Origin of the sequence: Pseudoruegeria aquimaris, from assembly GCF_900172235.1 — a bacterium.
Classification (GTDB): Bacteria; Pseudomonadota; Alphaproteobacteria; order Rhodobacterales; family Rhodobacteraceae; genus Pseudoruegeria; species Pseudoruegeria aquimaris.
In genome coordinates, this window is record NZ_FWFQ01000010.1 from 1 (window position 1) to 53,036 (window position 53,036).

General features: G+C 68.1%; 61 protein-coding genes, 1 pseudogene and 1 riboswitch (1 of these 63 running past the window's edge). Of the genes and pseudogenes, 39 read left to right on the forward strand and 23 right to left on the reverse strand.

What is annotated here, in order from left to right; genetic code table 11:
* Positions 1-89: 89 nt before the first annotated feature.
* From PSA7680_RS08275 to sfsA, 3 genes are all read right to left on the reverse strand, one after another.
* Positions 90-965: an ornithine carbamoyltransferase gene (locus PSA7680_RS08275; RefSeq protein WP_085868244.1), complete on the reverse strand. Its 876-nt coding sequence runs from the start codon at positions 963-965 to the stop codon at positions 90-92.
* 100 nt (positions 966-1,065) lie between these two features.
* Positions 1,066-1,878, reverse strand: coding sequence for a type I methionyl aminopeptidase (map, locus tag PSA7680_RS08280; protein WP_085868245.1), 813 nt, complete (start codon positions 1,876-1,878; stop codon positions 1,066-1,068).
* A 235-nt stretch (positions 1,879-2,113) separates the two neighbouring features.
* Positions 2,114-2,836, reverse strand: a complete 723-nt coding sequence (gene sfsA / locus PSA7680_RS08285) for a DNA/RNA nuclease SfsA (protein ID WP_085868246.1) — start codon at positions 2,834-2,836, stop codon at positions 2,114-2,116.
* Between the two features lie 49 nt (positions 2,837-2,885).
* Between sfsA and PSA7680_RS08290 the strand changes: the two genes are divergently transcribed.
* Genes PSA7680_RS08290 through PSA7680_RS08305 form a run of 4 tightly spaced genes read left to right on the forward strand, consistent with a single transcriptional unit; the run spans position 2,886 to position 5,912 of the window.
* A complete protein-coding gene (locus PSA7680_RS08290; RefSeq protein WP_085868247.1) occupies positions 2,886-3,614 on the forward strand; it encodes a competence/damage-inducible protein A in 729 nt (242 codons plus the stop codon).
* A complete protein-coding gene (locus tag PSA7680_RS08295) occupies positions 3,614-4,357 on the forward strand; it encodes a GNAT family N-acetyltransferase (RefSeq protein ID WP_085868248.1) in 744 nt (247 codons plus the stop codon). The genes PSA7680_RS08290 and PSA7680_RS08295 overlap by 1 nt, the downstream gene beginning before the upstream one ends.
* Entirely contained in the window at positions 4,354-4,929 is a 576-nt protein-coding gene (locus PSA7680_RS08300) for a peroxidase-related enzyme (RefSeq protein ID WP_245824527.1), read from the forward strand. Before PSA7680_RS08295 ends, PSA7680_RS08300 begins: the two co-directional genes overlap by 4 nt.
* The gene (locus PSA7680_RS08305; RefSeq protein ID WP_085868249.1) at positions 4,926-5,912 is read left to right on the forward strand and encodes an OmpA family protein; all 987 of its coding nucleotides are present in this window, start codon (positions 4,926-4,928) and stop codon (positions 5,910-5,912) included. Before PSA7680_RS08300 ends, PSA7680_RS08305 begins: the two co-directional genes overlap by 4 nt.
* Positions 5,913-5,956: 44 nt before the next feature.
* Here the strand turns inward: PSA7680_RS08305 and PSA7680_RS08310 are convergent, their stop codons facing one another.
* The 6 genes from PSA7680_RS08310 to ilvD form a co-directional block, all read right to left on the reverse strand.
* Positions 5,957-6,862 (reverse strand): LysR family transcriptional regulator, encoded by a 906-nt coding sequence (locus tag PSA7680_RS08310; RefSeq protein WP_085868250.1) that lies wholly within the window; start codon positions 6,860-6,862, stop codon positions 5,957-5,959.
* 222 nt (positions 6,863-7,084) lie between these two features.
* Complete coding sequence (locus tag PSA7680_RS08315; protein WP_085868251.1) at positions 7,085-9,118, reverse strand: NADPH-dependent 2,4-dienoyl-CoA reductase; 2,034 nt, start codon at positions 9,116-9,118, stop codon at positions 7,085-7,087.
* A gap of 192 nt (positions 9,119-9,310) precedes the next feature.
* Positions 9,311-9,694 (reverse strand): hypothetical protein, encoded by a 384-nt coding sequence (locus PSA7680_RS08320; RefSeq protein ID WP_085868252.1) that lies wholly within the window; start codon positions 9,692-9,694, stop codon positions 9,311-9,313.
* Between the two features lie 13 nt (positions 9,695-9,707).
* Entirely contained in the window at positions 9,708-10,481 is a 774-nt protein-coding gene (locus PSA7680_RS08325; protein WP_085868253.1) for a DUF6478 family protein, read from the reverse strand.
* A 133-nt stretch (positions 10,482-10,614) separates the two neighbouring features.
* The gene (locus PSA7680_RS08330; RefSeq protein ID WP_085868254.1) at positions 10,615-11,250 is read right to left on the reverse strand and encodes a hypothetical protein; all 636 of its coding nucleotides are present in this window, start codon (positions 11,248-11,250) and stop codon (positions 10,615-10,617) included.
* A 19-nt stretch (positions 11,251-11,269) separates the two neighbouring features.
* Positions 11,270-13,003, reverse strand: a complete 1,734-nt coding sequence (ilvD, locus tag PSA7680_RS08335; protein WP_085868255.1) for a dihydroxy-acid dehydratase — start codon at positions 13,001-13,003, stop codon at positions 11,270-11,272.
* A 101-nt stretch (positions 13,004-13,104) separates the two neighbouring features.
* On the opposite strand from ilvD, the gene PSA7680_RS08340 reads away from it, so the two are divergent.
* From PSA7680_RS08340 to PSA7680_RS08350, 3 genes are all read left to right on the forward strand, one after another.
* Positions 13,105-14,001 carry a CPBP family intramembrane glutamic endopeptidase gene (locus PSA7680_RS08340; RefSeq protein WP_085868256.1) on the forward strand — a complete coding sequence of 299 codons (897 nt, stop codon included), beginning with the start codon at positions 13,105-13,107 and terminating at the stop codon, positions 13,999-14,001.
* Between the two features lie 92 nt (positions 14,002-14,093).
* A complete protein-coding gene (gene accD / locus PSA7680_RS08345) occupies positions 14,094-15,110 on the forward strand; it encodes an acetyl-CoA carboxylase, carboxyltransferase subunit beta (protein ID WP_085868257.1) in 1,017 nt (338 codons plus the stop codon).
* A 35-nt stretch (positions 15,111-15,145) separates the two neighbouring features.
* On the forward strand, positions 15,146-16,384 hold the full coding sequence (locus tag PSA7680_RS08350; RefSeq protein WP_085868359.1) for a bifunctional folylpolyglutamate synthase/dihydrofolate synthase: 1,239 nt from the start codon (positions 15,146-15,148) through the stop codon (positions 16,382-16,384).
* A 121-nt stretch (positions 16,385-16,505) separates the two neighbouring features.
* On the opposite strand, the gene zapE is transcribed toward PSA7680_RS08350, so the two are convergent.
* A complete protein-coding gene (gene zapE, locus PSA7680_RS08355) occupies positions 16,506-17,594 on the reverse strand; it encodes a cell division protein ZapE (RefSeq protein ID WP_085868258.1) in 1,089 nt (362 codons plus the stop codon).
* Positions 17,595-17,773: 179 nt separating this feature from the next.
* On the opposite strand from zapE, the gene PSA7680_RS08360 reads away from it, so the two are divergent.
* Complete coding sequence (locus PSA7680_RS08360; protein WP_085868259.1) at positions 17,774-19,021, forward strand: MFS transporter; 1,248 nt, start codon at positions 17,774-17,776, stop codon at positions 19,019-19,021.
* A 206-nt stretch (positions 19,022-19,227) separates the two neighbouring features.
* Positions 19,228-20,680: pseudogene (locus PSA7680_RS08365) on the forward strand (DUF3604 domain-containing protein).
* Between the two features lies 1 nt (position 20,681).
* Here the strand turns inward: PSA7680_RS08365 and PSA7680_RS08370 are convergent.
* From PSA7680_RS08370 to PSA7680_RS08380, 3 genes are all read right to left on the reverse strand, one after another.
* The gene (locus PSA7680_RS08370; RefSeq protein WP_085868260.1) at positions 20,682-21,470 is read right to left on the reverse strand and encodes an exodeoxyribonuclease III; all 789 of its coding nucleotides are present in this window, start codon (positions 21,468-21,470) and stop codon (positions 20,682-20,684) included.
* Positions 21,471-21,547: 77 nt separating this feature from the next.
* Entirely contained in the window at positions 21,548-22,537 is a 990-nt protein-coding gene (locus tag PSA7680_RS08375) for a zinc-dependent alcohol dehydrogenase family protein (protein ID WP_217808328.1), read from the reverse strand.
* 161 nt (positions 22,538-22,698) lie between these two features.
* Positions 22,699-23,385, reverse strand: a complete 687-nt coding sequence (locus PSA7680_RS08380; protein ID WP_085868261.1) for a response regulator transcription factor — start codon at positions 23,383-23,385, stop codon at positions 22,699-22,701.
* A gap of 184 nt (positions 23,386-23,569) precedes the next feature.
* Here PSA7680_RS08380 and ribA point away from each other — a divergent pair, with 184 nt between their 5' ends.
* Both ribA and PSA7680_RS08390 read left to right on the forward strand, forming a co-directional pair.
* A complete protein-coding gene (ribA, locus tag PSA7680_RS08385) occupies positions 23,570-24,661 on the forward strand; it encodes a GTP cyclohydrolase II (RefSeq protein ID WP_085868262.1) in 1,092 nt (363 codons plus the stop codon).
* Complete coding sequence (locus PSA7680_RS08390) at positions 24,658-25,173, forward strand: L,D-transpeptidase family protein (RefSeq protein WP_085868263.1); 516 nt, start codon at positions 24,658-24,660, stop codon at positions 25,171-25,173. The genes ribA and PSA7680_RS08390 overlap by 4 nt, the downstream gene beginning before the upstream one ends.
* Positions 25,174-25,275: 102 nt before the next feature.
* On the opposite strand, the gene PSA7680_RS08395 is transcribed toward PSA7680_RS08390, so the two are convergent.
* Positions 25,276-25,647 carry a hypothetical protein gene (locus PSA7680_RS08395; protein WP_085868264.1) on the reverse strand — a complete coding sequence of 124 codons (372 nt, stop codon included), beginning with the start codon at positions 25,645-25,647 and terminating at the stop codon, positions 25,276-25,278.
* Positions 25,648-25,743: 96 nt separating this feature from the next.
* Between PSA7680_RS08395 and PSA7680_RS08400 the strand changes: the two genes are divergently transcribed.
* Positions 25,744-26,502, forward strand: a complete 759-nt coding sequence (locus tag PSA7680_RS08400; protein WP_085868265.1) for an alpha/beta fold hydrolase — start codon at positions 25,744-25,746, stop codon at positions 26,500-26,502.
* 9 nt (positions 26,503-26,511) lie between these two features.
* On the opposite strand, the gene PSA7680_RS08405 is transcribed toward PSA7680_RS08400, so the two are convergent.
* Positions 26,512-26,697, reverse strand: a complete 186-nt coding sequence (locus PSA7680_RS08405) for a CTP synthetase (protein WP_085868266.1) — start codon at positions 26,695-26,697, stop codon at positions 26,512-26,514.
* Between the two features lie 182 nt (positions 26,698-26,879).
* Between PSA7680_RS08405 and PSA7680_RS08410 the strand changes: the two genes are divergently transcribed.
* Together PSA7680_RS08410 and recR are read left to right on the forward strand one after the other, a co-directional pair.
* Complete coding sequence (locus PSA7680_RS08410; RefSeq protein ID WP_085868267.1) at positions 26,880-27,224, forward strand: YbaB/EbfC family nucleoid-associated protein; 345 nt, start codon at positions 26,880-26,882, stop codon at positions 27,222-27,224.
* Between the two features lie 13 nt (positions 27,225-27,237).
* On the forward strand, positions 27,238-27,837 hold the full coding sequence (recR, locus tag PSA7680_RS08415) for a recombination mediator RecR (protein WP_085868268.1): 600 nt from the start codon (positions 27,238-27,240) through the stop codon (positions 27,835-27,837).
* A 49-nt stretch (positions 27,838-27,886) separates the two neighbouring features.
* Here the strand turns inward: recR and PSA7680_RS08420 are convergent, their stop codons facing one another.
* The 4 genes from PSA7680_RS08420 to PSA7680_RS08435 all read right to left on the reverse strand — a co-directional run bounded on the left by PSA7680_RS08420 (position 27,887) and on the right by PSA7680_RS08435 (position 32,212).
* Positions 27,887-29,230, reverse strand: coding sequence for a metal-dependent hydrolase family protein (locus tag PSA7680_RS08420; RefSeq protein ID WP_085868269.1), 1,344 nt, complete (start codon positions 29,228-29,230; stop codon positions 27,887-27,889).
* 251 nt (positions 29,231-29,481) lie between these two features.
* A complete protein-coding gene (locus PSA7680_RS08425; RefSeq protein WP_085868270.1) occupies positions 29,482-30,189 on the reverse strand; it encodes a porin family protein in 708 nt (235 codons plus the stop codon).
* A 218-nt stretch (positions 30,190-30,407) separates the two neighbouring features.
* Complete coding sequence (locus PSA7680_RS08430) at positions 30,408-31,274, reverse strand: DMT family transporter (RefSeq protein WP_085868361.1); 867 nt, start codon at positions 31,272-31,274, stop codon at positions 30,408-30,410.
* A gap of 44 nt (positions 31,275-31,318) precedes the next feature.
* Positions 31,319-32,212: a LysR family transcriptional regulator gene (locus PSA7680_RS08435; RefSeq protein ID WP_085868271.1), complete on the reverse strand. Its 894-nt coding sequence runs from the start codon at positions 32,210-32,212 to the stop codon at positions 31,319-31,321.
* A gap of 110 nt (positions 32,213-32,322) precedes the next feature.
* Here PSA7680_RS08435 and PSA7680_RS08440 point away from each other — a divergent pair, with 110 nt between their 5' ends.
* Positions 32,323-32,904 carry an FMN-dependent NADH-azoreductase gene (locus PSA7680_RS08440; RefSeq protein WP_085868272.1) on the forward strand — a complete coding sequence of 194 codons (582 nt, stop codon included), beginning with the start codon at positions 32,323-32,325 and terminating at the stop codon, positions 32,902-32,904.
* 67 nt (positions 32,905-32,971) lie between these two features.
* Here PSA7680_RS08440 and PSA7680_RS08445 read toward each other — a convergent pair whose 3' ends face one another.
* Positions 32,972-33,751: a glycosyltransferase family protein gene (locus PSA7680_RS08445; RefSeq protein ID WP_085868273.1), complete on the reverse strand. Its 780-nt coding sequence runs from the start codon at positions 33,749-33,751 to the stop codon at positions 32,972-32,974.
* Between the two features lie 116 nt (positions 33,752-33,867).
* Here PSA7680_RS08445 and PSA7680_RS08450 point away from each other — a divergent pair, with 116 nt between their 5' ends.
* Together PSA7680_RS08450 and PSA7680_RS08455 are read left to right on the forward strand one after the other, a co-directional pair.
* On the forward strand, positions 33,868-34,728 hold the full coding sequence (locus PSA7680_RS08450) for a class I SAM-dependent methyltransferase (protein ID WP_085868274.1): 861 nt from the start codon (positions 33,868-33,870) through the stop codon (positions 34,726-34,728).
* On the forward strand, positions 34,725-35,462 hold the full coding sequence (locus tag PSA7680_RS08455; protein ID WP_085868275.1) for an aspartate/glutamate racemase family protein: 738 nt from the start codon (positions 34,725-34,727) through the stop codon (positions 35,460-35,462). The genes PSA7680_RS08450 and PSA7680_RS08455 overlap by 4 nt, the downstream gene beginning before the upstream one ends.
* Before the next feature lie 25 nt (positions 35,463-35,487).
* Here the strand turns inward: PSA7680_RS08455 and PSA7680_RS08460 are convergent, their stop codons facing one another.
* The gene (locus PSA7680_RS08460; protein WP_085868276.1) at positions 35,488-36,009 is read right to left on the reverse strand and encodes a prolyl-tRNA synthetase associated domain-containing protein; all 522 of its coding nucleotides are present in this window, start codon (positions 36,007-36,009) and stop codon (positions 35,488-35,490) included.
* 157 nt (positions 36,010-36,166) lie between these two features.
* Between PSA7680_RS08460 and PSA7680_RS08465 the strand changes: the two genes are divergently transcribed.
* From PSA7680_RS08465 to rpmE, 10 genes are all read left to right on the forward strand, one after another.
* A complete protein-coding gene (locus PSA7680_RS08465; protein ID WP_085868277.1) occupies positions 36,167-37,462 on the forward strand; it encodes an NADH:flavin oxidoreductase/NADH oxidase family protein in 1,296 nt (431 codons plus the stop codon).
* A gap of 213 nt (positions 37,463-37,675) precedes the next feature.
* Positions 37,676-39,184: a signal recognition particle protein gene (gene ffh / locus PSA7680_RS08470; RefSeq protein ID WP_085868278.1), complete on the forward strand. Its 1,509-nt coding sequence runs from the start codon at positions 37,676-37,678 to the stop codon at positions 39,182-39,184.
* Between the two features lie 2 nt (positions 39,185-39,186).
* A complete protein-coding gene (locus PSA7680_RS08475; RefSeq protein WP_085868279.1) occupies positions 39,187-39,765 on the forward strand; it encodes a GNAT family N-acetyltransferase in 579 nt (192 codons plus the stop codon).
* Between the two features lie 26 nt (positions 39,766-39,791).
* Positions 39,792-40,088 (forward strand): chorismate mutase, encoded by a 297-nt coding sequence (locus PSA7680_RS08480; RefSeq protein WP_085868280.1) that lies wholly within the window; start codon positions 39,792-39,794, stop codon positions 40,086-40,088.
* A 48-nt stretch (positions 40,089-40,136) separates the two neighbouring features.
* Positions 40,137-40,511, forward strand: coding sequence for a 30S ribosomal protein S16 (gene rpsP / locus PSA7680_RS08485; RefSeq protein WP_085868281.1), 375 nt, complete (start codon positions 40,137-40,139; stop codon positions 40,509-40,511).
* A gap of 20 nt (positions 40,512-40,531) precedes the next feature.
* The gene (gene bluB / locus PSA7680_RS08490; RefSeq protein WP_085868282.1) at positions 40,532-41,161 is read left to right on the forward strand and encodes a 5,6-dimethylbenzimidazole synthase; all 630 of its coding nucleotides are present in this window, start codon (positions 40,532-40,534) and stop codon (positions 41,159-41,161) included.
* A gap of 24 nt (positions 41,162-41,185) precedes the next feature.
* On the forward strand, positions 41,186-41,701 hold the full coding sequence (rimM, locus tag PSA7680_RS08495) for a ribosome maturation factor RimM (protein WP_085868283.1): 516 nt from the start codon (positions 41,186-41,188) through the stop codon (positions 41,699-41,701).
* Positions 41,694-42,509: a tRNA (guanosine(37)-N1)-methyltransferase TrmD gene (trmD, locus tag PSA7680_RS08500; protein WP_085868284.1), complete on the forward strand. Its 816-nt coding sequence runs from the start codon at positions 41,694-41,696 to the stop codon at positions 42,507-42,509. The genes rimM and trmD overlap by 8 nt, the downstream gene beginning before the upstream one ends.
* A gap of 258 nt (positions 42,510-42,767) precedes the next feature.
* Positions 42,768-43,160: a 50S ribosomal protein L19 gene (gene rplS / locus PSA7680_RS08505; RefSeq protein ID WP_085868285.1), complete on the forward strand. Its 393-nt coding sequence runs from the start codon at positions 42,768-42,770 to the stop codon at positions 43,158-43,160.
* Between the two features lie 11 nt (positions 43,161-43,171).
* Entirely contained in the window at positions 43,172-43,393 is a 222-nt protein-coding gene (gene rpmE, locus PSA7680_RS08510; protein ID WP_085868286.1) for a 50S ribosomal protein L31, read from the forward strand.
* 226 nt (positions 43,394-43,619) lie between these two features.
* Here the strand turns inward: rpmE and PSA7680_RS08515 are convergent, their stop codons facing one another.
* Together PSA7680_RS08515 and PSA7680_RS08520 are read right to left on the reverse strand one after the other, a co-directional pair.
* Positions 43,620-44,024 (reverse strand): RidA family protein, encoded by a 405-nt coding sequence (locus PSA7680_RS08515; RefSeq protein ID WP_245824529.1) that lies wholly within the window; start codon positions 44,022-44,024, stop codon positions 43,620-43,622.
* 50 nt (positions 44,025-44,074) lie between these two features.
* The gene (locus PSA7680_RS08520; RefSeq protein WP_139838588.1) at positions 44,075-44,398 is read right to left on the reverse strand and encodes a hypothetical protein; all 324 of its coding nucleotides are present in this window, start codon (positions 44,396-44,398) and stop codon (positions 44,075-44,077) included.
* A 62-nt stretch (positions 44,399-44,460) separates the two neighbouring features.
* On the opposite strand from PSA7680_RS08520, the gene PSA7680_RS08525 reads away from it, so the two are divergent.
* From PSA7680_RS08525 to PSA7680_RS08580, 12 genes are all read left to right on the forward strand, one after another.
* A complete protein-coding gene (locus PSA7680_RS08525; protein ID WP_085868287.1) occupies positions 44,461-44,949 on the forward strand; it encodes a GNAT family N-acetyltransferase in 489 nt (162 codons plus the stop codon).
* Positions 44,950-45,127: 178 nt separating this feature from the next.
* A complete protein-coding gene (locus tag PSA7680_RS08530) occupies positions 45,128-45,937 on the forward strand; it encodes a division plane positioning ATPase MipZ (protein WP_085868288.1) in 810 nt (269 codons plus the stop codon).
* Between the two features lie 141 nt (positions 45,938-46,078).
* A riboswitch (TPP riboswitch) is annotated at positions 46,079-46,184 on the forward strand.
* Positions 46,185-46,242: 58 nt separating this feature from the next.
* On the forward strand, positions 46,243-47,052 hold the full coding sequence (gene thiD / locus PSA7680_RS08535; protein WP_085868289.1) for a bifunctional hydroxymethylpyrimidine kinase/phosphomethylpyrimidine kinase: 810 nt from the start codon (positions 46,243-46,245) through the stop codon (positions 47,050-47,052).
* Entirely contained in the window at positions 47,045-48,025 is a 981-nt protein-coding gene (locus tag PSA7680_RS08540) for an FAD-dependent oxidoreductase (RefSeq protein WP_085868290.1), read from the forward strand. The genes thiD and PSA7680_RS08540 overlap by 8 nt, the downstream gene beginning before the upstream one ends.
* Complete coding sequence (gene thiS / locus PSA7680_RS08545; RefSeq protein WP_085868291.1) at positions 48,003-48,200, forward strand: sulfur carrier protein ThiS; 198 nt, start codon at positions 48,003-48,005, stop codon at positions 48,198-48,200. The genes PSA7680_RS08540 and thiS overlap by 23 nt, the downstream gene beginning before the upstream one ends.
* Positions 48,201-48,203: 3 nt before the next feature.
* Positions 48,204-48,977, forward strand: coding sequence for a thiazole synthase (locus PSA7680_RS08550; protein WP_085868292.1), 774 nt, complete (start codon positions 48,204-48,206; stop codon positions 48,975-48,977).
* Positions 48,974-49,570 carry a thiamine phosphate synthase gene (locus PSA7680_RS08555; RefSeq protein ID WP_085868293.1) on the forward strand — a complete coding sequence of 199 codons (597 nt, stop codon included), beginning with the start codon at positions 48,974-48,976 and terminating at the stop codon, positions 49,568-49,570. Before PSA7680_RS08550 ends, PSA7680_RS08555 begins: the two co-directional genes overlap by 4 nt.
* Complete coding sequence (locus PSA7680_RS08560) at positions 49,567-50,541, forward strand: HesA/MoeB/ThiF family protein (protein WP_176244104.1); 975 nt, start codon at positions 49,567-49,569, stop codon at positions 50,539-50,541. The genes PSA7680_RS08555 and PSA7680_RS08560 overlap by 4 nt, the downstream gene beginning before the upstream one ends.
* Positions 50,542-50,552: 11 nt before the next feature.
* Positions 50,553-51,488 carry an ABC transporter substrate-binding protein gene (locus PSA7680_RS08565; protein ID WP_085868295.1) on the forward strand — a complete coding sequence of 312 codons (936 nt, stop codon included), beginning with the start codon at positions 50,553-50,555 and terminating at the stop codon, positions 51,486-51,488.
* Positions 51,485-52,162, forward strand: coding sequence for a thiaminase II (tenA, locus tag PSA7680_RS08570; RefSeq protein WP_085868296.1), 678 nt, complete (start codon positions 51,485-51,487; stop codon positions 52,160-52,162). Before PSA7680_RS08565 ends, tenA begins: the two co-directional genes overlap by 4 nt.
* The gene (locus PSA7680_RS08575) at positions 52,159-52,890 is read left to right on the forward strand and encodes an ABC transporter ATP-binding protein (RefSeq protein WP_085868297.1); all 732 of its coding nucleotides are present in this window, start codon (positions 52,159-52,161) and stop codon (positions 52,888-52,890) included. The genes tenA and PSA7680_RS08575 overlap by 4 nt, the downstream gene beginning before the upstream one ends.
* A protein-coding gene (locus PSA7680_RS08580) for an ABC transporter permease (protein WP_085868298.1) crosses the window boundary here: on the forward strand, positions 52,887-53,036 show its 5' portion. It continues 591 nt past the right edge of the window; only the first 150 of its 741 coding nucleotides appear in the window; the start codon lies at positions 52,887-52,889; the stop codon falls past the right edge of the window. Before PSA7680_RS08575 ends, PSA7680_RS08580 begins: the two co-directional genes overlap by 4 nt.

A 53,036-nucleotide genomic window follows, 5' to 3' on the forward strand; every position in this document is an offset into this window, starting at 1 on the left:
TTCAGCGCTTTATGTCTGCCAAACCCGCACGCCCGAAAGCCCTGCACACCGCCAGCAGAAGCGGCGCGCCGTTGACGGGGCTCCCTCAGTCAGGACGGCATCCTCTCCGCCAGCACCGCCTCCGCAAAGGCCATCTGCACATGCATCAGCTGCGCCTTCGCCGCCACGGCGACGCAGCGCGGGTGAGTCATCGCGTCTTCGCTCACCTCTTCGCCCCGGCTCACCGGCGGGCAGGGAATGAACAGGCAGCCGGGTCGTGTCGCATCCAGCCGCGCGGCGGTGATGCGAAACGGCGCCATCTCGGCCTCCGTGGCCCCGGCGGGCCAGCAATCGGTGACGATCACGTCGGCATCGGCGAGGGCGTCCATGTCCTCGGTGCAGGTCAGGCGGTGGGTGGCGTAGCGGCCGGTGTCGAGCCAGCGGGCGCGCGGGGCGATCTGCGTCACCTCCAGCGGCAACGCCACGGCGGCTTCGGCCCATGAGGCGAGGATGTTGGCCGCCGGCGCCACGGCGGCCACGCGAAGGCCTTCGAGCCCGCCTCGCAGCGCCCGCACGTAGGAGAGATCGCCGAGCACCTCGAACGGGTGGTTCTGCCGCGTGCGCAGGTTCAGCACCGGCAGGGCGCTGGCGGCGGCGAAGGCCTCCAGCGCGCCGAGGCTGGGGGTGCGCACGGCGACGAGATCGAACCAGTTGGCAAGGTAACGGGCCAGATCCTGCGGGTGCTCCCCGCCGGTCAGCCCCACGGGCACATGCACGCAATGGGCGCCCATGCTGGCGGCGCCAAGCTCCATCGCCACGGTGTTGCGCCAGCCGCGCTCCTCCACGATCAGCGCGATGCGCCGCCCTTCAAGGAGCGGCGGCACGATACCGGCGGCGTATTCCCGCCCCAGCGCGATGGCGCGTTGCAGCAGGTGGTCGGCCTGACGCGGCTTCAGGTCGCTGACGCGCAGAAGATGTTGAGACACATGCTTTTCCCTGTTCCCTGCCCGGCATCCTTGCCGTTGCGGCACGGCGGATCAAGCCCGCCGGCGCCGGCGCCCGCCATCGAGGGGGAAAAGCGGCCCCCTATTCCCCGTAGGTGGGGTGGAAGCGGCCGGCGGGCGACAGGGTGAAGATCTCGACACCATCGGCGGTGACGCCGACCGAGTGTTCGAACTGGGCCGAGAGGCTCTTGTCGCGGGTGACGGCCGTCCAGTCGTCGGCCAGCACCTTGGTTTCGGGGCGCCCGAGGTTGATCATCGGCTCGATGGTGAAGAACATGCCCTCCTCCAGAACCGGGCCGGTGCCGGGGCGGCCGTAGTGCAGCACGTTGGGCGGGGCATGGAAGACGCGGCCCAGCCCGTGGCCGCAGAAATCGCGCACCACCGACATGCGGTGGCTCTCAGCGTAGCTCTGGATCGCGTGGCCGATGTCGCCGAAGGTGTTGCCCGGCTTCACCGCCTCGATGCCCTTCATCAGGGAATCATGCGTCACCTGGATCAGGCGCTCGGCCTTGCGCGGCAGTTTTCCGGCCACGTACATGCGGCTGGTGTCGCCATACCAGCCGTCCACGATCACGGTCACGTCGATGTTGAGGATGTCGCCATCCTTCAGCTTCTTGTCGCCCGGAATGCCGTGGCAGACGACGTGGTTCACCGAGATGCAGGAGGCGTGCTGGTAGCCCTTGTAGCCGATGGTGGCCGATTTCGCACCCTTGGCCTCGACCTGCTCGGTGATCCAGCGATCGATCTCGCCGGTCGTCGCGCCGGGCACCACGAGGGCGGCGACGCCATCAAGGATTTCCGCGGCCACGCGGCCGGCGGCATGCATGCCTGCAAAGGCGTCCTGCGGGTAGATGCGGATCCCGTCACGGGTCAGGCGGCCACGGCTATCGTCCAAGGGAATGCTCCGAACAGATGGATTTCGCGCTACAGATAAGGGTTTTGCGCGGAAAGTGCCAGTAGGGGAAAGGCACAGCCTGCGCAGACCCCGACAACCGCGCAAGATTCCAACAACGACGACATGGTTTCGCCCGGCGGCACGCCGGGCAGCCCCCGTCCGTCCCCTCGGGCGGGGGCTTCACCCCCACCCGGCGGACCGGGCCAGCCCTTCACGCCACACCTCCGCAATGTAACTACTTTTCAGTCCCTTTAACGGCTTCCATTGGCAGCTCCCCCGCCAGCCACACCCCCTCCGGCGAAATCCGCGTGCCGTGGCAGAGCGCCTCCACCCCGGCGGCGCGTGCCTCGATGAAGGCGGCCGCATAGGCCGGGTCCATGTCGGCGGCCAGCGCGAAGCGGGCGCAATCGGTGCGCTGCACGAGGTAGAGCATCACAGCGCGGTGGCCCTGCGCCACCATCTCCGCCAGCTCGCCGAGGTGCTTGCGCCCGCGCGCCGTCACGCTGTCGGGGAACTCCGCCAGATCGCCCCTGCGCCGCAGATGAACGTTCTTCACCTCCACGTAGCAATCCGGCAGGCCGGGCTCGGTGAGCAGGAAATCCACCCGGCTCGCCGCGCCGTATTTCGCCTCGGGCCGCACGCCGGAGTAAGCGGAAAGCGCCGGGATGGCGCGCGCCAGCAGCGCTTCCTTCACCACGCGGTTGGGCACGCCGGTATCGATGCCCGTCCAGTGGCCGCCTTCGTGCTCCACCAGCCGCCAGCCGTATTTCAGCTTCTTCCTCGGGTCGTCGTTGGGCTCGAGCCAGATCCGCATCCCCGGGTCCTGAAGCCCGATCATGCCACCCGGATTGGGGCAATGGGCCACCACCTCGCGGCCATCCTCAAGCCGCACATCGGCGAGAAAACGTTTGTAGCGGCGGATCAGCGTGGCGGGCACGAGAGGGGTTTGAAAGCGCATGGGGCAGGCCTATACCGAAGCCAACCACCCGGCAAGACGGAGCCCAGCCATGCCCAACCCCACCGCCGCCATGCTCGTCATCGGGGACGAGATCCTCTCGGGACGCACCCGCGATTCCAACATGCATTTCCTCGCCGGCGAACTGGCCAAGCAGGGGATCGACCTGATCGAGGCGCGCGTGGTGGGCGACGATCGCGCGGCGATCATCGGCGCGGTGCGGGCGCTCTCCGCCGCCGCCGACCACGTGTTCACCTCCGGCGGCATCGGCCCCACCCATGATGACATCACCGCCGAATGCATCGCCGCGGCCTTCGACACGCCGATCGGCGTGCGCGAAGATGCCCGCAGACTGCTGGCCGATCACTACGCCGCCACGGGCCGCGAGCTGAACGAGGCCCGCCTCCGGATGGCACGCATCCCCGAGGGCGCCACGCTGATCGACAACCCCGTCTCCATCGCGCCGGGCTTCACGCTGAAGAACGTGCATGTGATGGCCGGGGTGCCCTCGGTGTTCCAGGCCATGGTGGCCTCGGTGCTGCCCACGCTCACCGGCGGCGCGCCGCTGCTGTCGCAGTCGCTGCGCATCAACCGCGGCGAGGGCGACATCGCCGGGCCGTTGGCGGCGCTGGCGGCGGATTTCCCGGATCTCTCCATCGGCTCCTACCCCTTCCAGCAGGACGGCGCCTACGGCGCGAACATCGTGATCCGCGGCACCGACGGGGCACGGATCGACGCCGCCATGACCCGGCTGGCGCAGGAATTCGAGGGCGCGCTCTGATGCACGCCCCCGATCGGGCCGCCCTCTTCGCGGCACTGGAAGCCACCTGGCCCGCGGCGCGGTGCGAAGCGCACGGCCCGTGGCTCATCCGGTTCGGCGCAGGCGGCGGCAAACGCGTCTCCGCCGCGACACCCACAGGCCCGGTGAGCGCGTCCGACATCCCGCAGGCGGAGGAAGCCATGCGCGCGCTGGGGCAGGCGCCGCTCTTCATGATCCGCTCCGAGGACGCCGCGCTGGACGCGGCGCTTCAGGCACGGGGCTACGCGGTGGTGGATCCGGTCGCGCTCTACGTGGCCCCGATCGAACGGCTGGCCGCCATCGAGACCGAGCGGCTCTCCGGTTTTGCGATCTGGCCGCCGCTGGCCATCCAGGAGGAGATCTGGGCAGAAGCCGGCATCGGCCCGGCGCGGCTGGCGGTGATGGAGCGCGCGAAAGGGCCCAAGGCCGCGATCCTCGGCCGTGCCGATGCCCGCGCGGCGGGCACCGCCTTCGTGGCGCTGCACGGCGAGATCGCCATGATCCACGCGCTCGAAGTCTCGCCCCGGATGCGGCGCAAGCAGACCGGGCGGCGGATGATGGGCGTGGCGGCGCAATGGGCGCAGAAGGCCGGCGCACGTTGGATCGCGCTGGCCGTGACGCGCGAAAACATGCCGGCCAACGCGCTCTATGCTTCCCTCGGCATGGCTTCTGTGGAAACCTACCACTACCGAATTCCGGTTTCCGCAGAGGCACATACCGCGTGACGACAGAAGACAAGCCAGCCACCGCGCTGGATCTGCCGATGGTGGATCCGCTCCCCGATGACATTCAGAAGTATTTCGACGTCTGCGCCGAGAAGCTGGGCCTCGTGCCCAACGTGTTGAAGGCCTATGCCTTCGATATCGAAAAGCTCAACGCCTTCACCGGCCTCTACAACGATCTGATGCTGGCGGACTCGGGCCTGAGCAAGCTGGAGCGCGAGATGATCGCCGTCGTCGTCTCCTCGATCAACCGCTGCTACTACTGCCTCGTGGCCCATGGCGCGGCGGTGCGCCAGCTTTCTGGCGATCCGGAACTGGGCGAGATGCTCGTCATGAACTACCGGGTGGCGCCGCTTTCGGCCCGCCACCGGGCGATGCTCGATTTCGCCGCGCTGATGACCAACGCCAGCTACACCATCGAGGAGAAAGACCGCGAAGCCCTGCGCAGCGTAGGATTTTCCGAGCGCGACATCTGGGACATCGCCGCCGTCGCCGGCTTCTTCAACATGAGCAACCGCATCGCCTCGGCCACCGACATGCGCCCCAACCCAGAGTATCACGCACAGGCCAGATGAGCACCCGCCTCGCCATATGCGCCGCCGCGCTGGCCACCCTGTGCGGCGGGGCCTTCGCCGCGCCGCTGACCCTGCCGGAAGGCGCGCTCCTGTCGGCGAGGCAATCCGAGCCGCTGGCCAGCTACGCCTTGCCGCTGTCACCGTGGAAGGACGGCGCGATGGACACGCAGCAGGTGGAGGGCGCCTTCAGCCAGTCCGCCTACCGGCTGCCGGACTCGCAGCTCGCCACGCTGGAGATCCTCGCCCCGCTGCGCGACCAGCTTGAAGCGGAGGGCTTCGAGATCCTCTTCACCTGCGAAACCGACGGCTGCGGCGGCTTCGATTTCCGCTATTCGACCCGGATCCTGCCCGAGCCCGACATGCATGTGGATCTCGGCGATTTCCGTTTCCTCTCGGCCCGCAAGGGCGCCGGCGAGGCGGCGGAATACCTGAGCCTCCTGGCCAGCCGCAGCGCCGCGAGCGGCTTCCTCCAGCTCACCCGCGTGCTGCCCCCCGGACACCCCGAGGCCGCCGCCCTGAGCGCGGCCGCCGGGGCCACAGATGCCACAGGCGTCACGGGGGAAGTTGCGGCCCGTCCGGTGGAAAGCGCGCCGGCCGCCGCCGCCGGCAGCCTCGCCGAGAAGCTGGAGCGCGACGGCCATTCGGTGCTCGACGATCTGGTTTTCGAATCGGGCTCCGCGCAGCTTGGCGCCGGCCCCTTCGCCACGCTCGCCGAACTGGCCGCCTACCTCGCGGCGCACCCCGGGCGCACCATCGCTCTCGTCGGCCATACCGATGCGGAAGGCTCGCTGGAGGCCAACGTGGCGCTCTCGAAGAAGCGGGCGGCCTCCGTGGCGGAGCGGCTAATCTCGGTGCATGGGGTGGACGCCGCGCAGATCAGCGCGGAAGGCATGGGCTTCCTGTCACCGCTCGCCAGCAACCTCACGGAAGACGGGCGCACGAAGAACAGACGGGTCGAAGTGATCCTCACTTCGACCCAGTAATGCGCGCCCGGGAGAAATGACGCGCGCGAGGGAAAACCGGGGGGTTACCAGTCGTCGGGGCCCTTGTCGGCAAAGGCCTCGACGAGGAAATCGATGAAGGCGCGCACCTTGGGCTGGGTGAAACGGCCCGGCGGATAGACGGCATAGATGCCCTGCGTCTCCCGCGGCAGGCCGGGAATGGCCTCCTCCACCAGCCCCTTCCTCATCGCATCGCCGTAGAGGAAGCTCGGCAGATAGGCGATGCCGAGGCCGGAAATCGCGGCATTGAGCAGGGATTGCCCGTCGTTCACCGAGAGCCAGCCGGCCGTGCGCACCTGGCGCTTCTCGCCGGAGGGGGCGGTGAGCTTCCAGACCGCGCCGTTGGACTGGCTTGAATAATGCAGCAGCTTGTGCTCGTTCAGATCGTCGATCTTCTGCGGGCGGCCGTATTTCTCGAAATAGGCCGGGCTGCCGATCATCCGCTTGGTGGTTTCGGTCAGCTTTCGGGCGCGCAGGGAGCTGTCTTCCAGCTCGCCGATTCGCACGGCCATGTCGAACCCCTCGCTGATCAGCTCCACGTAGCGGTTGTTGAGCACCATGTTCACGGTGATGTCGGGGAATTCGAGCAGGAAATCCCCCAGCACCGGCGACAGATGATTCACCCCGAAATCGGTGGCGACGGAGATGCGCAGCAGCCCCGAAGGCGCCGATTGCATAGATGTCACCAGCGCATCGGCTTCACCGGCATCGTTCAGCACGCGGCGGGCCCGATCGTAATAGGCAAGGCCGATCTCGGTGGGGCTCACGCGGCGCGTGGTGCGGTTCAGCAGGCGGGCGCCGAGGCGGGCCTCCAGCGACGACACATGCTTGGAAACCGCCGATTTGGAGATGCCCATCTTGCGGGCGGCGTCCGTGAAACCTCCCTGATCCACCACGGTGGCGAAGGCTTCCATTTCGGTCAAACGGTCCATAACAAGTCCTACCAGATCCTGAGTTCCCCCAAGGTTATGCGGACAGAATCGGGCGGAAATGGGGTGAACGCCCGACAATCTCGGGATTTAAAACGGGATCGTTCGGGTCGGGGAAACAGCGAAACAATCGCGGCGTCGGCGCGCACTTCAGTGTTTTCCCTGCAATACCCCCGGGGCGCGGCGGCCCCGGGCGCGGCAGGTTCCGAAAAAGATCGGGAAGGATCAGAGCGTAGCGGCGAGCCGCGTGCCCTGGTCGATGGCGCGCTTGGCGTCCAGTTCGGCGGCCACGTCGGCGCCGCCGATCACGTGCACGGGCTTGCCGGTGGCTTCCAGCGCCTCGGCCAGCGAGCGCTCCGAGACCTGCCCGGCGCAGATCACCACGGTTTCGGCCGGGATCACCTGCGGGTTCTCGCGCGCCTCGCCGTAGCTCACGTGCAGCCCCTCGGAATCGATCTTCTCGTAGTTCACGCCGCCGATCATCTTCACGCCCTTCATCTGGAGCGCGGCACGGTGGATCCAGCCCGTCGTCTTGCCCAGCCCCTTGCCGGGCTTCTGGGCCTTGCGCTGCAGCAGCGTCACCGCGCGCGCCGGAGCATGGGGGTGCGGGCCGTCGCTGGCCAGGCCGCCGCGGGTCTCTTCCGGGTCGCCCACGCCCCATTCCTCCTTCCAGAGTTCGAGGTCTTCCGTCGGGCTCTTGCCCTCGTGCACGAGGTATTCGGACACGTCGAAGCCGATGCCGCCGGCGCCGATCACGGCCACCGTCTTGCCGACGGGTTTCTTCTCGCGCAGCACGTCGATGTAGCCGAGCACGTTGTCGCCATCCTGGCCGGGGATCTGCGGATCGCGCGGCACGACGCCCGTGGCCACGATCACCTCGTCGAAATCGGCGAGCGCCTCGGGGGTGGCCTCGGTGCCGAGCTTCACGGTGATGCCGGACTTGGCCACCATCGTCTCGAACCACTGCACGAAGCCGTGGAACTCCTCCTTGCCGGGGATCTGCTTGGCGATGTTGAGCTGCCCGCCCAGTTCCTGCGCCTTGTCGAACAGGGTCACCCGGTGGCCGCGTTCATCCAGCGTGAGCGCGGCGGCAAGGCCGGCCGGGCCGGCGCCGACCACGGCAAAGGACTTCGGCGTCTCGGTGGGGGTGATGGTGATCTCGGTCTCGTGGCAGGCGCGCGGGTTCACGAGGCAGCTCGTCAGCTTGCCCGAGAAGGTGTGATCGAGGCAAGCCTGGTTGCAGGCGATGCAGGGCGCGATCTCGTCCGCGCGGCCGGCCTCGGCCTTGGCCACGAAATGCGGATCCGCAAGGAAGGGGCGCGCCATGGACACCATGTCGGCGCAGCCCTCCGCCAGCACCGCTTCGGCCACCTCGGGCGTGTTGATCCGGTTGGAGGTGACGAGCGGCACGTTCACCTTGCCCATCAGCTTGCGGGTGACCCAGGTGAAGGCGCGGCGCGGCACCGAGGTGGCGATGGTGGGCACGCGGGCTTCGTGCCAGCCGATGCCGGTGTTGATGATGGTGGCGCCCGCGGCCTCCACGGCCTGCGCCAGCTGCACCACCTCTTCGTGGGTGGAGCCGTTGGGCACGAGGTCGATCATCGACAGCCGGTAGATGATGATGAAATCCTCGCCCACCGCCTCGCGGCAGCGGCGCACGATCTCCACCGGCAGGCGCATCCGGTTCTCGTAGGAGCCGCCCCAGCGGTCGGTCCGCTTGTTGGTATGGGTCACCAGGAACTGGTTGATGAAATAGCCCTCGGACCCCATGATCTCGACGCCATCATACCCGGCCTCGCGGGCACGGACGGTGGCGGTCACGAAATCCGCGATCTGCTTCTCGATGCCCGCCTCGTCCAGCTCCTTCGGCGGGAAGGGGGAGATCGGGGACTTGATCGGCGAGGGCGCGACGCATTCCGGCGAATAGGCATAGCGGCCGGCATGGAGAATCTGCATGGCGATCTTGCCGCCGTTCTCGTGCACGCGGTCGGTAACGACCCGGTGGTTGGCGATGTCCTGCTCGGTGAAGAGGCCGGCGGCGCCGGGGAAGACACCGCCTTCGCGGTTGGGCGCCATGCCGCCGGTGACGATCAGCGCCACCCCGCCGCGCGCGCGTTCGGCGTAGAACTCCGCGACCCGGTTCCAATCCTTCGTTTCCTCGAGGCCGGTGTGCATCGAGCCCATCAACACGCGGTTCTTGAGCGTGGTGAAGCCCAGGTCGAGAGGTGCCAGAAGATGCGGGTATCGGGATTGGGTCATGGTGTCCTCCTGCTATCCCCCAAGATGTCGTCCAAGGGGCATGGCTTGTCACGCGGAACGCGGCGTCAAGATGTTGACGCGAACGTAAAGCAGGCCGCGCGCCGGTGTCCAGCCCCGGCAGGGCCACCCCGCCTCTCCTGACGGCAAAAGTCCGCGGGGCGCGCAGGGCAGCCGGCGCCGCGAGGGGCGTCCTCAGCCCATGGTTTCCACGCAATGGCGGCGGAAGGCGCGTTTGAGCATGTCCAGCTCGGCCCGCAGCAGGTCCATCTCGGCGCGGATGTCCTCCGACATCGGCTCGCCGGTCAGGATCGCGAAGCTGCCGAGGGTCACGTCATCGGGGCGGGAGCGGATCAGGAAGGTCTGCACCCCGTCCGAGAGCGCGGCCGCCGGAATGGGGATGCGCAGGTGCCACTGGCCCTGCGCCCCGTCGATGGGTTCGAGGCTCACCCCTTCCACCGGCTTTTCCAGATGCGTCACCTCGATCTCGGGCGCGCCGTCCGCGCCGCCTTCCAGCGACAGCACCCCTTCCCAGACACCGGCCTGGATGCGGCTCTTCGTCAGTTGGGCTTCGGCCATGGCAGGGCTCCTTCTAGAGTTCGGCGCGCGGGCGGCGGGTGAGGGTGAGATCGCGCAGGATGATCTGGTTCATCTCCGGCCCTTCGAAGATGAAATCCACCCACATGCGCTCCACGCGCTTCTCGTTGAGCTTGGTGTAGGTCATGTCGAACTCCACCGAGACATCCTCGGACTGCCACGGCAGCTCGCGCACGATCTGTTCGGTGTTCGGCCCGTGCTTAACGTTCAGACGGGCGAAGATCTCGAGCGGCTTCTCAAGTTCGACGATGGCATCGAGCTTCACGAGGTGGCGCTTGCGCAGCCCGTGGGCGGCCTCCTCGGGCAGGTCGATCGCCAGCGACAGGAAGCTGCCGTCGAAGCGGAACACGTCCATCCGCAGCCCGAAAGGGGCGAGATCCTCTTCGCGGGTGTTGCGGATCTGGCGCACGGTGAGTTCGGAGATGGAGCAATCGTGGTAGACCGTCACCTCGCTGCCGATCTTCTCCTGCGTCTGCACCGCCGCGCGCCCCGGCGGGTTGAGCGGGCCGCGCCACAGCTCGGGGCGGTAGGCCCAGTCGCAGAACATCGGCTTCTGGATCGCGTTGGAGCCGATCATCGGCAGGGTGAGGCGGCTGTCGGCCACGTAGGTGAGCTTGTCGAGCTGGGAGCGCAGTTGCCGCGCCCGGCCGCGCCACTTGCGCAGATCCGACGGCGAGGCCGCCTCGGCGGCGGCCGCGAGGCGCTTCCAGCGCGCGAGGTTTCGCTTGAACAGGAATCCGTCCAGCTGCGTGTCGATCCGTTTGGCCATCCTTGCCTGCCTTGCCCTCGAAGTATCGGCCCGCACGGCCCGCGCGGCGGGCCCGCGACGGGCACGAGGGGGCACATGCCCTGCCCCGATGATTTGTGCAATCATCCCAAGGCTTCAGGCCGCAATCAACACCTTAAGACCGGTTTTCCCGGCTTATTTTCCGCACGAAGGATTTCAGCACCGAGAGGCCCTGCTGCGCGGAGAGCGGCGCGGCCTCGGTGCCCAGCACGCTGGCCGACACGATGTGGCCATCGACGTCGAAGAAGGCACGCCAGTATTCCGCGCTCCCGCCCGCGGCGGCGCCCTGCGCGAGGTCGCGGGTGCGCACGTAGAAGACGCGCCCCTCGGTCCGGGTTTCCAGCACATCGATGCTTTCGGCCCGGCCGTCGCGGCTCAGGATGCGGCGGCCTTCCTCGGAGCGGAAATAGCGCTCCAGCGACGGAAGCGTCTGGGCGATGGTGTAGCCGGCCTCCAGCCCGCTGACGCTGGCGGTGATGACGGCACGCACCGCCGGTTCGCGGTGGCGGGCATCCTGGGTGATCGCGGCGCAGCTTCCCAGCAGCACGAAAGCCTCACCGTCGCGCTGGCGGGAGGCGGCCAGATCCACGCAGTAACCCGCCGGACCGGCGATCACCACGGCCGGTTCGGACACGCGCACCCGCAGCGCCGCCGGACGGGTGTTCTCTGGGCTGTTTCGGGAAGGGGCGGCGGGGGCCTCGGTGGGCGCGCCCGCCAGCATCATCAGCGCGCCGGCCGCGAGGGCCGCCACGCTGTTTCCTGTTCCGACCTTACAGGTCCATGTAGACATGTTTCTCCGCTTTGCCGCCCGGATGGGTCACGGCACCGCGATAGGTGGCCTGCACCTGCTGCGCGTATTTCCACAGCGCGCCGGAGGCGTAGATCGTTTCGCGGGGGCCTGCCCAGTTTGCCTTACGTTCGGCGAGTTCCTCGTCGCTCAGGGCCACCGAGATCTCGCCTTTGATTGCGTCGATCGTAATCATGTCTCCGTTCTTGAGCAACGCGATCGGCCCGCCATGAGCGGCTTCCGGCCCAACGTGGCCCACGCAGAAGCCGCGGGTCGCACCGGAGAAGCGGCCATCGGTGATCAGCGCCACCTTCTTGCCCATGCCCTGGCCCGAAAGCGCGGCCGTGGTGGCGAGCATTTCGCGCATGCCGGGGCCGCCGGAGGGGCCCTCGTTGCGGATCACCAGCACTTCGCCTTCTTCGTATTCGCGCGCCTGGACAGCGGCGAAGGCCTCTTCCTCACATTCGAACACGCGGGCCGGGCCGGTGAAGACCTGCTGCTCGGCGCTCATGCCGGCCACCTTCACGATGGCACCTTCCGGCGCGAGGTTGCCCTTCAGCCCGACGACGCCGCCGGTCTTGGTGATCGGCGCGGCGACGGAGTGGATCACGCGGCCGTCGGCCTCGCGGGTGATCTTGTCGAGTTCTTCGCCGATGGAGTAGCCCGAGGCCGTCATGCAGTCGCGGATGATGAGCCCGGCCTTGTCGAGCTCCTTCATCACCACCGGCACGCCGCCCGCCTCGTAGAGATCCTTGGCCACGAACTGCCCGCCCGGCTTCAGATCCACGAAATAGGGCGTGTCGCGGAAGATTTCGCAGACGTCATCGAGGAAGAACTCGATGCCGGCTTCATGGGCGATGGCGGGCAGGTGCAGGCCGGCGTTGGTGGAGCCGCCGGTGCAGGCCACCACGCGGGCGGCGTTGATCAGCGAGTCGCGGGTGACGACGTCACGCGCGCGGATGTTCTTCTCAAGCAGGTTCATCACCGCCCGGCCCGAGGCCTCGCCGTATTGGTCGCGGCTCTCGTAGGGCGCCGGCGCGCCGGAGGAGTTGAACAGCGCGAGGCCGATGGCCTCGGAGACGCAGGCCATGGTGTTGGCGGTGAACTGGCCGCCGCAGGCGCCGGCGGAGGGGCAGGCCACGGCTTCGAGCTTCTCCAGTTCGCAGGTGGAGAGGTTGCCGGCCTGGTGCTGGCCCACGGCCTCGAACACGTCCTGCACGGTCACGTCCTTGCCGTTGTGGCGGCCCGGGAGGATGGAGCCGCCGTAGATGAAGACGCTGGGCACGTTCAGCCGCACCATGGCCATCATCATGCCGGGGAGGGATTTGTCGCAGCCGGCGAGGCCCACGAGCGCGTCATAGCAGTGGCCGCGCATCGTCAGTTCCACCGTGTCGGCGATGGCCTCGCGGGAGGCGAGCGAGGAGCGCATGCCCTCGTGGCCCATGGCGATGCCGTCGGTCACGGTGATGGTGGTGAACTCGCGCGGCGTGCCCATCGCCTGTTTCACGCCCATCTTCACCGATTGGGCCTGGCGGTTGAGCGCGATGTTGCAGGGGGCGGCCTCGTTCCAGCAGGTGGCCACGCCGACGAGCGGCTGGTGGATCTCGGCCTCGCTCAGCCCCATCGCGTACATGTAGGAGCGGTGCGGCGCACGGGCCGGCCCTTCCGTCACGTGGCGGCTGGGCAGTTTGGATTTGTCGAACGGCGGCTTGAGCATGGAAGACCTCCCAGAAGTTGGCTGGGTTTTCGAATAGGCCGTGAAGAGGGATTTCACAAGCGCGATTGCGGTTTTCCCGCCCCGCGGGTAGCGTCGCGCCGATGACGAGACACACGCCCCGCGCCTACCACCCCCATGACGCCTTCGTGGCCCCCGCACGCGCCAAGCCCGCGCTGTGGCGGCTGATTCTGGGCATTGCCGGGGCCGGGGCCTTCTACATGATCGCCGGCAGCGCCCTATTCGCCGCATTTGCCATCCTCGAAGGCCCGGTCGGCCCCCGGATGGACGGGTTCATCCCCGGCACGCCGCTGATAACCTTCGGCCTGCTCCTCGGCTTCGGCTTCATGATCGTCGGCGCCTGGCTGGCCGCGCGGCTGCTGCACGGGCGCGGCTTCGGCACGCTCATCGGCCCCGTGGATCTTTTCGGCACGACCTTCCGCAAGGCGCTCATCGCCATCGTTCTGGTGGAGATCGCCATCTTCGCCCTGCCCCCATATCTGATGCCTGATCTCGAACCCGGGCTGCCGCTGCCGCAATGGGTGATCCTGCTGCCATTCTCTATGGGCGCGCTGTTCCTTCAGGTGGTGGCGGAGGAGATCTTCTTCCGCGGCTACGTCCAGCAGCAGCTCGCCGCACGCTTCGCAAGCCCGCTCGTCTGGATGGTGCTGCCTTCGGCGCTCTTCGCCTTCGGGCACTACGATCCCGCCAACACCGGCGACAACGCCCTCATGATCGTGGCGTGGTCCTTCGCCTTCGGCCTCGTCGCCGCCGATCTCACCGCGCGCACCGGCAGCATCGGCGCGGCCACCGCGCTGCATTTCGCCAACAACGCCTTCGGCATCCTTCTGGTGAGCCCGCCGGGGCCGCTTTCGGGCCTGTCGCTCTACACCCTTCCCTTCACGCTCGCGGACCTGCCGGCGGGCGATCCGCTGATCCTGATCGATCTCGGCCTCATCCTCTGCGGCTGGCTCGCGATACGTCTGGCGCTCAAGGTCTGATTGCATTTCCCTTGGGTGCACCTTATTTCAGTGCGCAACACAGGCACTGGCCAGCACAGGCACTGGCATCGGCACAGGGGAAGCGCACGCGCATGAACTGGATCACCAACTACGTCCGCCCGCGGATCAACTCGCTGTTTTCGCGCCGCGAGGTGCCCGAGAACCTCTGGACGAAATGCCCCGAGTGCGGAACCATGCTGTTCCACCGCGAGCTGGCCGACAACCTCCAGGTCTGCACCAACTGCGATCACCACCTGCCGATTTCCCCGCGCGAGCGCTTCGACGCGCTCTTTGACGGCGGGATCTACGTCGAGGTGAAGGTGCCCGAGGTGCTGGCCGATCCGCTGAACTTCCGCGACCAGAAGAAATATCCCGACCGCATGAAGGCCGCCGTCAAGAAGACCGGCGAGAAGGACGCCATGCTCGTGGGCGAAGGCGAGATGGCCGGCACCGATATCGTGGCCGCCGCGCAGAACTTCGCCTTCATGGGCGGCTCCATGGGCATGTACGTGGGCAACGCCATCATCGCCGCCGCCGAGCGCGCGGTCGAGAAACGCTGCCCGCTGATCCTGTTCTCCGCCGCCGGCGGTGCCCGGATGCAGGAAGGCATCCTCAGCCTGATGCAGATGCCGCGCACCACCGTGGCCGTGCAGATGCTCAAGGAAGCCGGGCTGCCCTACATCGTCGTGCTCACCCACCCCACCACCGGCGGCGTCACCGCCTCCTACGCCATGCTGGGCGACATCCAGATCGCCGAGCCCAACGCGCTGATCGGCTTCGCCGGCACCCGGGTGATCGAGCAGACCATCCGCGAGAAACTGCCGGAGGGTTTCCAGCGCTCCGAATACCTGCTCGATCACGGGATGCTGGATCGCGTCACCGACCGCCGCAAGCTGCGCGACGAGCTGGTGGCCATCTGCCGGATGCTGATGAAGCAGCCCCCCGCCGTGGCCGGCACCCTGCCCACGCCCGAGGAACCGCCCGCCGCCGAAGCCGGCGAGCCCGAAGCGCCCGAAGCCGCCGCCGATCCCGCCCCGCAAGCCGCACCCGCCGAGGCCGAAACCGCGGCCGGCTCCGAGCCCGACGCCGGGAGCAAGGCCAAGCCGTGAGCGCCACGCAGGGCTCCGACGCCATCCTCCAGCGGATGATGGCGCTGCATCCGAAGATCATCGACCTCACGCTGGATCGCGTCTGGCGCCTGCTAGACGCGCTCGATCACCCCGAGCGCGCGCTGCCGCCGGTGATCCACATCGCCGGCACCAACGGCAAGGGCAGCACGCAGGCGATGATCCGCGCCGGGCTGGAAGCCGCGGGCCGCAGCGTCCACGCCTATACCTCTCCGCATCTCGCCCGCTTCCACGAACGGATCCGCCTCGCCGGCACGCTGATCTCCGAAGAAGCGCTCACCGCGGTGCTGGATGAATGCTACGCCGCCAACGGCACCGCGCCGATCACCTATTTCGAGATCACCACCGTCGCCGCGCTGCTGGCCTTCGCCCGCACGCCCGCCGATTTCACGCTGCTCGAAGTCGGCCTCGGCGGGCGGCTGGACGCCACCAACGTCATCGACACCCCGGCGCTGACCGTGATCACCCCGGTCAGCATCGACCACCAGCAGTTCCTCGGCGACACCCTGCCCGAGATCGCCGGAGAGAAGGCCGGCATCCTGAAGCGCGGCGTGCCCTGCGTCGTCGGGCGGCAGGAAGAGGCCGCGCTCGAGGTGATCGAGGCCCGCGCCGCGCGCCTCGGCGCCCCGCTTCTGGCGCAGGGGCAGCACTGGCACGTCTGGCAGGAGCGCGGCCGCCTGGTCTACCAGGACGAAACCGGCCTCCTCGATCTCCCCCTGCCCGCCCTGCGCGGCGCCCACCAGATCGACAACGCCGGCATGGCCATCGCCGCGCTGCGCCACCTCGGTTTCGGCGAAGCCGCCTGCGAGGGCGCCATGTGCAACGTCACGTGGCCCGCGCGGATGCAACGGCTCAGGACGGGCCCGCTCGTCGATCTCGCCGGACCGGCGGAGCTCTGGCTGGACGGCGGCCACAACCCGGCCGCCGGCGAGGCCCTCGCGGCCCTTCTTGCGGAGCTCCCCGACAGGCCCACGCACCTGATCTGCGGCATGCTCAACACCAAGGACATCGGCGGCTACCTGCGCCCGCTGGCCGCGCGCGCCCACAGCCTGCACGCGGTATCCATCCCCGGCGAAGCGGCGACCCTGCCCGCGGTCGAAACCGCCCGGGCCGCCCGCGCGGCCGGTTTCGAAGCCCATGAATCTGAAAGCGTAACCGCCGCCATCGCCGCCATCACGGCGCGCGATCCGCATGCCCGCATCCTGATCTGCGGCTCGCTCTACCTCGCCGGCGCGATCCTGCGCGAAAACGGCTGAGCCGGGCCAAGCGGGGCTGGCCGCCCCGCACCCCGTGGATGATTCCGGTCAAAAGACGCGCCCCACTTTGTTCCCCAAAATATCCCGGGGGAGCCGCCGCAGGCGGCGGGGGCAGCGCCCCCTAGGGCGCGTCGGTGCGGCCCCAGTCGGCGTCCTGCATCTCGCGCAGGCGGCTGGCGGTTCGCTCGAATTCGAAACTGCCCTCGCCTTCGAGGTAGAGCATCTCGGGCTCGGCGGCGGCGGAGCAGATCAGCCGCACGCGCGCCTCGTAGAGCGCATCGATCAGGGTCACGAAACGCCGTGCCTCGTTGAAGTTGCTGCGCGACAGGTTCGGGATGTCGTCCAGCACCAGAACCCGCACAGCCTGCGCGATCGCGAGGTAGTCCGCCGGGCCGAGCGGCCTGCCGCAGAGATCGAAGAAACTCGCGCGGGCCACGCCGTTGCGATAGGCGGGCAAAGTCACCTCGCGGCCCTTCACCTGAAGGGTGAGCGGCGCGGCCTCGCCCCCGGTCAACCCGGCCCAGACGGCGCGGATGCGCGCCCGCGCGGCGGCGTTGACGGGGGTGAAATAGACCTGCTCGCCCGAGAGGCGGTCCTGCCGGTAGTCCGTCGGGCTGGCCAGTTCGTGCACCACCATGCGCTCCTTCAGCAGCTTGATGAAGGGCAGGAACAGGTGACGGTTCAGCCCGTCCTTGTAGAGATCGTCGGGCACGCGGTTGGAGGTGGTGACGACGACGACGCCGGCGGCGAAGAGCTTGTCGAAAAGCCGGCCCACGATCATCGCGTCGGTGATGTCGCTGATCTGCATCTCGTCGAAGGCCAGCAACCGCACCTGCGCGGCCACGGCATCGGCCACCGGCTGGATCGCATCATCCACGCCCGTCTTGCGGGCCTCATGCAGCGCGGCGTGGATTTCCTGCATGAAGGCGTGGAAATGCACGCGGCGCTTCTCTTCGATGGCGAGGTTCTCCACGAAGAGATCCATCAGCATGGATTTGCCGCGCCCGACGCCACCCCAGAGATACAGCCCGTCCGGCGTCTTGGGCGGCTTGCTGAACAGCCCGCCCAACACCCCGCGCCGGCGCGTCTTCGCCGCTTCGAGGTGGGCGCGGATGTCCTGCAGGATCGGAAGCACCAGCTCCTGCGCCGGATCGGGGCGGATGTCCCCGGCCTTCACCTTCCGTGCATAGATCTCGCTCAGAGTCGCCATGTCGCCCTGCCTGTTCGCCGTGCCTGTTCGCCCTCTGCGCCCCCCTGTGCCAAACTTCGCCCGCAAAGCCAAGCTCCTGCGCGGCTTTCATCGCCCCGGCGCATGGGTCGGGTCACAAATTCTGAATTGACGGCACAGCCCCCATCGCGGAACGTGGCGCGGCTTTGCAGGAGGACAGGATGCAGGATACGCGCGCACCCCTACTTTCGCCGGTGCTGATCGGCGGCTGTATCGTCATCATGGTCAGCTTCGCCATCCGGGCGAGCTTCGGCGTGTTCCAGATCCCGATCGCGGAGGAGTTCGGCTGGCTGCGGGCGGAGTTCTCCCTCGCCATCGCCATCCAGAACCTCGCCTGGGGCGTGGGCCAGCCGATCTTCGGCGCCATCGCCGAGAAATTCGGCGACCGCAAGGCGATGATCCTGGGCGCGCTCACCTATGCGGCGGGGCTGGTGCTTTCGGCCAATGCCGTCACGCCCGGCGCGCACCAGTTCCTCGAGATCCTCGTGGGCTTCGGCATCGCGGGCACCGGCTTCGGCGTGATCCTCGCGATGGTCGGGCGCGCGGCGAGCGACGAACACCGCTCCATGGCGCTCGGCATCGCCACGGCGGCCGGCTCCATGGGGCAGGTCATCGGCGCGCCCACCGCGGAGTGGCTGCTGAGCTTCATGAGCTGGCAGAACGTCTTTCTCGTGTTCGCCGCCACGATCATCCTCGTGCTGGCGGTTCTGCCGATGATGCGCGCGCCGATGGCGAGCAAGGCCGAGATCGAGGAGAGCATGGGCACGATCCTCGGGAAGGCCTTCCGGGATCCGAGCTACACGCTGATCTTCCTCGGGTTCTTTTCCTGCGGCTACCAGCTGGCCTTCATCACCGCGCATTTCCCCGCCTTCGTGGCCGAGATGTGCGGCCCGATCCTGGCCGGCGGCGTGCTGCATTCGGTGGGCATCACCACCACCTCCGCCCTCGGCGCCGTGGCGATCTCGCTGATCGGCATCTCCAACATCGCCGGCACGCTCTTTGCCAGCTGGCTGGGCAAGCGCTACTCGAAGAAATACCTGCTGGCCGGGATCTACACCCTGCGCACGCTCGTGGCCGCCGCCTTCATCCTGCTGCCGATCACCCCTACCTCGGTCGTGATCTTTTCCATCGCCATGGGCTCGCTCTGGCTGGCCACCGTGCCGCTGACCTCGGGCCTCGTGGCCTATATCTACGGCCTGCGCTACATGGGGACGCTCTACGGCATCGTCTTCTTCAGCCACCAGCTCGGCAGTTTCCTCGGCGTCTGGCTGGGCGGGCGCATGTATGACCTGACGGGCGACTACACCGCCGTCTGGTGGGTCGGCGTCGGGGTCGGGGCCTTCTCCGCCATCGTGCACCTGCCGGTGAAGGAGCGCCCGCTCGCCCTGCGCGGCGGCGCCCATGCCTGACGCGGCCCCGGCCGCGCTGCCCGGCGCCGTCCGGCGCGGCGACGCTCTGCAGGCGAAATCCGCGAACGGTTGAGCCCGCAGGGCAGCGCCGATTTTGCGCGCGGCCCTTTTTCGCGTAGGCTGCCCGGATCGCCCCAAACGCGCGCCAATCCCGAAAGGAGCCGCCCGTCTATTCCCCCTTCGCGGGCCGCGGCTACCCGGATCAGGTGCTGTTCGGGGATCTGCATTTCCACACCGAGATTTCCTTCGATGCCGGCCTGATCGGCACCTCGCTCAACGTGCATGACGCCTTCCGCGTCGCCCGCGGCGAGAAGATCCGCTCCAACACCGGCCAGCCCGTGCAACTGATCCGTTCGCTGGATTTCCTCGCCGTCACCGAGCACGCCGAGATGATCGGACTGGCCACCGCCATCCGCAGGAGCGATCCGCGCCTCTTGCTGGATGACTGGGGCGGGCGCATCCACGCGCTCTTCAACGGCAGCCAGCAGGACCGCATGGCCGCCTTCGGCGAGATCATCGAGATCGGCACGGTGCAGGGGATCGATCCGACCGCCGGGCTTGGGCTGGACGGCGATCTCTGGGTGGATCTCGTGGAGACGATCGACAGCGACAACGAGCCCGGTGTGTTCACCTCGCTGGCGGGCTTCGAATGGACCTTCACCCCCAAGGGCGACATGAGCAACGGGCTGATGTTTCCGGAGACCAAGTTCGACGGCTCCCCCCTGACGGCGGAGTATGCCGCCAAGCGCATCCGCTGGGAGCCGATTCACGAGATGACCCAGATCAAGGGCGACGAGGAAACCCATCCGCTGCTTTCACCCGATGACGAATTCGCCGATTTCGAGCGCTGGGACGTGGCCAACCTCTCCGGCCCCGCCGCCAAGACGCCCGAGATGCTGCAATACGAATACGCCCGCTCGGCGCTGAAACTGGGGCTGAAGATCGGCCGCGAGATCGGGGTGAACCCCGACAAGTTCGGGATGTACGGCACGACCGACAGCCACACGGCCCTGCCCACCACCCGCGAAGACAACTGCTTCGGAAAATACCAGCACACCGAACCCTCGCCCGACAGTCACGGGATGGACGTGATCCCGGCGGAGGATCCCGCCCTGCGCATCATCACCGCGCAGGAATCCGCCTCGGGCCTCACCGCCGTCTGGGCGCGGGAAAACACCCGGCGCGAGGTCTTCGGCGCGCTGACCCGCAAGGAGGCCTATGCCACCACCGGCTCGCGGCTGCGGGTGCGCGTGCCCTGCGCGATCCCGACGGCGCCAACCTCGACCGGATCCAGATCGTGAAGGGCTGGCTGGACGCCGAGGGGCAGACCCATGAGCGCGTCCATGACATCGCCGTGTCCGGCGGGCGCGAGATCGGCGCGGACGGCGGGCGCGTGAGGCCGTGGGCTCCACGGTGGACGTGGCCTCCGCCACCTACACCAACGCCATCGGCGCACCGGCGTTGCAGGGGTTCTGGGAAGATCCAGAGTTCGACGCGGCGCAGGATGCCTTCTACCACGTGCGGGTCATCGAAATCCCGAAGCCGCGCTGGACGACCCATGACGCGGCCTTCTACGGCGTGCCCCTGCCCGAGGCCGTGCCCGCCGAGGTGCAGGACCGCGCCTATACCTCGCCGATCTTCTACACGGCCGCGCGCTGAGTCAGAGATCGAAGGTGGCAAACACCGGCGCGTGGTCGGAGGGCTTTTCCCACCCGCGCGCGGCGCGCAGCACCCGGCTGGAATGGGCCGCACCGGCGATGTCGGGCGTCGCCCAGACGTGATCGAGCCGGCGGCCCTTGTCCGCGGCGTCCCAATCCTTCGCCCGGTAGGACCACCAGGAATAGAGCCGCCCGTCGGGGATGTCGGCGCGGGTCACATCCACCCAGTTGCCGGCCTCCTGCACCTGCGCCAGGTGCTCGACCTCGATCGGCGTGTGGCTGACGACCTTCAGAAGCTTCTTGTGATCCCAGACGTCATCTTCGCGCGGTGCTATGTTGAGATCGCCCACGAGGATGGATCTCTCAGGCGTATCGGCGTGGAAGCTGTCGCGCATCTCCGTGAGGTAGTCGAGCTTCTGGCCGAATTTCTCGTTCACCTCCCGGTCGGCCACGTCGCCGCCCGCAGGCACGTAGAAATTGTGGATGGTGACGCCGTTCTCCAGCCGCCCGGCGATGTGGCGGGCATGACCGAGGCCGGCGAAATCCTCGCTGCCGGCTTCCTCCATCGGGATCTTGGAGAGGATCGCGACGCCGTTGTAGCCCTTCTGCCCGCGCGCCACCATGTGGTGGTAGCCCAGCGCCCGGAAGCCTTCGAGCGGGATCTTCTCGACCGGGCTCTTGCATTCCTGCAGGCAGAGAACGTCCGGCGCCTCCTCCTGCATCAGCTTGAGCACGATCTCCTCGCGCAGGCGGACGGAGTTGATGTTCCAGGTGGCGAGGGTGAAGGGCATGGGCGCGGCTCCGCAGGGGCAGTCAGGGCAAAGGCAAAGAAGGCCCGCGCGGGCGGGCCTTCGGGATCGTGGCGGAGTTAAACACCCTCGCTCGGCGCAAGCAAGACCTTGCCGCCCCGCCCGTCGCGCGCGGCATGGGCCACGGCGTCGGAGAGCGCGGACAGCGGATAGACGGCATCCACGGCGGCAGAGAGCTTGCCTTGGGCGATCAGCCCGATCAGCGCGCCGAAGACCTCCTGCTTGCGGGCCGGGCTGGCCTGCGTGAACCAGCGCGCCAGCCAGAAGCCGCGCACCTGCACATCGCGGAAGATCACCGCCTGCGGGCTGAGCATGGCCGGCATGTTGGACATCGCCCCGTAGGAGACCATCACGCCGCCGGGCGCGAGGCATTCGCTCATCCGGGCGAAGGTGCCGCCTGACACCGCGTCCAGCCCGAGCCGGATGCGCCCCTCGCCCACCGCGTCGGCCACGCGCTGGGGCAGGTCTTCGCCATCCACCAGCACGACATCGGCGCCCAGTTCTTCAAGCTCGGCCGCCAGTTCGGCGCGGCGCACCACGTTGACCGTGCGGATGCCGCGCTGCGCGGCAAGCTGGATCACGTAGCGGCCCACGGCGGAGTTGGCGGCGGACTGGATGATCCAGTCGCCTTCGTGCAGATCCACGAAGTCCTGAAGCAGAAGGTAGGCCGTGGGCGGGTTCACCGTGAGCATGGACAGCTGGTCGAGATCGGCCTCCGGCAGGGCAAAGAGCGTCGCCGCATCGGCCACAACTTCGCTCTGCCAGGTGCCGCAGCCCGCCGGCAGAAGCACGAGATCACCCGGCTTCACGTGACCGACGCCGGCCCCCACCTCGGCGATGCGCCCCAGGCCTTCGTTGCCGGCCACGGCCGGAAGCTCGGGTTTCACGCCGTAGTTGCCGGCCACCTGGATCAGGTCGGACGGGTTGATGGGCGCGCGCAGCACCTGGATCCGCGCCTGCCCCTCGCCGGGGGCCTGCGCCTCGGTTTCGTTGAGGTGGAGGACGTCGGCGGGATCGCCGAAGGAATCGTAGCGGGCCTGAAGCACCATGGGACTGCCTTTCTCGTGGCTTATGGTTCGTTGCTGAAGCCCTCCATGTAGGCGCCCGGGCCGGCGATAGAACCCGTGGGCGAAAAAAAGGCCCGGCGCGGGGCCGGGCCAGTCCAACAGGGAGGTTTCAGAACATTGCCCCGTTCTGAGAGGGGAACCCGTCAGGAGGCGAGGCGGTAACCGCCGCTCTCCGTCACCAGCAGCCGCGCGTTGGAAGGATCGGGTTCGATCTTCTGGCGCAGCCGGTAGATATGCGTTTCTAACGTATGCGTCGTTACGCCGGCGTTATAGCCCCAGACCTCGTGCAGCAGCACGTCGCGCGGGACGACGCCTTCGGACGCGCGGTAGAGGAACTTGAGGATGTTGGTTTCCTTCTCGGTGAGCCGGATCTTGCGATCGTCCTCGTCCACCAGCATCTTCATCGACGGCTTGAACGTGTACGGCCCGAGCTGGAAGACGGCATCTTCGCTCTGTTCGTGCTGGCGCAGCTGGGCGCGGATGCGGGCCAGCAGAACCGGGAACTTGAAGGGCTTGGTGATGTAGTCGTTGGCACCGGCGTCGAGGCCGAGGATGGTGTCGGCGTCGCTGTCGTGGCCGGTGAGCATGAGGATCGGGCATTTCACCCCCTGCTTGCGCAGCAGCCGGCACAGCTCGCGGCCATCGGTATCGGGCAGGCCCACGTCGAGGATCACGAGATCGTAGATGGCCTCCTTGGCCTTGGCCATGGCCTCCTGGCCGTTGCCGGCCTCGAAGACATCGAAATCCTCCGTCATCACGAGCTGTTCGCTCAGCGCTTCGCGGAGATCTTCATCGTCGTCCACCAGCAGGATTTTCTTAAGCGTTGCCATGTCTTTCGCGCTCCTCGCTCTGTCTGGAGAAGAGTTGATCATCGCGCCGCCCGGCGGCAAGATTTGCTACAACAAATTCACGCGCTCGTGTCAAAACGCCACGAAAGCCGCGAGAAATGTTTCACATTCCCGCGGCGAGCCTCTAAATAGCGGGCTCTGGCTGTAACAGTATAACAGGCCCGCCATGCATCTGCGCCCCGACATCACCGAGCTTCAGGCCCGCGCCCGTGCCGATCTGCGCATGGGCGTGCCCGTCGTGCTGGGGCTCGAAGGGCGCTTCGCGCTCGTGGCCGCCGCCGAGACGCTCGGTCCGCAGCGCCTTGCCGACATCCGCAGCCTGCCCGGCCAGCCGGTGCTGGCGATCACCGCCCGCCGCGCCGAGACGCTGAAGGCGCGCGCCTACGATGCGCAGGCCGCCCGCGTGGTGATCCCGGAGAGCGCCACCTGCGACTGGCTGCGCAGCCTGTCCGATCCGGCCGATGACCTGATGCACCCGATGAAGGGCCCCCTGCAGACCCTGCGCGAGGGCGACGCACGGCTGGCCCGCGCCGCCATCACCTTCTGCAAGGCCGCGCGCCTGCTGCCGGCGGCGCTGCTGCTGGAGATCGACGCCGGCCCCGCCTTCGCCGCCGAGCACGGGCTGACCTGGCTCGACGCCGGTGCCGCCTACCCCGTGCTGCACACCACGAGCCCGATGAACGAAGTGGTGCACGCGCGCCTTCCGATGACCGTCTCCGAGGCCGGACGGCTGCACATCTATCGCCCCGAGGACGGCGGCGAGGAGCATTACGCGGTGGAGATCGGCAGCCCGCCGCGCGACGCCCCGGTGCTTGCGCGGCTGCATTCGGCCTGTTTCACCGGCGACATCCTCGGCTCCCTGAAATGCGATTGCGGCCCACAGCTGCGCGGCGCGCTGGCGCAGATGGGCCGCGAGGGCGCGGGCGTGCTGCTCTACCTCAACCAGGAGGGGCGCGGCATCGGCCTTGCCAACAAGATGCGCGCCTATTCGCTTCAGGATCAGGGCTTCGACACGGTGGAGGCCAACCACCGGCTCGGCTTCGAGGACGACGAGCGCGATTTCCGCATCGGCTCCGAGATCCTCAAGCGCATGGGCTTCTCGCAGGTCCGGCTGATGACGAACAACCCGAAGAAGGTCGCGATGATGGAGGCGGCCGGGGTGAAGGTCACCGAGCGCGTGCCGCTGAAGGTGGGTCAGAACCCGCTGAACGAAGCCTACCTCGCCACCAAGGCGGCGAAATCGGGGCACCTGCTGTGAACACCCGACCGCAGGATCTTGTGCTCACCCCGCGCGGGATCCGCTTTCTGGGCCGAACCTTCCCCTGCGCGATCGGGCGCGGCGGGGTTTCCACCAGCAAGCGCGAGGGCGACGGCGCCACGCCTGCCGGCGTGCACCGGATCATGGGGCTGATGGCGCGGCCGGACCGCGTGCGCGTTGCGGGCGAGGCCTTCCCCATCGGCCCGCGCGATCTCTGGAGCGACGCCTCCGGCGAACCGGACTACAACCAGCATGTGCGCGCGCCCTACGGCCACAGCCACGAGCGCCTGCGCCGCGCCGATCCGCTCTACGATCTGGTGCTGGTGACGGATTGGAACTGGCCGCTGGCCGAGGCCGGGATGGGCTCGGCGATCTTCCTGCACATCTGGCGCAAGCCGCGCCATCCCACGGAAGGCTGCATCGCCTTCCGCCGCGATCACTTCCGCTGGATCATCGACCGGCTGGAGCCGGAGAACCGGCTGATCGTGCCGGAGGCTTTGGCGGGGCGGTAGGACCTTCCGCCCGGCGGCACGCCGGGCAGCCCCCGCCCGCCCCCAAGGCGGGGGCTTTCAGCCCCCACCACGGGCTGGGGCCGCCCTCATCGCTTCAACGATTCAAACAAACCCGCGCCAGACGAGCACCACCACGAACAGCACGATCACCACGAAGATCGCCCAGGCCACGCTGGTCAGGATGCCGAGCCACATCGCCTTGCGCCGCTCCGCCGGGTCCACCGCTTGCAGATGCCGCTTGCAGTTTTCATAGGCGGCCTGCGCGCGGGCGGGATCGATCCGGCGCGCGAGCTTGGGGTGTTCGGCCAGCTTCACGCTTTCGGAGAGAAACGCCGCATCCGCCCGCACCGCCTTGGGCAGGAAGCGGCGCGACTTGCGCGCCTGCGCGGCGAGCGTGCGCCCGCGGATCGCGAGTTTTTCGGAGAACAGGCCCGAGATCTCCTCGGCCATCTGCTGAACCGGCACCATCGTCATCGTCACTTTTCCTAGCAGCCCCACCGGCTTACAACCTTGCCGCCGCAATCTCAATCCATCTGGCGCGCACGCGCGCCAGCGGCTAAAAGCGCAGCCATGCTCAACACGCTTCGCACAGGCTCCGCCAACGGCCGCCCGCCCCTTTTGATCGTCCACGGCCTCTATGGCTCGGCCCGCAATTGGGGCGTGATCGCCAAGCGGCTGTCGGATGAGCGCGAGGTGCTGACGGTGGACATGCGCAACCACGGCGAAAGCCCGCATTTCCCAACCCACGCCTATCCGGATCTCGCCGCCGACCTCGCCGAGGTGATCGCCGCCAACGGCGGACAGGCGGACGTCGTGGGCCATTCCATGGGCGGCAAGGCCAGCATGGTGCTGGCGCTCGCCCACCCCGAGATGGTGCACCGCCTGGTGGTGGCCGATATCGCCCCCGTCGCCTACAGCCACACGCAGGTGCAATACATCCACGCCATGCGCGGGCTGGATCTTTCCGCCGTCTCCACGCGCGGCGATGCGGATCGCGCGCTGAAAAACAGCGTGCCCGAAGATGGCATCCGCGCCTTTCTGCTGCAATCGCTGGACGTGAAGGGCAAGCGCTGGCGGCTGAACCTCGACACGCTGGAAGCCGAGATGAGCAAGATCGTCGGCTTTCCCGAAGTCAGCGGGCAGTTCGGCGGGCCGACGCTCTTCCTGTCGGGGGCGGAGTCGGACTACGTGCGCCCCGAACACCGCGAGAAGATCAAAACGCTCTTCCCCAAGGCGCGGTTCTCACGCATCCCCGGCGCCGGCCACTGGCTGCACGCCGAGAAACCGCGCGAGTTCGAGGCCACGCTGCGGGTCTTCCTGAACGCCTGAAACGCCCCCTTAGCCCAGCGCCGCCAGTTTCCTCGCGATCAACCACGTGACGGGGAAGGCCAGCACGAAGCCCGCCGCCGCGAAGGCGAGGATCGGCAGCAGCGTATCCAGCCCCACCACCAGCGCGATCACCACGCCGGTTCCCGCCAGCGTCGTCGCCACCATCGAGAAGATCACCATTGCCAGCCGCGTCATGAAAGCCTCCTGCGTGCATGTGAGTCGCGACCATCATATTCCGCACTAGGAATGTGTATTTGACACCGATCAAATCCGCCCCCATCTGCCGACTGCAGGCTTTTGTTTGTCAGCGCCCCGTGGGCCAAGTAAACAGGGGCCGAACACATGCACGCAATCCGACGCAGGAAGAAGGATACCCCATGCTCAAAGGACTCGGCGGCCTTGGCGATATGGCCAAGATGATGAAGAAGGCCCAGGAGATGCAGGAGAAGCTCGCCCAGCTTCAGGAAGAGATGAACACCATGCGCGTCGAGGGCGTGTCCGGCGCGGGGCTGGTGAAGGCCACCTCCACCGTGAAGGGCGAACTGGTGGGGCTTGAGATCGATCCCTCCATCTTCAACCCGGAGGAAAAGGAAGTCGTCGAGGATCTGATCCTTGCCGCGATCAAGGATGCGCAGGCCAAGGCGGCCGCGCGCCACGAGGAAGAAATGAAGGCCCTGACCGAATCCCTCGGCCTGCCGGCCGACATGAAGCTGCCCGTCTGAGGCTGCCGCCTGCATGAGCGAAGCCCCGCGCGACATCGAGAACCTGATCGAGATGATGGCGAAGCTGCCCGGCCTCGGGCCGCGCTCCGCCCGTCGCGCGGTGCTTCACCTCATCCGCAAGCGCGCTCTGCTGCTGACGCCGCTGGCCGATGCCATGCACCAGGTGGCGATCTCGGCGCGCGAGTGCCTGAACTGCGGCAACGTCGGCGTCACCGACATCTGCGAGATCTGCGCCTCCGAGAAGCGTGGCAACGGGCAGATCTGCGTGGTGGAGGACGTGGCCGACCTCTGGGCCATGGAGCGGGGCAAGGCCTTTGCGGGGCGCTACCACGTGCTGGGCGGCACGCTTTCGGCGCTCGACAACGTCGGCCCCGAGGATCTGCGCATCCCGCGCCTGCTGGACCGCGTGGCCACGGAAGGGGTGAACGAGGTGATCCTCGCCCTGAACGCCACCGTCGACGGCCAGACCACCGCCCACTACATCGCCGAACAGCTCGAAGGCACGGAGGTGGCCGTCACCTCGCTGGCGCAGGGCGTGCCCATCGGCGGCGAATTGGACTATCTCGACGACGGCACGATTTCCGCCGCCCTGAAGGCGCGCAAGAGCTTCTAGGCCCTTTCGGCGCGGCAAGCGGTCCGCGCCCGGCACGCACGGCGCAGCGTCAGGACAGGGTATTCTTGAACGCCCGGCCGCCCTTCATGATCACGTTGAAATTCTCCGGGTCGTCCATCACCGAAAGATCGGCGATCGGATCCCCGTCCACCAGCAGGATATCGGCGTAGGCGCCGGCCTCGATCACGCCGACCGGCCCCTTCTGGTAGGGATTGCGCTGCCCCGCTAGCTCCCAAAGCTGCCCGTTGTTGCCCGTCGCCTGCTGCAGGATCTCGGCATTGCTGAACCAGGGCGTCCGCAGGCTCAGCTCGTTCAATTGCGTCGCCTTTGTTTCCGACGAGCCGACGAAATCCGTGCCGAGCGCGATCTTGGCGCCGTAGTCCTTCGCCAGCCGCAGCATCGTGTCGAGCCCGTCCTGCGCCATCTGCTGCCGCTGCGCCTGCGCCTCGGAAAAGCCCTCGGGGATCGGCGTCATGAAGAAGCCGACCTGCGTGGACAGCCAGACACCCTTTTCGACGGCGAGTTCCATCGAATCCGGGGTCATCAGGTTGCAGTGCTCGATGCAGGCGAATCCCGCCTCGATGGCGCTGCGCACCGAGGAATCCATGTAGGCGTGGGATGTGGCGTAGGTGTTCCAGCGCCGGGCCTCCTCCACCGCGGCCTTCAGCTCGTCCGGGGAGTATTCGTTGATGTCGAGCGGATCGTAGAGCCCTGAAACCGCCCCGCCGGAGAAGACCTTGATGAAATGCGCCCTCTGGCGGAACTGTTCCCGCGCGGCCGTAAGAACCTCGGCGACGCCATCGGCGATGATGGTGATCTGCTTTTCTTCGAATTCGGTGAGCGCCGGGCCGCCGAAAGCACGCGGCCGCACACTGCGCGGGCGGTAGTCGCCGTGGCCGGAGGTCATGCCGATGGCCGCGTTGCAGGCCTGGATGCGGGGGCCGGGATAGACGCCCTCGTCGATCGCGCGGGCCACCCCGAGAATGCCGCCGCCCGTGTCGCGTACGCCGGTGAACCCGCGCATCAAGGTGGCCTCGCACTCGCGCAGCGCGAGGGCGGCCACGTAGTCCGGGCGCGCCGTCCAGAATTCCATCGGCCCCTGGTTCCACTGCAGGTGCACGTGGTTGTCGATCAGCCCCGGCATCAGGGTGCGCCCGGCGCCGTCGATGCGCGGCACATCGGGCGCGGCGTCGGCGGCCGGCGAGATCTCCTTGATGAGTTCGCCCTCGACAAGCACGTTGGTGAGGCCGGTGAGCCCGTCGGATCGGCCGTCGAAGACACGCACGTTGGTGAAGAGCGTGGCATCCGGCGCCGCTGCCCTCGCCACGGCGGGGATCGTTGCAAGGGCCGCGCTGGACACGAGGCCGGAAAGAAATGTGCGTTTGCTCAGCATGATGGCCCCGCGTCTGTCTACCGTTTCCACCACGTATTGCGGCAGCGCCAGGCTTTTGCCACACGCAGGGGCAGATTACGCGGAGGCACCCATTTGGACGGGATGGCGGCATCGGAGCGGTGGGCCACGAAAAAGCCCTGCCTGCCTGCCGGGAAACGGGGAAAACCGGCAGGGCGGGCAGGGCTTCAAAGGCGCTGAAAGCTTGCCCCCGCCCCGGAGAGGGGGCGGGCGGCGTTTTCGATCCGACCGGATCAGAGGCCCGGAATGAGGCCCACGAGGCCGCGGCTGCCGAAGGTCGGCTCACCGCCACCGAGCGAGACCTTCACGCCGGCGCCGATGAAGGGCTCGGTGTCGAGGCCCAGATCGTCGGAATCCAGCACGCCCAATTCGGCGTAGAGGCGGGTGGAGTCGGAGACGTTGTAGTCGGCGACCGCCGCGAAGCGCTGCGCGTTGAAGGCGTTGTCGACGTCGGCGTAGTCGTAGCTGGCGCCGAGGCCGAAGCTTGCGTTGACGGCGTAGCGGACGGAGCCGCCGGCGCCCCAGAAATCTTCGCTGCCGTATTCACCGAACTGCACGTAGCCCTCGGTCTCGTAGGCGCCGGTGTCATAGGCGGCCTCAAGCCCGTAGAAGCTGTTGTCTTCGCCGCCGGCGCGGTCCACCCCGGCGAAGGCACCGAAGGCGGTTGCGTCATCCAGGTGGTAGATGCCGTGCACCGCGGCGTTGATGTTGTCTTCGTTGCTCAGGCCGAATTTCGTAGCGCCGAGATCGATCTGCGCCGCGATGTTGGGCGAGAAACCAAGCTCGACCGACCCTTCGATCGCCGTCTTGTTCACGTCGCTTTCGTCGGTGAAGGCGGAATAGCCCAGATCCATCGAGGCGCCGTTCAATTCGACCGCGTAGGCGGCGGGAGCGGCGACGGCGGTGGCCACCGCGAGGCTGCTGATGAGGGTCTTCTTCATGGTGCTCTGCTCTTCTTGTCTGTCACGTGTTAAACTGAACTGCGCCGTTCACTTTTCGGCGCTGCGGCAGAGCTATGCCTGTTCGGGGCGGAATGGAATGCACAGTTTTGCACAGGCGCTGAACGAAAATTCCCTCTTGAAACCGCCGCGGAAACACCGGTTGGGAATTAATCATATCGCAATGTTTTCATATGGTTGCCTGCCGGACACGGGCCGGGCTACTCCGCGCGCAGCAGCAGGAGCAGCGAAAGCACCGTGAGCGCGATGCCCGGCAGCACCAGCGCCGGCGGCGCCCCGCGCCCGAGCGCGATCTCCCACAGGATCACCCAGCTCGGCGTGAGGTAGGTATAGGCCATCACCTTGGCCGAGGGCAGCCGCAGCGCCGCGAACTGCAACAGCACGAAGGTCGCGGCCGAGGCGAAGACGGCGGTGTAGAGAATGGTGATCCAGACGATCCCCGGAAGCGCGGCCCAGTCGGTGGCGGCGATGTCGCCCCAGCCCCAGAGCGCCAGGATCACGAAACCCGCCACCATCATCCCGAAGGAGAAGACCACCGCCGGCTCGCCCCGGTTCAGCCGGCGTACCATCGGCGTGTAGACGGCATGGGCGAGGCAGCCCCAGAAATAGATCATTTCGCCGGTGCCGACGCGGAAGGCCAGAAGCGCGGCCAGATCGGCCCGGAAGATCACCCACAACGCCCCGGCCGCCCCGATCGCAAGCGCAAGCGCCATGCGCGGCGTGGTGATCTGGCGAAGAAGCAGGTAGCCGAAGCCGGCCGACATCACCGGCGTCAGGGTGAACACCGCGGCGGTGGAGACGGGCGGCGCCGTCTTCAGCCCTTCGAACATCAGCACGAAATAGATCGCAAAGAGCCCGCCGAGCACCGCGTAGCGCCACGGTGCCTCGAAATGCGCGCGCTTCAGCCCCACGGTGGCATGGGCCACCGCGCCGATCAGAGTGCCCGCGACCAGGAAACGGATGGCGTTCAACGCCGCCGGGGCGATCTCGTTGGCCGCCATGGACCCAAGGCTGAAACTGCCCGCCACCAGCGCCGAGAAGGCCAGCATCGCCGCATGGCCCTGCATCGCCTGCCGCCGCGCCGCTTCGCCGCCCGCGGGCGCGGATGCGCTCACGATTTGATCCCGGCGCAGGGCCAATCCTTGACCCGCTCCTTCAGCAGGCTCAGGAAGGCCTGCACCTTCGGCGTGCGGTGCAGATCCACGTGGGTGACGAGCCAGGACTCCGCGCTCCATTCCGGCCGGGGCGGCAGGATCTCCACGAGATCCGGCTCGTCGATCGCGCGCCAGACCGGCAGGAAGCCCAGCCCCACCCCGCCGCGCAGCGCATCGATCACCTCGCCGGAGCCCGACACGCGGAAGACGACCCTTTCCCGCGGGATCGCCTGTTTCATCCACTGATCAAAGGGCGCGCGGGAGTCCGGATCGTCCGGCCCGATGAAGGCATGGCTCTCCAGCGGGCGTTCCACCGTGATCGGCCCCTCACGCTCCACGTAGCTCCGGTGGGCATAGAGGCCGATGTCCTGCTTGTAGAAGGGTTGCACCACGTTGTCGGGCTCCTGCGGGGCGGACCCGGCGCGGATCGCCACATGGGCCTCGCCGTATTCCAGCCGGAACAGCCGCAGCCCGGTGAGAAAGCGCACCACAAGCCCGGGATGCGCCACCTGGAACTCCGCCAGCACCGGCGCCAGCAGCGGGGTGAAATTGGGCAGCGCCGTCACCACCAGCTCCCCGCGCATTTCGCCGTCCCCGCCCTTGATCCGGCTTTCAAGCTGGGTGAACTGATCGTCCGTGGCCTGCGCCACCTGCAACAGGTCACGCCCGGCCTCGGTGGGGGTGTAGCCGCGCGCGTGGCGCTGGAAGAGCTTCACGCCGAGCCGCGCCTCCAGCGCATCGATGTGGCGGATCACGGTGGCGTGATGCACGCCCAGCACATCCGCCGCCCCGCTCACCGTGCCCATGCGGGCCACCTGGTAGGCCGTTCGGATCTCGTCCCAGTTGTCCATCGCGCACCTGTGCATTTTCAAACATCAGATGTGAAAATGAGCCGATTGCGTTCACCAATGCAATAACCAAATTGGGCTCAGTTCAACTTTCTCCCCGACGAGGACACCCCATGACCCACATTCTCCGCATCGAGACCTCCGCCCGCAAGCAGGGCTCCGTTTCCCGCAAGCTGACCCAATCCATCATCGACCGTTTCCCCGGCGCCACCGTCACCACCCGCGATCTCTCCGGCGGGCTGCCGGTGATCTCCGAGGCCTGGGTCGCAGCCAACTTCACCCCCGAGGCCGACCGCAGCGACGCCCAGCGCGCCGAGTTGGCGCTCTCGGATTCGCTGATCGCAGAGGTGAAGGCGGCTGACGTGCTGGTGATCGGCCTGCCGATCTACAACTTCTCCGCCCCCGCCGCCTTCAAGGAGTGGGTGGACCAGATCGCCCGCGCCGGCGTCACCTTCGCCTACACCGAGAACGGGCCCAGGGGCCTGCTGGAAGGCAAGCGCGCCATCGTCGCCGTGGCCTCCGGCGGCGTGCCGCTGGGCAGCGATTTCGATCACGCCTCCCCCTACGTTCGGCAGGTGCTCGGCTTCATCGGCATCACCGATGTCGAGTTCGTCGCCGCGACGGGGCTGAACATGGATGAAACCGGCGCGCTGGATGCCGCCAACGCCGCCATCGCAGCGCTGAAGGCCGCCTGATCCGGCGCACTTCTGTCCAACGCCTTCAACCGGCGCCCCCCCCGTCAACCGGGCGGCGCCGCCTGTTTCAACCCGGGCGCACGGCGCGGAAGCGGGCGACCGGATCCTCCGGATCGGGCTCTGCACCCACCGCCGCCCACTCCTGCGCCAGCGCCGCGCGCTCGGCCTCCAGCAGCCGCGCCACCGAGGTGATCCGTTCGGAATGCCCGCGCAGGTGCTGAAGCAGGCGGTGGGAATGGATGATCGCGGGCAGGGCGTCCAGCGGCTCCCAGGCATCGAGCATCGTCACCCGGCGCAGGTTGTATTCCGGCGGCAGCACGTAGAACCGCAGATCGCTCTCCCAGAGCAGATCCTTCAGCGGCACCTGGTCCCGCACCGCGCCCAGCGCCTCGAACCGCGCCCGCCAGTTTTCGAAGAAGGCCAGCGCTTCCGGCGACTTGCGGTAGAGCATCACGCCCGAGTTCAGCTGCGGGAAGGCCTCGGGCGTGACCACCCCGCCGCCCTCCTGCACCAGTGCCGAGCGGCGGCGTACGTCATGGCACATCGCCAGATCGAACCGGTCGGCGATCGGAAACAGCCCGCCCAGCGGCGCCAGCACCAGTGTGTCGCTGTCCAGGAACAGGGTGCGTTCGAAACGGCTCTGCGCGAAGCACCAGAGCTTCACCCGCGGATGATCGCGCGGCACCGGGTGCACCGCGTCGAAAATCCCGAGCCCCTCGGCCTCCGGCGCATCCGTGAACAGGTCCACCGGCAGATCCGGATTCCACGCCTTCAGGCTGCGCGCCGATTGAACCGCGAGCGCGCGGTAGCCCGCGCCCGTTGCCACGTAGATCACCCCGTCGCGCATCCCGCGCCTCCCTCTTGCGGCCGCGAGCATCCCCGCCCGAGGCAAGAAAATGCTGGCCTTGCCGCGCCTCCTGGCGCAGCCTTCTCCATGTTGGACACCCCTGATCGGAGGCCGCCATGGGCCAAGATACTCCGAATGCCGCGCAAGGCGAGTTCTGGACATCCGGCCCCGGCCTGAAATGGGTCGCCCGGCAGGAGGCGCTGGACGCGCTCTTCGCCGAACCGCTGGACGCGCTGCTGGCCGCCGCCCGGATCGCCCCCGGCGAACAGGTGCTCGACATCGGCTGCGGCGGCGGGCGCAGCACCGTGGCCTTCGCCCGCGCGGCCGGCCCCGGCGGTGGCGCATTGGGTGTGGACATCTCTTCGAGCCTTCTGGCCGCAGCCGAACGGCTGGAGGCGCAGGAGGCCTCGGGCGCGCGTTTCCTGCTGGCCGATGCGCAGGTGCATCCCTTTGAGCCAGGCCGATTCGACGTGGCGCTCTCGCGCTTCGGGGTGATGTTCTTCGACGATCCGGTGGCCGCCTTCCGCAACATCGCCCGCGCCCTGCGCCCCGGCGGGCGGCTGGCCTTTCTCTGCTGGCGCAGCCTTTCGGAAAACCCGTGGTTCGCCGATCCCCGCGCCCTCGCGGTAGCCCGCTTCGGCGCGCCGGAGCCGGCCGATCCCCATGCGCCCGGTCCGATGGCTTTTGCCGACGCCGACAGGGTTTGCGGGCTGCTCACCGAGGCCGGGCTCGAAGCCGCCAGTGCCGAAACCGTCTCTCTTTCCCTGCGCCCGCCCGGAAGCCCCGAGCGCGCCGCCGCGCTGGCCGTGGAGATCGGCCCCGCCGGGCGCATCTTCGTCGATGCCGGAGCCAGCGAGGCCGAGAAAGGCGCCGTCGCTGCCGATCTCGCGGCGGAGTGGCGCCGATATGCCGGGCCCGACGGCGTCCGGTTGCCCGCCAGTTTCAACCTGTTCACGGCGACGCGGGGCACGCCATGAAAAAGATCGGGATACTCGGGGGCGTCGGCTGGGCCTCCACCGTGGATTACTACCGGGCGATCTGCGAAGGCGCGGGCCGGCATTTCGCGGCGCGGGGCGCTACCTCGCCCCTGCCCACGCCGCCGATCACGATCGAATCCGTCACACAGTCCGAAACCCGCGCCCTGCGCGGCCGCCCCGGAGACGAGGCCAGCTGGGCCGCCTTCGACGCGGTGTTTCGCAAGGCCATGCTGACGCTCGAAGGCGCGGGCTGCGATTTCGCGGTGATCGCCTCCAACACCCCCCACGCCCGGCTTCATGCGATCCGGCAGGGCGTCACGATGCCGATCCTGTCGATCTTCACCGAAGCCGCGCAGGCCACGGCACAGGCAGGCAGCCGACGGGCGCTCGTGCTGGGCACAGCCGTCACCATGCAGGCACTGGATTACGCGCAGGCGCTCGCCGAGGTGGGCGTCACCGCCAATGCCCGACTGCCAGAGGCGGCGATCGCTGAAATGCAGGCAATGATCGACGCCGATTTCTACGGCGGCGCCTCACCTCGGGCGCGCGAGCGGCTGCTGGCCTTCTGCGCGCTCCACGCCGATCCGGGCACGGCGATCCTGCTGGCCTGCACCGAACTGCCGCTGGCCTTTCCCGCGCATCTGGACGACGTGGCGTTCGAGGCCGGTGGTTTCACCTTCGTCAACCCCTCCGCCGCCCATGTGCAGGCGGCGCTGCGGCTGGCGCTGGAGTGATCGGAAGACCCCGATCAAAGGCCCCTCAGAAAGACAGCCAGCGCACCTCGCAGCCGATCCGTGCCATGAAGGCAAGCACATCCTCGCGCCGCATCGCGACGGTCTGATCGTTCACGAGAGGGTGCATGTAGATCACGTCGGCCTCCTGCGCGGCGGCGTCCATCAGGAAGGTGACACCGGCCGCCACGCCGTTGACCATCGCCAGCGCGCTCACCGCGCCGGGCGCGACGCCCAGCGCCTGCATCAGCCGTTCGGGCGAGTCGAAGGACAGCCCCGGAGCGCCGATCTGCGACCCAAGCGCCTTCAGATCGACCGCGCGATCCTGCTCCAGCGTGATCAGGTAGGGGCGCTTCTTGCGATCCCGCAGGAACAGGTTCTTGGTGCGAAAGGCCTTCTGGCCCGGCACATCCATACTGGCCTCGACGGCCTTTGCCTCCTCCACCGTGCGCAGCGGCACGTGGCGATGCAGCATGTAGGGCAGGCCCCAGGCGCTGAGCTGCGCAAGCAGCGCGTCGGAGGTGAACGGCGGAGTGGTGTCTTGCGTCATGCCATGCTGTTCCTGTCAAACATCATCCCGATGGCCCGTGAGTGCCCGCACCGGCAGCATGGCGCAAGCGGTTTCCCGGCTTGACCGGCAGCGCGCCGCGCCGCCATGCTGCGCCCGACCCTTCCCCGGCCCTGCCGCCGCCTCTCCCGGAGCCCCCATGCCAGACAGCCCCCTCGCCGCCCCGCTCCCCCTGCCCTGCGGCGCCGTGCTGCCCAACCGGATCTGCAAGAGCGCGATGACGGAGGCGCTGGCCGGCTCTAACGACGGCCCCACCCCGGCCCATGATGCGCTCTATGCCCGCTGGTCGCGCGGGGGCGCGGGGCTTCTCGTCACCGGCAACGTGATGGTCGATGGCCGCTCACTTGAGCGCCCCGGCAACGTGGTGGTGGAAGACGAACGCCACCTGCCCGCGTTGTCCCGCTGGGCCAAAGCGGCGCAATGTGGCGGCTCGCACGTGTGGATGCAGATCAGTCATCCGGGGCGGCAATGCCCGATGATCATCAACCCGCGCCCGCTCTCGCCATCGGAAGAAAAGCTGAAGCTGCTGGGCCTGTTCGGCAGGCCCCGCGCGATGACGGAAGCCGAGATCGCCGAGGTGATCGCGCGCTATGCGGAGACCGCCCGGATCGCGCGGAAGGCCGGCTTTGATGGGGTGCAGATCCACGGGGCGCATGGCTACCTCATCAGCCAGTTCCTGTCGCCGATCACCAACCGGCGCAGCGACGAATGGGGCGGACCGCTGGAAAACCGCGCCCGCTTCCTGCGCGCGGTGGTCCGGGCCACGCGCGCCGCCGTGGGGGCGGATTTCCCGGTGGGGGTGAAACTGAACTCCGCCGATTTCCAGAAAGGCGGCTTCACGCTTGAGGAGTGCCGGCAGGTGGCCCGCTGGCTGGAGGAAGATGGCATCGATCTGCTTGAGATCTCGGGCGGCACCTACGAGGAAATGGCCTTTGCCGAGGCCACGCCCGAGCGCGAGAGCACCCAGGCGCGCGAGGCCTTCTTCCTGGAATACGCCCGCGAGATCCGCGAAGGGATCTCGGTACCGGTGGTGGTGACCGGGGGCTTTCGCAGCCGCGCCGCGATGGAAGCAGCCCTGACGGACGATGGCATCCACATGATCGGGCTGGCCCGCCCGCTCTGCGTGCAGCCCGACGCGCCTGAGGGCCTCATCGCAGGCACGCTGGAGCGCATCGGCATCGAGGAGGACGGGCTGGTGCTGGGCAAGGGAAGCTTCGGCGTCAACGCCTCTTCCGGGGTGGTGAACCTGCTCAACACGGTGGCCCGGGTGGAATACTACGTGACGCAGATGCACCGCATGGGCCGCGGTGAGGAGCCGCGGGCCGACGGCAGCGCCTCCGCCGCGCGGCTGGTGGGCGGCTACCTCGGCCTGAGCACGGTGAAGGCCCTGCGCCGCCTGCCCGGCCGCATGCGCCCCGGCCGGCCTGCGAGCTAGGCCGCCGGCCGCCCCGGCTTGACTCCCCGTCCCGAACCCCGTAAGCGGACGCGCAAACCCCGGAAGTCGGTCAAGCTTCCGGTCCCTTGAGTCGTTTCAGGGATCGCCCCCCGTCAGCGCGTCGCGCCCACGGGGGCCATTGGCATATGGAGCGTCACACCTTAACTGGTGGGGCAAAGAGCAGCGCGAGAAGGCTTTCAGGAGGGCCGAGGCATGTTTGAAAATCTGAGCGAACGCCTTTCCGGCGTCTTCGAACGCCTGACCAAGCAGGGCGCCCTCTCCGAGGAGGACGTCAAAACCGCCCTGCGCGAGGTCCGCGTCGCGCTGCTTGAGGCCGACGTCTCGCTCCCCGTGGCCCGCGATTTCGTGAAGGCCGTGCAGGAGAAGGCCACCGGGCAGGCCGTCACCAAATCCGTGACGCCGGGCCAGCAGGTGGTGAAGATCGTCCACGACGAGCTGCGCCACGTTCTCGCCGGCGATGACGACGCGCCCGGCGAGTTGAAGATCGACAACCCGCCCGCGCCAATCCTGATGGTCGGCCTGCAGGGCTCGGGCAAGACGACGACCACCGGCAAGCTCGCCAAGCGGCTGAAGGAAAAGCACGGCAAGCGCGTGCTGATGGCCTCGCTCGACATCTACCGCCCCGCCGCCATGGATCAGCTCGCCGTGCTCGGCGCCCAGATCGGCGTCGATACGCTGCCGATCGTGAAGGGCCAGAGCGCGGTGGACATCGCCAAGCGCGCCAAGCAGCAGGCGACGATGGGCGGCTATGACGTCTACCTGCTCGATACCGCCGGCCGCCTGCACATCGACGACACGCTGATGGGCGAGGTGGAGGCCGTGCGCAATGTCGTCTCGCCGCGCGAAACGCTGCTGGTGGTTGATGGCCTGACCGGCCAGGACGCCGTGAACGTGGCCGAAAACTTCGACGAGAAGATCGGCATCTCCGGCGTGGTGCTGACCCGGATGGACGGCGACGGCCGCGGCGGTGCGGCGCTCTCGATGCGCGCCGTGACCGGCAAGCCGATCAAGTTCGTCGGCCTCGGCGAGAAGATGGACGCGCTCGAAACCTTCGAGCCGGACCGGATCGCCGGCCGCATCCTCGGCATGGGCGACATCGTCGCGCTGGTGGAGAAGGCGCAGGAAGTCGTGGAGGCCGAGCAGGCCGAGCGGATGATGAAGCGGTTCCAGAAGGGGCGCTTCAACATGAACGACATGAAGACCCAGCTCGAGCAGATGCTGCAGATGGGCGGCATGGAAGGCGTGATGTCGATGCTGCCGGGCATGGGCAAGATGGCCAAGCAGGTGCAGGACGCCGGCTTCGACGACAAGACGATCAAGCGCCAGATCGCCATGATCCAGTCCATGACCAAGTTGGAGCGCGCCAACCCGCAGATCCTGCAGGCGAGCCGCAAGAAGCGCATCGCCGCCGGCTCGGGCATGGAGGTGTCCGATCTGAACAAGCTTCTGAAGATGCAGCGCCAGATGGCGGACATGATGAAGAAGATGGGCAAGATGGGCAAAGGCGGCATGCTCAAGCAGGCGATGAAGGGCATGATGGGCAAGGGCGGCATGCCCGATGTCGATCCCTCGCAGATGGACCCCAAAGCGCTGGAAGCCGCGGCGAAGGCCATGGGCAAGAGCGGCATGCCCGGCGGCCTGCCCGGCCTCGGCGGCGCCGCCCTGCCGCCCGGCCTGTCGGGCTTCGGGAAGAAGAAGTGACGATGGCCGTGTCGATCGCTCCCGCCATCCTGCCCACGCCGGGCAAGGCCCTTGCGCAGGCCGCGCAATCGGCGCTGCCGGTGCTGGAGACGCCGCGCCTCGTGCTGCGGGCGCCGAGCCTTGCCGATTTCGCGCTCTACGCCGAACTGGTGGCCGGCCAGCGCGCGGCCTATTTCGGCGGCCCGATGACCGAGGCCGAGGCCTGGGCGGATTTCGCCAACTACTGCGCCGGCTGGCTGCTGCGCGGCGACGGCGTCTTCGCCATCACCCGCGCCGGTGAAACCATCGGCTTCCTCTTCGCCGGCTGCGAGCCGGGCGACGAGGCGCTGGAGCTGGGCTTCCTGCTGTCGGCCGAGGCCGAAGGCCACGGCTACGCCTTCGAGGCCGCGCAGGCCGCGCTGGATCACCTGTTCGCGCTCGGCACCGAGACGGTGGTGAGCTACATCGAGGCCGCCAACACGCGCGCCCGTGCGCTGGCCGAACGGCTGGGTGGCGTGCTCGTGCATCAGCGCGAAAGCGGCACCTGCACCTACCGCTACCGCCCGGATGACGCAGACGGCAGCCCGGAGGCCTACGCATGAGCCAACCCCAAGCCGAAGAGGCAGACATGACCGACCCCACCGTCCGCGCTGCCACGCTGCTGAAGGAGCACCGCGAGAGCATCGACCGGCTCGACGCGATCCTCGTCTACACGCTGGGCGAGCGGTTCAAGCACACCAAGGCCGTGGGGAAACTCAAGGCCGAACACGATCTTCCGCCCTCTGATCCGGCCCGCGAGGCCAAGCAGATCAAGCGGCTCGAAGCCCTGGCAGCCGAGGCCGATCTCGACCCGGAATTCGCCAAAGCCTTCCTGAACTTCATCATCGCTGAGGTCATTCAGCACCACAAGAAGCACCAGGAATAACACTGTCTGAGGCCTGTGCCTCACCCGCCATTCAAAGGAGATTGAACAATGGCAATGAAGATCCGTCTGGCCCGTGGTGGCTCCAAGAAACGCCCCTTCTACCGCGTCGTGGCTGCCGACAGCCGCATGCCGCGCGACGGCCGCTTCATCGAGAAGCTGGGCACCTACAACCCGCTGCTGCCGAAAGACAGCGAAGACCGCGTGAAGCTGGACGTCGAGCGGATCCAGGCCTGGCTCGACAAGGGCGCCCAGCCGACCGACCGCGTGGCCCGCATGCTGGAAGCTGCCGGCGTCCTGGCCAAGAAAGAGCGCAACAACCCGAAGAAAGCCAAGCCGGGCAAGAAAGCCGTCGAGCGCGCTGAAGAGAAAGCCGCCAAGGCTGCCGCAGCCGCCGAGGCCTCCGAAGAAGCCGCCGCCGAGTAATCGGCGGTCCGTTGGCCCGAATGCCGCAGTTCTCGGAGCGCTTCCGCGCGGAATTCGACCAGCTCATGCGGTGGCGGCGGGATGTTCGCCGCTTCCGCAGCGATCCCGTGGAGGGCGCCCTGCTCGAACGTTGCCTGGCGACGTTCGGGCTGGCGCCCTCTGTCGGTTTGAGCGAGCCCTGGCGCATCGTGCGGGTGGAGAGCCCGGCGGCGCGGGCGGCGGCGCTGGCCAATTTCGAAGCCGCCAACGCCGAAGCACTCGTCGGCTTCGCCGACGAGAAGGCGCGGCTCTATGCCGGGCTGAAGCTTTCGGGGATGCGCGAAGCGCCGGTGCAACTCGCGGTGTTCTGCGACGAGGCGACCCCCAAGGGTGCCGGTCTGGGCGCGGGCACGATGCCCGAGATGCGGCGCTACTCCGTCGTGTCGGCCATCACCCAGTTCTGGCTGGCGGCCCGTGCCGAGGGGCTTGGCGTGGGCTGGGTCTCGATCCTGAATCCGCAGCGGCTGGCGCGGGATCTGGCGGTGCCTGACAGCTGGGTGCTGGTGGGCTATCTTTGCGTCGGCTGGCCGGAGGACGAAGGCGAGCAGCCCGAGCTGGAGGCCGCCGGCTGGGAAAGCCGCGCCGCGGCTCTGGCCGTTGAAACGCGGTAGACAAGCAGGCAGGGAAAGCGTGCGATGAGTGATCGGAAAATCTGCGTGGGCGCGATAGCGGGCGCCTTTGGCGTGAGGGGCGAGGTGCGGCTCAAGAGCTTCTGTGCCGAACCGTCCGACATCGCCGCCTATGGCCCGCTCACAACCGAGGACGGCGGCCGCAGCTTCTCGGTGACGATCACGCGCCCGGTCAAGAACGGCTTCGCCGCAAGGCTGGGGGGCGTGGGCAGCAAGGAGGAGGCCGACGCGCTGAAGGGCGTGCAGCTCTACGCCGACCGCGACGCCCTGCCCGATCTGCCGGACGATGAATTCTACCATTCCGACCTGATCGGCCTCACCGTGCTCGACACCGGCGGCAGCGAGCTGGGGCAGGTGATCAACGTGCTCAACCACGGCGCTTCGGACCTGCTGGAAATCCGCAGCCCGGCTCTGTCCGACACCGTGCTCCTGCCCTTCACGATGGCCGTGGTGCCGACGGTGGACCTGGAGAAGGGGCGCATCATCGCCGATCCGCCCGAAGGGGTCTTCGACGATGAGTGACACCCCGCCGAACCGCTCGCACGGGCGGCTTTCGATCAAGGCCTCGCTCACCTCGGTGCGCAAACCGCGCGACCTGATGGAAGAGCACCTGAACCTCAACGCCGCCTTCCGCGCGAAGGTCGTCACGCTGTTTCCCGAGGCCTTCCCCGGCGTGCTGGGCCATTCGCTGACGGGCCGCGCCCTGAAGGACGGCAAATGGGCGCTCGACACCATCGCCCTGCGCGATTTCGGCGTCGGCAAGCACAAGAACGTGGATGACACGCCCGCCGGCGGCGGCGCCGGCATGGTGCTGCGGCCCGACGTGGTGGGCAACGCGCTCGCCGTGGCCGCGCGCGGCACGCCGCAGGACCGCACCCGCTGGCCCGTGGTCTACCTCAGCCCGCGCGGACGGCGGTTCGACCAGGCGATGGCGCGCCGCTTCGCCTCGGGCGCCGGGATCACCCTGCTCTGCGGCCGGTTCGAGGGCGTGGACGAGCGCGTGCTCGAACATTTCGAGGTGGAAGAGGTCTCGCTCGGGGATTTCGTGCTGACCGGCGGCGAAATCGCCGCGCAGGCGCTGCTGGATGCCACCGTGCGCCTGCTGCCCGGCGTGCTGGGCAACGAGGAGAGCACCGAGGAAGAGAGCCATTCCAACGGCTTGCTGGAACACCCGCAATACACCCGGCCCGCCGAATGGGAGGGCCGCGCCATCCCCGAGGTGCTGATGAGCGGCCACCACGGCAAGATCGCCCAGTGGCGGCGGCAGATGAGCGAGGCGCTCACCAAGGAGCGCCGCCCCGATCTCTGGGAAAAGCACCGCAAAGGCTGAGCGCCGCCGCGCGCAAAGCCCTTGCACCCAAGGCCAAGCTGCCCTAAACACCGCCCGTCCGGGGCTCCCATGAGTCGTCCGGGCTCGTTTCGTTTTGCATCCACCGCTTTCTTCGGCGGCACGCGGCAGGCGGGGCGACGGCACCAAAGCAACGCAGACTTATCTCTGGCGGGCGCATCGCGGACCCGATGAAGACACAGAGCTCTGAGGCGGCATCAACTTCGTGGACCAACCACGAGCAGATATGGAGAAGGTCAGATGGATCTGATCGCACAGCTCGAGGCGGAACAAATCGCCTCCCTCGGGAAAGAAATTCCCGATTTCAAAGCCGGTGACACCATTCGCGTCGGCTACAAGGTGACGGAAGGCTCCCGCACCCGTGTGCAGATGTACGAAGGCGTCTGCATTTCCCGCAAGAACGGCTCCGGCATCGCCGGCTCCTTCACCGTCCGCAAGATTTCCTTCGGCGAAGGCGTGGAGCGCGTATTCCCGCTCTACTCCACCAACATCGACAGCATCGAAGTCGTGCGTCGTGGTAAAGTGCGCCGCGCCAAGCTGTACTACCTGCGTTCCCGTCGCGGCAAATCCGCCCGTATCGCAGAAGTCTCCAACTACAAGCCGAAGGCGGAAGCCGCCGGCGCAGACGCGTAAGGACACAGGTCATGAAAAAAGATCTGCACCCCGACTACCACTTCATCGACGTCAAGCTGACCGACGGCACCGTCGTCAAGATGCGCTCCACCTGGGGCAAGGAAGGCGAACAGCTCGCGCTGGACATCGACCCCTCCTCGCACCCGGCCTGGACGGGCGGTTCCTCCAAGCTGATGGACACCGGCGGCCGCGTCTCCAAGTTCAAGAAGAAATACGAAGGCCTCGGCTTCTAAGCCCTGCCCTTTTGGTTCCATGGAAAACGCCGCTCCTCTCGGGGCGGCGTTTTTCTTTGGTGGGCAACAGGCATCAGGTGCCCTGCTCCTGTTCCGCCGCCCCCCCTTGCGGGCACTTGCACTCCGCCTCCGGGGTGACGAGGGCGTTCCGGGACGTCCCGGGGGCTGCCCGGCGCGCCGCCGGACAGGAAAACTCGGGCCCCGCGCCTTGCCTCGCCGGAAGCCCTCAGCCGTCCCAGCCGCCGATCACGGCATCCACCTCGATCTCCACAAGCCATTCCGGGTTCACGAAGCGGGTGATCGCCATGATCGTATCCACCGGGCGCGCGTCACGGCAGTAGGCCTTGCGCGCCTCGATGGCCGGCTTCCAGGAATCGATGTCCATCAGGATCACGCGGGTGCGGACGATATCGCTCAACCCCGCGCCCGCCTCCTTCAGCGCCGCCTCGATGATCTCGAAGCAGCGCGTCGTCTGCGCGAAGACATCCCCGACGCCCACCGTTCTGCCCTCGGCATCCACCGGAGCGGTGCCGCCGACGGCGATGAAGGGGCCCACCCTCACCGCGCGACTGAAACCGACGATTTCCTCCATCGGGTTTCCGTTGGAGACGAGCCTGCGATCATAGGCCATGACGTTCCTCCCTTGCTGTCGGATGCGGCGTCTGCTCCGCCCACCCTGTCTCAACGCGCCCGCCCGGCCTCCAGCAGGGCGCGGCAGACGTTGCTCCATTCCTCTTCGGGCAGGCGCGACAGGCGCGGCGTGCCGGCCCGGCCATACCAGTAGTCGGCGTTGAACAGATCGCCCTCGACCAGATGCGCCAGCCCGTGCACGAGATCGTGCCCCGGCTCGCCCTCGGCCGCCTGGCAGATCTCATGGGCCCTTTCCCAGGCGGGGCCGGTGCGAAACGCCCCCTTGCGCAGCCACCAGAGCGCCGCGAGCGCGGGCGCGAGCCCATCGGGCGGCGCCTCGGCCTGCATGTCCCAGTCGTCCGGATGTGTCGTCATGGGGGCCCTCCGTTTGGTGAACGCGCGCGACTCCCCTAGGATCATAGCAAACGGAGGCCCTCATGACTGCATCGTCCGCATCCAGCCCGCCCGACGGCGGCATTCGCCCGGCCCGCCCCGCTGACGCGCCCCGGCTTCAGGCCATCGCCTGCCGCGCCATCGACCACGGCTACCGCCGCTTTCTCGGCAACAAGGCGGTGGACTACTATCTCGAGTCCGGCGCCTCCGATCGCGAGGTGGCCCGCCACATCGCCCACGCCACCGTCGCCGAGGGCGAAGACGGGCTGCTGGGCTTCTACGTGGTTCTGGAAGACCTGCTGCACCTGCTGATCGTGGATCCGCCGGCGCAGGGGCGTGGCGTGGGGGCCCAGCTGCTGCGGGCCGCCGAGGCGGCCATCGCAGCGGAAGGGCACGCCCGCGCGCGGCTGGAAATCCACGCCGGCAACGAGGCCGCGCAGCGCTTCTACGCCCGGCACGGCTGGCAGGACGCCGGGTTCCTCGCCGATCCGGACGGCCTCGCCCGCCGTCTGCGCATGGAAAAACACCTCTGAAGCGCCCAAATCTGGCCGAATTTCCCTGCATTCTGCCGCGCAATTCCGTCGCGGCGGGCGCAAGAGCCACATTTCGGCATCGATCTTGTCTATCGCGCTTTTCACTGCAAGCCGCGCAACATATAGTGCCCGTGCCGACGCCCGGAGCGGCGGCGGCCAAGGAACGAAGGGGACAATCGTGGCGCATATCATCGTTGTGGGCAACGAAAAGGGCGGGTCGGGCAAATCGACGACCTCCATGCACATCGCAACCGCGCTCTGCCGGATGGGGCACTCCGTGGGGGTGCTGGATCTGGACCTGCGCCAGCGCAGCTTCGGAAGCTTCGTGGAAAACCGCCGCGCCTATTGCGCCAAGCACGGGCTCGATCTGGCCACGCCGGAATACGCCGATCTGCCCGAAGTGGACCGCGAAAGCCTCGCCCCCGGCGAAAACATCTACGATCACCGCCTCTCCGCCGCCGTGGCGGCGCTGGAGCCGGGCAGCGATTTCATCCTGATCGACTGCCCCGGCTCGCACACCCGCCTGAGCCAGGTGGCGCATTCGCTGGCCGACACGCTGATCACCCCGATGAACGACAGCTTCATCGATTTCGATCTTCTGGCGAAGGTGGACCCGGATACCAACAAGATCCTCGGGCCGTCCGTCTACTCCGAGATGGTCTGGAACGCGCGCCAGCTGCGCGCGCAGGCCGGGCTGCCCCCGATCGACTGGATCGTGGTGCGCAACCGCCTCGCGGCGCAGCAGATGCACAACAAGAAGAAGGTGGGCGAAGCGCTGGAGAACCTGTCCAAGCGCATCGGTTTCCGCGTGGCCGCCGGCTTCGGCGAGCGGGTGATCTTCCGCGAGCTGTTCCCGCGTGGCCTCACCCTGCTTGACCTGCGCGACATCGGCGTGCAACAGCTCAACATCTCCAATGTCGCCGCCCGGCAGGAGGTGCGCGACCTGATGAAAGAGTTGAACCTGCCCGGCGTGACCGTCGATTTCTGAGACCCGTTTTTTCAGACCCCAAGTATTTTGAACTACCTCGTAGGAAGGGCTCGGCGTGTGTTGCCGGGCCCTTTCGCCTTTGCACGCCCCCGCGACGGGCGCGAAATCCATTGATCCGCGCCCGCCGCCGCGCTATGTGAGGCGCAACCGTTGGGGTGCCTTCGCAGGAAGGCTGAGAGGCGCGGTGCGCCAACCCATAGAACCTGATCCGGGCAATGCCGGCGGAGGGAACGGACAGCGCGCAAGCCGCCCCCTTTCCATCCAACCGCAGGTGACGTCCGGGCAAGCTGAAAGGCGTGTGCGCAATGACTCCGATCGCCCTCACCATCGCAGGCTCCGACAGCGGCGGCGGCGCCGGCATCCAGGCCGATCTGAAGGCCATGAGCGCACTCGGCGTCTACGGCGCCTCGGTGATCACCGCCGTCACCGCCCAGAACACCCGGGCCGTCACGGCCGTTCAGGGGATCGATCTCCCGGTGATCCGGGCCCAGATCGAGGCGGTGCTTTCGGATCTCGATGTGAAGGCCGTCAAGATCGGCATGCTGGCCACGCCCGAGATCATCGGGGTCGTGGCCGAGGGCCTGCAGGGCTTTGATGGCCCCATCGTGCTGGATCCGGTGATGGTGGCGAAATCGGGCGACAGCCTGTTGCAGGAGGATGCGGTGGCCGCGCTGATCGAACGGCTCCTGCCCATGGCCACCGTGCTCACGCCGAACCTGCCCGAAGCCGCCCGGCTCCTGGGCCAGCCGGAGGCCGAAGGCCGCGCCGCGATGACGGCGCAGGGCGAGGCGTTGCTGGCGCTCGGGGCGGGGGCCGTGCTGATGAAGGGCGGCCATGCGAAGGGCGCGGTCTGCGAGGATCTGCTGATCTCCCGCGATGCGCCGCCGCTGGTGCTTACCGCCCGGCGGGTGGAGACGCAGAACACCCACGGCACCGGCTGCACGCTGTCCTCCTCCATCGCCGCCGAACTGGCGAAGGGCGCGGATCTCTCCGCCGCCGTGGTGGCCGCCCACGGCTACCTTCAAGCCGCGATCGCCGCCGCCGACGATCTGAAGATCGGCGCCGGCCACGGCCCGGTGCACCACTTCCACGCCCAATGGCCCGCCCATGGCTGAGCTGCGGATCCTCGGCGCTGGCATTGCCGGGCTGTGCATGGCCACCGAACTGGCGGCGCGCGGGATCGATTTCGCGCTGGTGGACAAGGAGCCAGCGCCCGGGCCCCATGCCTGCAGCTGGTGGGCCGGCGGGATGCTTGCCCCCTGGTGCGAGGGCGAAAGCGCCGAAGAACCGGTAGTGCGGCTCGGGGCGCAGTCCATCGGCTGGTGGCAGCAGCACACCGGGCTCGTGCAAGCACAAGGCTCGCTCGTGGTGGCGCTGGGGCGCGACCTGAAGGAGCTGGACCGTTTCGCCCGCCGCACGGAGAACTTCGAGCGGCTCGACGCCGCGCAGATCGACGCGTTGGAGCCCGATCTCGCCGGCCGCTTCCGTGCCGCGCTCTTCTTCCCCGAGGAAGCCCACCTCAGCCCGCGTGCCGCGCTCGAAACGCTGTCCGGGAACCTCGCCGCCAAGGGCATCGCGGTGCAGCCTCAAGCCGAGGCCGCCACGACGATCGACTGCCGGGGGCTTTCGGCGCGCGATGCGCTCGCCGATCTGCGCGGCGTGAAGGGCGAAATGCTGATCCTGCGCTGCCCCGACGTGCAGCTTTCGCGCCCCGTGCGGCTGCTGCACCCGCGCATCCCGCTTTACATCGTGCCGCGGGGTGATGGCGTCTACATGCTCGGTGCGACGATGATCGAGGCCGGCGAGCGCAGCCGGATCACCGCGCGCTCGCTTCTGGAAATGCTGAGCGCGGCTTACGCGCTGCACCCGGCTTTCGGCGAGGCGGAGGTGCTGGAAATCGGCGTCGATGCGCGCCCGGCCTTCCCCGACAACCTGCCGCGCATCCGCCGCCGCGGCGATACGATCTACGCAAACGGCCTGTACCGCCACGGCTTCCTGCTCGCGCCCGCGCTGGCAAGGATGGTGGCCGACATGCTTGAAACGGGCGCGCGCCCGGAGGTGATGGATGAAGATTACGCTCAACGGTGAAAGCCGCGAGACCGAGGCCAGAACACTGGCCGAGCTGCTGGCCGAAATCGGCCTTGCGGAGGCCAAGGTGGCCACGGCCGTGAACGAGGCCTTCGTGGCCGCACCCGCCCGCGCCACCCACGCTCTGGAAGCCGGGGACCGCATCGAAGTGCTCGCCCCGATGCAGGGGGGCTGAGCGATGCGCAGCTTCTATGGAACCACGCTCGCCAACCCGCTGATGCTGGGCACGGCGCAATATCCCTCGCCGGCCATCCTGGCGGAAGCCTTCCGCCGCTCCGGCGCGGGCGTGGCCACCGTCTCGCTGCGGCGCGAGAGCGGGGCCGATCGCGCGGGGCAGGATTTCTGGGCGATGATCGCCGATCTGGGTGTGCCGGTGCTGCCCAACACCGCCGGCTGCCACTCGGTGAAGGAAGCCGTGACGACCGCCCACATGGCGCGGGAGGTCTTTGATACCCCGTGGATCAAACTGGAGGTGATCGGGCACACCGATACGCTGCAGCCTGACGTCTTCGCGCTGGTCGAGGCCGCGCGGGTGCTGAGCGAGGACGGCTTCCAGGTCTTCCCCTACACCACCGAGGATCTGGTGGTGGCCGAGAAGCTGCTGCACGCGGGCTGCGAGGTGCTGATGCCCTGGGGGGCGCCCATCGGCTCGGGGCTCGGGCTTGCCAATGAATACGCGCTGCGCTCCATGCGCGCGCATTTTCCCGATGTGCCCTTGGTGGTGGATGCCGGGATCGGCCTGCCCTCGCATGCCGCCCGCGCGATGGAGCTGGGCTTTGACGCCGTGCTCCTGAACACTGCCGTCGCCAAGGCCGGCGATCCGGCGATGATGGCCGAGGCGTTTTCCCGCGCCGTGCTGGCCGGGCAGGCCGCCTACGCAGCCGACCCGATCGAACCGCGCGACATGGCCGCGCCCTCCACCCCCGTGATCGGAAAGGCCTTCCTCGAATGACGCTGCCCCGCTTCTACCCGATCTTCGACTCCACCGAATGGCTGCTGCGCGCCCTACCCCTCGGGGTGAAGCTCGTGCAGTTGCGGATCAAGGATCAGATGCCCGCCTACGTGCGCGCCGAGATCCGCGCGGCCAAGGGGCTCTGCGGCGAGCATGGCGCCACGCTGGTGGTGAACGATTACTGGCAGATGGCCATCGAGGAGGGCTGCGATTTCCTCCATCTCGGGCAGGAGGATCTGGACACCGCCGACCTCAAGGCGATCAAGGCGGCAGGTATCCGGCTGGGCATTTCCACCCACGACGAGGCGGAACTGGAGCGCGCGCTGGCGCTTGACCCCGATTACATCGCGCTCGGCCCCGTCTACCCGACGATCCTGAAGAAGATGAAATGGCACGAGCAGGGGTTGCCCCGCGTCACCGAATGGAAGAAGCGCATCGGCAGCATTCCCCTCGTCGCCATCGGCGGCATGAGCGTGGAACGCGCGCCCGGCGTGTTCGAAGCGGGGGCCGATGTGGTCTCCGCCGTCACCGACATCACCCTGAACGATGATCCCGAGGCGCGCATCCGCGCCTGGCTGGAGGCCTGCGGATGAGCCGCTACGCCCGCCAGATGATCCTGCCCGAGGTCGGGCCCGAGGGGCAGCAGCGCCTGTCCGGGGCCCATGCCCTCGTGGTGGGCGCGGGCGGGCTCGGCGCGGCGGCGCTGCCCTACCTCGTGGGGGCGGGGCTGGGCCATATCACGCTGGTGGATCCGGACAGGGTGGACGCGAGCAACCTGCACCGGCAGGTGCTCTTCACCGAGGCCGACGTGGGCCGCTCCAAGGCCCGCGCCGCCACCGCCCGGCTGGAGGCGCTCAACGGCGAGGTGACGGTGGAGCCGGTGTTCGCCGCGCTCACGCCCGACAACGTGGACGGGCTGATCCACGGCTGCGACGTGGTGCTCGATTGCGCCGACACCTTCGCAGCCAGCTACACGCTGTCCGATGCCTGCGTGGCCGCCGGCATCCCGCTGTTCACGGCCTCGGTTCTGGGCACGGAAGGCTACGCGGCGGGCTGCTGCGGCGGCGCGCCTTCCTTGCGCGCCATCTTCCCCGACCTGCCCGCCGTAGCGGGAAGCTGCGCCACCAATGGCGTGCTCGGCCCCGTCGTGGGCACGCTCGGCACGTTGCAGGCGCAGATGGCGCTCAACCACCTCCTGGGCCTTGGCAAACCGCTCGGCCAGATGCTGCGCTACGATGCCGTCGCCTTGCGCACCGCCACATTCCGCTTCGACGACGCACCGGAGCCCGCGGACGGCCAGTTCCCCTTCATCAGCCACCGCGACATCGCGGCGGAGGATTTCGTGGTGGAGCTGCGCGGCGCCGATGAGGCTCCCTGCGTCACGCCCAACGCGCGGCGCATGCGCCCCGAGGATTTCATCGCCCCCACCGTGCTGCCCGGCGAAGGCCAGCGCGCGGTGATGGTCTGCCGCACCGGCCTGCGCTCCTGGCGCGCGGGCAAGGCGCTCAACGAACACTGGAGCGGCGAGATTGCCCTCGTCGCGATGGGAGACACCGCCACATGAAAGGACATTCCATGAAGAAGGCACTCACCCTTGCCGCCATGCTGCTGGCCACCCCGGCCATGGCGCAAGACAAGATGACCCTGATCCTCGACTGGTTCATCAACCCCGACCACGGGCCGATCATCATCGCCCAGGAGAAAGGCTATTTCGCCGAGCAGGGCCTTGAGGTCGAGGTGATCCCGCCCGCCGATCCCTCCGATCCGCCCAAGCTCGTGGCCGCAGGCAAGGCCGATCTGGCCGTCTCCTACCAGCCGCAGCTGCACCTGCAGATCCACGAGGGCCTGCCGCTCACCCGCGTCGGTACGCTCGTCGCCACGCCGCTGAACTGCCTGCTGGTGCTTGAGGACGGCCCGATCAAATCCATCGCCGATCTGAAGGGCGGCAAGGTCGGCTTCTCGGTGGCCGGCGTGGAAGAGGCCGTGCTGGGCGCGATCCTCAAGCCCAACGGGCTGACGATGGAGGACATCGAACTGGTGAACGTGAACTGGTCGCTCTCGCCTTCGCTGATGAGCGGACAGGTGGATGCCGTGATCGGCGCCTTCCGCAACTTCGAACTGAACCAGATGGAGATCGAAGGCGTGGACGGGCGCTGCTTCTACATCGAGGAAGAGGGCCTGCCGACCTATGACGAGCTGATCTACGTGGCCAACACCGAGAGCCTCGACACCGACAAGATCGCCCGTTTCCTCGCCGCCACCGAAAAGGCCACGCAGTTCATCGTGAACCACCCGGAAGAAAGCTGGGAAATCTTCGCAGGCACCTCCAAGGAGCTGCAGGACGAGCTGAACGCGAAGGCCTGGGTAGATACCCTGCCCCGCTTCGCCCTGCGCCCGGCCGCCTTCGACGCCGGCCGCTACGCCGCCTTCGAGACCTTCCTCCACGAGTTCGGCCTCGTGCCGTCGGTGAACCCGGTCTCCGCCATCGCGATCGACGTGACGGCGCAATGAGCGACTACGGCAAGGCCTTCGCGCTCTGGCGCGCGGATTGCCCGGAGGCGTGGCGGGCGTATACCCGCCATGCTTTCGTCGAAGGCATGAAGGACGGCAGCCTGCCCGAGGCCGCTTTCCTGCATTACCTGCGGCAGGATTACGTCTTCCTCGTGCATTTCTCCCGCGCCTGGGCGCTGGCCGTCACCAAGGCCGAGACGCTTTCGGAAATGAAGGCGGCGGCGGCCACGGTGAACGGGCTGGTGAACCACGAGATGCAGCTGCACGTCGAAACCTGCGCCAAGGCCGGGATCGGCGAGGCGGAGCTATTCGCCACCGAGGAGGCCACCGCCAACCTTGCCTATACGCGCTACGTTCTGGAGGCGGGCTACTCGGGCGATTTCCTCGATCTCATGGCCGCCCTCGCGCCTTGCGTGATGGGCTACGGCGAGATCGGCGCGCGGCTGGGCACCGAGGCCACGAGCGATGCCTATGCCGAATGGATCGGCACCTATGCGGGAGACGAGTATCAGCAGATCTGCCGCGACGTTGGCGCGCTGATCGACGGCGCGCTGGTGCACCGGCTCGGCGCAGACTACACCCTTTCGCCCCGGTGGGCGCGGCTCTCGCAGCGCTTCGCCACGGCCACGCGGCTGGAAGTGGATTTCTGGCAGATGGGCCTCACCCCCGCATGAGCCCGGCCCCCGGCATAGGCTTTTCCGGCGCGGCCTCGGTGGAGGGCACCGCGCTCTTCTCCGGGCTGACGCTCGCAATGGCGCCGGGGCGCTGGACCTGCCTTCTGGGGGCCTCCGGCGTCGGGAAAACCACGGTGCTGCGCCTGATCGCCGGGCTGGCGGCGCATGTGGATTTCGAAGGCTCGATCACCGCCACCGACGGGCAGCCGCTTCAGGATCGCATCGCCTACATGGCGCAGAGCGATCTGCTGCTGCCCTGGCTTTCCCTGCCCGAGAACGTCGCCATCGGCGCGCGGCTGAGGGGCGGCCGGCCCGATCTGGCCCGCGCGCGGGATCTGCTGGCCCGCGTGGGCCTCGGCGATCACCTCGACAAACGCCCCGCCGCGCTTTCGGGCGGGCAGCGCCAGCGCGTGGCGCTCGCGCGCACGCTGATGGAGGATCGACCCGTGATCCTGCTGGACGAGCCCTTTTCCGCGCTCGATGCCCGCACCCGCGCGGACATGCAGGATCTGGCCGCCACGCAGCTTGCGGGGCGCACGGTTCTGCTCGTCACCCACGATCCCGGCGAGGCCGCCCGCCTGGGCGAGGCGATCCACGTGATGGCGCCCGGCAGCGCCCGCAGCTTCGACGTGCCCCCCGTCCCCGTCCCGCGCCCGGTGGATCACCCCGACACGCTGGCCCTTCAGGGCCGGCTGCACGCCTTCCTGCGCAAAGGGGCTCCGGCATGAGGTTGCGCCACGCCCTCGCCTCCTTCGCGCTGCTGATCGCCGTCTGGCAGGCCGTCGTCTGGCTCGCCGGGCTGCCCCATTTCATCCTGCCCTCGCCGCTGCGCGTCTTCACCGAACTGTGGGACAGCCGCGCCCTGATCGGGGAG

Excerpts from the sequence above, each read along its gene's own strand:
- bluB (WP_085868282.1), top strand. The coding sequence starts at position 40,532 with ATGCCGCAGTTCTCGGAGCGCTTCCGCGCGGAATTCGACCAGCTCATG.
- rpmE (WP_085868286.1), top strand. The coding sequence starts at position 43,172 with ATGAAAAAAGATCTGCACCCCGACTACCACTTCATCGACGTCAAGCTG.
- PSA7680_RS08525 (WP_085868287.1), top strand. The coding sequence starts at position 44,461 with ATGACTGCATCGTCCGCATCCAGCCCGCCCGACGGCGGCATTCGCCCG.
- ffh (WP_085868278.1), top strand. The coding sequence starts at position 37,676 with ATGTTTGAAAATCTGAGCGAACGCCTTTCCGGCGTCTTCGAACGCCTG.
- PSA7680_RS08325 (WP_085868253.1), bottom strand. The coding sequence starts at position 10,481 with ATGGCCAAACGGATCGACACGCAGCTGGACGGATTCCTGTTCAAGCGA.
- PSA7680_RS08460 (WP_085868276.1), bottom strand. The coding sequence starts at position 36,009 with ATGACGCAAGACACCACTCCGCCGTTCACCTCCGACGCGCTGCTTGCG.
- PSA7680_RS08565 (WP_085868295.1), top strand. The coding sequence starts at position 50,553 with ATGAAGAAGGCACTCACCCTTGCCGCCATGCTGCTGGCCACCCCGGCC.
- PSA7680_RS08375 (WP_217808328.1), bottom strand. The coding sequence starts at position 22,537 with ATGGTGCTTCAGGCCCGCTACGATTCCTTCGGCGATCCCGCCGACGTC.
- PSA7680_RS08515 (WP_245824529.1), bottom strand. The coding sequence starts at position 44,024 with ATGGCCTATGATCGCAGGCTCGTCTCCAACGGAAACCCGATGGAGGAA.
- PSA7680_RS08290 (WP_085868247.1), top strand. The coding sequence starts at position 2,886 with ATGCCCAACCCCACCGCCGCCATGCTCGTCATCGGGGACGAGATCCTC.
- trmD (WP_085868284.1), top strand. The coding sequence starts at position 41,694 with ATGAGTGACACCCCGCCGAACCGCTCGCACGGGCGGCTTTCGATCAAG.
- PSA7680_RS08465 (WP_085868277.1), top strand. The coding sequence starts at position 36,167 with ATGCCAGACAGCCCCCTCGCCGCCCCGCTCCCCCTGCCCTGCGGCGCC.
- PSA7680_RS08320 (WP_085868252.1), bottom strand. The coding sequence starts at position 9,694 with ATGGCCGAAGCCCAACTGACGAAGAGCCGCATCCAGGCCGGTGTCTGG.
- PSA7680_RS08480 (WP_085868280.1), top strand. The coding sequence starts at position 39,792 with ATGACCGACCCCACCGTCCGCGCTGCCACGCTGCTGAAGGAGCACCGC.
- recR (WP_085868268.1), top strand. The coding sequence starts at position 27,238 with ATGAGCGAAGCCCCGCGCGACATCGAGAACCTGATCGAGATGATGGCG.
- PSA7680_RS08395 (WP_085868264.1), bottom strand. The coding sequence starts at position 25,647 with ATGACGATGGTGCCGGTTCAGCAGATGGCCGAGGAGATCTCGGGCCTG.
- PSA7680_RS08340 (WP_085868256.1), top strand. The coding sequence starts at position 13,105 with ATGACGAGACACACGCCCCGCGCCTACCACCCCCATGACGCCTTCGTG.
- PSA7680_RS08420 (WP_085868269.1), bottom strand. The coding sequence starts at position 29,230 with ATGCTGAGCAAACGCACATTTCTTTCCGGCCTCGTGTCCAGCGCGGCC.
- PSA7680_RS08430 (WP_085868361.1), bottom strand. The coding sequence starts at position 31,274 with ATGCAGGGCCATGCGGCGATGCTGGCCTTCTCGGCGCTGGTGGCGGGC.
- zapE (WP_085868258.1), bottom strand. The coding sequence starts at position 17,594 with ATGGCGACTCTGAGCGAGATCTATGCACGGAAGGTGAAGGCCGGGGAC.
- PSA7680_RS08410 (WP_085868267.1), top strand. The coding sequence starts at position 26,880 with ATGCTCAAAGGACTCGGCGGCCTTGGCGATATGGCCAAGATGATGAAG.
- PSA7680_RS08550 (WP_085868292.1), top strand. The coding sequence starts at position 48,204 with ATGCGCAGCTTCTATGGAACCACGCTCGCCAACCCGCTGATGCTGGGC.
- PSA7680_RS08380 (WP_085868261.1), bottom strand. The coding sequence starts at position 23,385 with ATGGCAACGCTTAAGAAAATCCTGCTGGTGGACGACGATGAAGATCTC.
- PSA7680_RS08455 (WP_085868275.1), top strand. The coding sequence starts at position 34,725 with ATGAAAAAGATCGGGATACTCGGGGGCGTCGGCTGGGCCTCCACCGTG.
- ribA (WP_085868262.1), top strand. The coding sequence starts at position 23,570 with ATGCATCTGCGCCCCGACATCACCGAGCTTCAGGCCCGCGCCCGTGCC.
- ilvD (WP_085868255.1), bottom strand. The coding sequence starts at position 13,003 with ATGCTCAAGCCGCCGTTCGACAAATCCAAACTGCCCAGCCGCCACGTG.
- PSA7680_RS08305 (WP_085868249.1), top strand. The coding sequence starts at position 4,926 with ATGAGCACCCGCCTCGCCATATGCGCCGCCGCGCTGGCCACCCTGTGC.
- accD (WP_085868257.1), top strand. The coding sequence starts at position 14,094 with ATGAACTGGATCACCAACTACGTCCGCCCGCGGATCAACTCGCTGTTT.
- PSA7680_RS08445 (WP_085868273.1), bottom strand. The coding sequence starts at position 33,751 with ATGCGCGACGGGGTGATCTACGTGGCAACGGGCGCGGGCTACCGCGCG.
- PSA7680_RS08370 (WP_085868260.1), bottom strand. The coding sequence starts at position 21,470 with ATGCCCTTCACCCTCGCCACCTGGAACATCAACTCCGTCCGCCTGCGC.
- rplS (WP_085868285.1), top strand. The coding sequence starts at position 42,768 with ATGGATCTGATCGCACAGCTCGAGGCGGAACAAATCGCCTCCCTCGGG.
- PSA7680_RS08295 (WP_085868248.1), top strand. The coding sequence starts at position 3,614 with ATGCACGCCCCCGATCGGGCCGCCCTCTTCGCGGCACTGGAAGCCACC.
- PSA7680_RS08425 (WP_085868270.1), bottom strand. The coding sequence starts at position 30,189 with ATGAAGAAGACCCTCATCAGCAGCCTCGCGGTGGCCACCGCCGTCGCC.
- PSA7680_RS08360 (WP_085868259.1), top strand. The coding sequence starts at position 17,774 with ATGCAGGATACGCGCGCACCCCTACTTTCGCCGGTGCTGATCGGCGGC.
- PSA7680_RS08400 (WP_085868265.1), top strand. The coding sequence starts at position 25,744 with ATGCTCAACACGCTTCGCACAGGCTCCGCCAACGGCCGCCCGCCCCTT.
- thiD (WP_085868289.1), top strand. The coding sequence starts at position 46,243 with ATGACTCCGATCGCCCTCACCATCGCAGGCTCCGACAGCGGCGGCGGC.
- PSA7680_RS08350 (WP_085868359.1), top strand. The coding sequence starts at position 15,146 with ATGATGGCGCTGCATCCGAAGATCATCGACCTCACGCTGGATCGCGTC.
- PSA7680_RS08405 (WP_085868266.1), bottom strand. The coding sequence starts at position 26,697 with ATGACGCGGCTGGCAATGGTGATCTTCTCGATGGTGGCGACGACGCTG.
- PSA7680_RS08520 (WP_139838588.1), bottom strand. The coding sequence starts at position 44,398 with ATGACGACACATCCGGACGACTGGGACATGCAGGCCGAGGCGCCGCCC.
- PSA7680_RS08435 (WP_085868271.1), bottom strand. The coding sequence starts at position 32,212 with ATGGACAACTGGGACGAGATCCGAACGGCCTACCAGGTGGCCCGCATG.
- PSA7680_RS08540 (WP_085868290.1), top strand. The coding sequence starts at position 47,045 with ATGGCTGAGCTGCGGATCCTCGGCGCTGGCATTGCCGGGCTGTGCATG.
- PSA7680_RS08315 (WP_085868251.1), bottom strand. The coding sequence starts at position 9,118 with ATGACCCAATCCCGATACCCGCATCTTCTGGCACCTCTCGACCTGGGC.
- PSA7680_RS08310 (WP_085868250.1), bottom strand. The coding sequence starts at position 6,862 with ATGGACCGTTTGACCGAAATGGAAGCCTTCGCCACCGTGGTGGATCAG.
- PSA7680_RS08440 (WP_085868272.1), top strand. The coding sequence starts at position 32,323 with ATGACCCACATTCTCCGCATCGAGACCTCCGCCCGCAAGCAGGGCTCC.
- PSA7680_RS08555 (WP_085868293.1), top strand. The coding sequence starts at position 48,974 with ATGACGCTGCCCCGCTTCTACCCGATCTTCGACTCCACCGAATGGCTG.
- PSA7680_RS08475 (WP_085868279.1), top strand. The coding sequence starts at position 39,187 with ATGGCCGTGTCGATCGCTCCCGCCATCCTGCCCACGCCGGGCAAGGCC.
- PSA7680_RS08560 (WP_176244104.1), top strand. The coding sequence starts at position 49,567 with ATGAGCCGCTACGCCCGCCAGATGATCCTGCCCGAGGTCGGGCCCGAG.
- tenA (WP_085868296.1), top strand. The coding sequence starts at position 51,485 with ATGAGCGACTACGGCAAGGCCTTCGCGCTCTGGCGCGCGGATTGCCCG.
- rimM (WP_085868283.1), top strand. The coding sequence starts at position 41,186 with ATGAGTGATCGGAAAATCTGCGTGGGCGCGATAGCGGGCGCCTTTGGC.
- rpsP (WP_085868281.1), top strand. The coding sequence starts at position 40,137 with ATGGCAATGAAGATCCGTCTGGCCCGTGGTGGCTCCAAGAAACGCCCC.
- PSA7680_RS08575 (WP_085868297.1), top strand. The coding sequence starts at position 52,159 with ATGAGCCCGGCCCCCGGCATAGGCTTTTCCGGCGCGGCCTCGGTGGAG.
- PSA7680_RS08450 (WP_085868274.1), top strand. The coding sequence starts at position 33,868 with ATGGGCCAAGATACTCCGAATGCCGCGCAAGGCGAGTTCTGGACATCC.
- thiS (WP_085868291.1), top strand. The coding sequence starts at position 48,003 with ATGAAGATTACGCTCAACGGTGAAAGCCGCGAGACCGAGGCCAGAACA.
- sfsA (WP_085868246.1), bottom strand. The coding sequence starts at position 2,836 with ATGCGCTTTCAAACCCCTCTCGTGCCCGCCACGCTGATCCGCCGCTAC.